Annotated in this window: 48 protein-coding genes, 3 pseudogenes and 2 CRISPR repeat arrays (1 of these 53 only partly in view); of the genes and pseudogenes, 26 read left to right on the top strand and 25 right to left on the bottom strand. The window is 66.6% G+C overall.

The window, feature by feature from the left end:
- A protein-coding gene (locus AMA02S_RS32390) for a hypothetical protein (RefSeq protein ID WP_245667925.1) crosses the window boundary here: on the bottom strand, window positions 1-363 show its beginning. Its footprint begins 624 nt before the window's first position; only the first 363 of its 987 coding nucleotides appear in the window; it begins with the start codon at window positions 361-363; the stop codon falls past the left edge of the window.
- Between the two features lie 114 nt (window positions 364-477).
- Window positions 478-681 (bottom strand): annotated as a pseudogene (locus tag AMA02S_RS45160) (helix-turn-helix domain-containing protein); the annotation flags it as partial.
- Window positions 682-866: 185 nt separating this feature from the next.
- Here AMA02S_RS45160 and AMA02S_RS42320 point away from each other — a divergent pair.
- Together AMA02S_RS42320 and AMA02S_RS32385 are read left to right on the top strand one after the other, a co-directional pair.
- The gene (locus AMA02S_RS42320; protein ID WP_157430956.1) at window positions 867-1,022 is read left to right on the top strand and encodes a hypothetical protein; all 156 of its coding nucleotides are present in this window, start codon (window positions 867-869) and stop codon (window positions 1,020-1,022) included.
- 77 nt (window positions 1,023-1,099) lie between these two features.
- Window positions 1,100-2,761, top strand: a complete 1,662-nt coding sequence (locus AMA02S_RS32385) for a macrolactam cyclase family protein (RefSeq protein WP_067466124.1) — start codon at window positions 1,100-1,102, stop codon at window positions 2,759-2,761.
- Here AMA02S_RS32385 and AMA02S_RS32380 read toward each other — a convergent pair.
- Together AMA02S_RS32380 and AMA02S_RS32375 are read right to left on the bottom strand one after the other, a co-directional pair.
- Window positions 2,694-3,230 (bottom strand): hypothetical protein, encoded by a 537-nt coding sequence (locus AMA02S_RS32380; protein ID WP_245667924.1) that lies wholly within the window; start codon window positions 3,228-3,230, stop codon window positions 2,694-2,696. The genes AMA02S_RS32385 and AMA02S_RS32380 overlap by 68 nt on opposite strands.
- Window positions 3,231-3,517: 287 nt before the next feature.
- Window positions 3,518-4,963, bottom strand: a complete 1,446-nt coding sequence (locus AMA02S_RS32375) for a helix-turn-helix transcriptional regulator (protein WP_157430955.1) — start codon at window positions 4,961-4,963, stop codon at window positions 3,518-3,520.
- Between the two features lie 339 nt (window positions 4,964-5,302).
- Here AMA02S_RS32375 and AMA02S_RS32370 point away from each other — a divergent pair, with 339 nt between their 5' ends.
- The 16 genes from AMA02S_RS32370 to cas2e all read left to right on the top strand — a co-directional run bounded on the left by AMA02S_RS32370 (window position 5,303) and on the right by cas2e (window position 21,873).
- Entirely contained in the window at window positions 5,303-5,635 is a 333-nt protein-coding gene (locus AMA02S_RS32370; protein WP_067466118.1) for a hypothetical protein, read from the top strand.
- A 328-nt stretch (window positions 5,636-5,963) separates the two neighbouring features.
- Entirely contained in the window at window positions 5,964-6,194 is a 231-nt protein-coding gene (locus tag AMA02S_RS43670; RefSeq protein WP_067466115.1) for a hypothetical protein, read from the top strand.
- Complete coding sequence (locus AMA02S_RS32360) at window positions 6,191-7,027, top strand: SAM-dependent methyltransferase (RefSeq protein WP_218005192.1); 837 nt, start codon at window positions 6,191-6,193, stop codon at window positions 7,025-7,027. Before AMA02S_RS43670 ends, AMA02S_RS32360 begins: the two co-directional genes overlap by 4 nt.
- The gene (locus AMA02S_RS32355) at window positions 7,024-7,923 is read left to right on the top strand and encodes an SAM-dependent methyltransferase (RefSeq protein ID WP_157430954.1); all 900 of its coding nucleotides are present in this window, start codon (window positions 7,024-7,026) and stop codon (window positions 7,921-7,923) included. Before AMA02S_RS32360 ends, AMA02S_RS32355 begins: the two co-directional genes overlap by 4 nt.
- A complete protein-coding gene (locus AMA02S_RS32350) occupies window positions 7,920-8,798 on the top strand; it encodes a hypothetical protein (protein ID WP_067466100.1) in 879 nt (292 codons plus the stop codon). The genes AMA02S_RS32355 and AMA02S_RS32350 overlap by 4 nt, the downstream gene beginning before the upstream one ends.
- Window positions 8,799-9,005: 207 nt before the next feature.
- Entirely contained in the window at window positions 9,006-9,980 is a 975-nt protein-coding gene (locus AMA02S_RS32345; RefSeq protein ID WP_157430953.1) for a CPBP family glutamic-type intramembrane protease, read from the top strand.
- Complete coding sequence (locus tag AMA02S_RS32340; RefSeq protein ID WP_067466094.1) at window positions 9,977-10,633, top strand: hypothetical protein; 657 nt, start codon at window positions 9,977-9,979, stop codon at window positions 10,631-10,633. Before AMA02S_RS32345 ends, AMA02S_RS32340 begins: the two co-directional genes overlap by 4 nt.
- Window positions 10,634-10,712: 79 nt before the next feature.
- Entirely contained in the window at window positions 10,713-10,928 is a 216-nt protein-coding gene (locus AMA02S_RS45155) for a helix-turn-helix domain-containing protein (protein WP_084265835.1), read from the top strand.
- A 1,890-nt stretch (window positions 10,929-12,818) separates the two neighbouring features.
- Window positions 12,819-15,695, top strand: coding sequence for a CRISPR-associated helicase Cas3' (cas3, locus tag AMA02S_RS32335; RefSeq protein WP_439951618.1), 2,877 nt, complete (start codon window positions 12,819-12,821; stop codon window positions 15,693-15,695).
- Window positions 15,667-17,346 (top strand): type I-E CRISPR-associated protein Cse1/CasA, encoded by a 1,680-nt coding sequence (casA, locus tag AMA02S_RS32330; RefSeq protein ID WP_174551005.1) that lies wholly within the window; start codon window positions 15,667-15,669, stop codon window positions 17,344-17,346. Before cas3 ends, casA begins: the two co-directional genes overlap by 29 nt.
- Window positions 17,343-17,972, top strand: a complete 630-nt coding sequence (casB, locus tag AMA02S_RS32325) for a type I-E CRISPR-associated protein Cse2/CasB (RefSeq protein ID WP_067466088.1) — start codon at window positions 17,343-17,345, stop codon at window positions 17,970-17,972. The genes casA and casB overlap by 4 nt, the downstream gene beginning before the upstream one ends.
- Entirely contained in the window at window positions 17,969-19,174 is a 1,206-nt protein-coding gene (cas7e, locus tag AMA02S_RS32320) for a type I-E CRISPR-associated protein Cas7/Cse4/CasC (protein ID WP_067466085.1), read from the top strand. Before casB ends, cas7e begins: the two co-directional genes overlap by 4 nt.
- Window positions 19,171-19,878: a type I-E CRISPR-associated protein Cas5/CasD gene (gene cas5e / locus AMA02S_RS32315; protein ID WP_067466082.1), complete on the top strand. Its 708-nt coding sequence runs from the start codon at window positions 19,171-19,173 to the stop codon at window positions 19,876-19,878. Before cas7e ends, cas5e begins: the two co-directional genes overlap by 4 nt.
- A gap of 1 nt (window position 19,879) precedes the next feature.
- Complete coding sequence (gene cas6e / locus AMA02S_RS32310; RefSeq protein ID WP_067466080.1) at window positions 19,880-20,569, top strand: type I-E CRISPR-associated protein Cas6/Cse3/CasE; 690 nt, start codon at window positions 19,880-19,882, stop codon at window positions 20,567-20,569.
- A 3-nt stretch (window positions 20,570-20,572) separates the two neighbouring features.
- Window positions 20,573-21,526 (top strand): type I-E CRISPR-associated endonuclease Cas1e, encoded by a 954-nt coding sequence (gene cas1e, locus AMA02S_RS32305; RefSeq protein WP_067466079.1) that lies wholly within the window; start codon window positions 20,573-20,575, stop codon window positions 21,524-21,526.
- Window positions 21,523-21,873, top strand: coding sequence for a type I-E CRISPR-associated endoribonuclease Cas2e (cas2e, locus tag AMA02S_RS32300; protein ID WP_067466077.1), 351 nt, complete (start codon window positions 21,523-21,525; stop codon window positions 21,871-21,873). The genes cas1e and cas2e overlap by 4 nt, the downstream gene beginning before the upstream one ends.
- A gap of 170 nt (window positions 21,874-22,043) precedes the next feature.
- Window positions 22,044-22,561: a CRISPR direct-repeat array (repeat unit 29 nt; unit sequence CTGCTCCCCGCGCACGCGGGGATGGTCCC).
- A gap of 90 nt (window positions 22,562-22,651) precedes the next feature.
- Window positions 22,652-25,795: direct repeats of the CRISPR family, unit length 29 nt; unit sequence CTGCTCCCCGCGCACGCGGGGATGGTCCC.
- A 108-nt stretch (window positions 25,796-25,903) separates the two neighbouring features.
- Here the strand turns inward: cas2e and istB are convergent.
- The 16 genes and pseudogenes from istB to AMA02S_RS32225 form a co-directional block, all read right to left on the bottom strand.
- On the bottom strand, window positions 25,904-26,728 hold the full coding sequence (gene istB, locus AMA02S_RS32295; RefSeq protein WP_067466075.1) for an IS21-like element helper ATPase IstB: 825 nt from the start codon (window positions 26,726-26,728) through the stop codon (window positions 25,904-25,906).
- Window positions 26,728-27,963: an IS21 family transposase gene (istA, locus tag AMA02S_RS32290; protein WP_067466072.1), complete on the bottom strand. Its 1,236-nt coding sequence runs from the start codon at window positions 27,961-27,963 to the stop codon at window positions 26,728-26,730. Before istA ends, istB begins: the two co-directional genes overlap by 1 nt.
- 390 nt (window positions 27,964-28,353) lie before the next feature.
- Window positions 28,354-28,626, bottom strand: a pseudogene (locus tag AMA02S_RS32285) (IS481 family transposase); the annotation flags it as partial.
- Between the two features lie 146 nt (window positions 28,627-28,772).
- A complete protein-coding gene (locus AMA02S_RS42315) occupies window positions 28,773-29,387 on the bottom strand; it encodes a hypothetical protein (protein ID WP_157430952.1) in 615 nt (204 codons plus the stop codon).
- A gap of 867 nt (window positions 29,388-30,254) precedes the next feature.
- Window positions 30,255-30,380 (bottom strand): hypothetical protein, encoded by a 126-nt coding sequence (locus AMA02S_RS44785; protein WP_281181942.1) that lies wholly within the window; start codon window positions 30,378-30,380, stop codon window positions 30,255-30,257.
- A 21-nt stretch (window positions 30,381-30,401) separates the two neighbouring features.
- The gene (locus AMA02S_RS32275; RefSeq protein WP_067466066.1) at window positions 30,402-31,289 is read right to left on the bottom strand and encodes a hypothetical protein; all 888 of its coding nucleotides are present in this window, start codon (window positions 31,287-31,289) and stop codon (window positions 30,402-30,404) included.
- On the bottom strand, window positions 31,286-33,259 hold the full coding sequence (locus AMA02S_RS32270) for a toprim domain-containing protein (protein ID WP_067466063.1): 1,974 nt from the start codon (window positions 33,257-33,259) through the stop codon (window positions 31,286-31,288). The genes AMA02S_RS32275 and AMA02S_RS32270 overlap by 4 nt, the downstream gene beginning before the upstream one ends.
- A complete protein-coding gene (locus AMA02S_RS32265) occupies window positions 33,259-34,122 on the bottom strand; it encodes a DUF2637 domain-containing protein (RefSeq protein ID WP_067466060.1) in 864 nt (287 codons plus the stop codon). Before AMA02S_RS32265 ends, AMA02S_RS32270 begins: the two co-directional genes overlap by 1 nt.
- Window positions 34,123-34,181: 59 nt before the next feature.
- Window positions 34,182-34,475: a hypothetical protein gene (locus AMA02S_RS43070; protein ID WP_067466057.1), complete on the bottom strand. Its 294-nt coding sequence runs from the start codon at window positions 34,473-34,475 to the stop codon at window positions 34,182-34,184.
- Window positions 34,476-34,616: 141 nt separating this feature from the next.
- Window positions 34,617-36,371, bottom strand: a complete 1,755-nt coding sequence (locus tag AMA02S_RS32255; RefSeq protein WP_169806931.1) for a relaxase/mobilization nuclease domain-containing protein — start codon at window positions 36,369-36,371, stop codon at window positions 34,617-34,619.
- A 45-nt stretch (window positions 36,372-36,416) separates the two neighbouring features.
- A complete protein-coding gene (locus tag AMA02S_RS32250) occupies window positions 36,417-36,749 on the bottom strand; it encodes a hypothetical protein (protein WP_067466051.1) in 333 nt (110 codons plus the stop codon).
- Window positions 36,750-37,316: 567 nt separating this feature from the next.
- A complete protein-coding gene (locus AMA02S_RS32245) occupies window positions 37,317-37,880 on the bottom strand; it encodes a hypothetical protein (protein ID WP_067466048.1) in 564 nt (187 codons plus the stop codon).
- A gap of 551 nt (window positions 37,881-38,431) precedes the next feature.
- Window positions 38,432-39,373, bottom strand: coding sequence for a helix-turn-helix transcriptional regulator (locus AMA02S_RS32240; protein WP_169806930.1), 942 nt, complete (start codon window positions 39,371-39,373; stop codon window positions 38,432-38,434).
- A gap of 369 nt (window positions 39,374-39,742) precedes the next feature.
- Window positions 39,743-41,023, bottom strand: coding sequence for an MFS transporter (locus tag AMA02S_RS32235; protein ID WP_067466043.1), 1,281 nt, complete (start codon window positions 41,021-41,023; stop codon window positions 39,743-39,745).
- Between the two features lie 11 nt (window positions 41,024-41,034).
- Window positions 41,035-42,831, bottom strand: a complete 1,797-nt coding sequence (locus AMA02S_RS32230) for a S9 family peptidase (protein WP_169806929.1) — start codon at window positions 42,829-42,831, stop codon at window positions 41,035-41,037.
- Window positions 42,832-42,853: 22 nt separating this feature from the next.
- On the bottom strand, window positions 42,854-43,849 hold the full coding sequence (locus tag AMA02S_RS32225; protein ID WP_067466037.1) for a LuxR C-terminal-related transcriptional regulator: 996 nt from the start codon (window positions 43,847-43,849) through the stop codon (window positions 42,854-42,856).
- 541 nt (window positions 43,850-44,390) lie between these two features.
- Here AMA02S_RS32225 and AMA02S_RS32220 point away from each other — a divergent pair.
- Window positions 44,391-45,104, top strand: a complete 714-nt coding sequence (locus tag AMA02S_RS32220) for a hypothetical protein (RefSeq protein ID WP_157430950.1) — start codon at window positions 44,391-44,393, stop codon at window positions 45,102-45,104.
- A gap of 249 nt (window positions 45,105-45,353) precedes the next feature.
- On the opposite strand, the pseudogene AMA02S_RS42310 reads toward AMA02S_RS32220, so the two are convergent.
- Together AMA02S_RS42310 and AMA02S_RS32205 are read right to left on the bottom strand one after the other, a co-directional pair.
- Window positions 45,354-46,168, bottom strand: a pseudogene (locus tag AMA02S_RS42310) (transposase); the annotation flags it as partial.
- A 106-nt stretch (window positions 46,169-46,274) separates the two neighbouring features.
- Window positions 46,275-47,255 carry a reverse transcriptase domain-containing protein gene (locus AMA02S_RS32205; RefSeq protein WP_067466026.1) on the bottom strand — a complete coding sequence of 327 codons (981 nt, stop codon included), beginning with the start codon at window positions 47,253-47,255 and terminating at the stop codon, window positions 46,275-46,277.
- Between the two features lie 34 nt (window positions 47,256-47,289).
- On the opposite strand from AMA02S_RS32205, the gene AMA02S_RS32200 reads away from it, so the two are divergent.
- Window positions 47,290-47,766: a type III PLP-dependent enzyme domain-containing protein gene (locus tag AMA02S_RS32200; protein WP_084265829.1), complete on the top strand. Its 477-nt coding sequence runs from the start codon at window positions 47,290-47,292 to the stop codon at window positions 47,764-47,766.
- 556 nt (window positions 47,767-48,322) lie between these two features.
- Here AMA02S_RS32200 and AMA02S_RS40835 read toward each other — a convergent pair.
- Both AMA02S_RS40835 and AMA02S_RS32195 read right to left on the bottom strand, forming a co-directional pair.
- Window positions 48,323-49,255, bottom strand: a complete 933-nt coding sequence (locus AMA02S_RS40835; protein ID WP_084265828.1) for a ParA family protein — start codon at window positions 49,253-49,255, stop codon at window positions 48,323-48,325.
- Window positions 49,256-51,539: 2,284 nt separating this feature from the next.
- Window positions 51,540-52,739, bottom strand: a complete 1,200-nt coding sequence (locus tag AMA02S_RS32195) for a VWA domain-containing protein (RefSeq protein ID WP_067466023.1) — start codon at window positions 52,737-52,739, stop codon at window positions 51,540-51,542.
- A gap of 1,532 nt (window positions 52,740-54,271) precedes the next feature.
- Here AMA02S_RS32195 and AMA02S_RS32185 point away from each other — a divergent pair.
- Entirely contained in the window at window positions 54,272-54,571 is a 300-nt protein-coding gene (locus AMA02S_RS32185) for a transposase (protein ID WP_067466017.1), read from the top strand.
- On the top strand, window positions 54,568-55,044 hold the full coding sequence (locus tag AMA02S_RS32180) for an IS3 family transposase (RefSeq protein ID WP_067466014.1): 477 nt from the start codon (window positions 54,568-54,570) through the stop codon (window positions 55,042-55,044). Before AMA02S_RS32185 ends, AMA02S_RS32180 begins: the two co-directional genes overlap by 4 nt.
- 19 nt (window positions 55,045-55,063) lie before the next feature.
- Here the strand turns inward: AMA02S_RS32180 and AMA02S_RS32175 are convergent, their stop codons facing one another.
- Entirely contained in the window at window positions 55,064-55,345 is a 282-nt protein-coding gene (locus AMA02S_RS32175) for a transposase (RefSeq protein ID WP_084265826.1), read from the bottom strand.
- A gap of 490 nt (window positions 55,346-55,835) precedes the next feature.
- On the opposite strand from AMA02S_RS32175, the gene AMA02S_RS43665 reads away from it, so the two are divergent.
- The 4 genes from AMA02S_RS43665 to AMA02S_RS32160 all read left to right on the top strand — a co-directional run bounded on the left by AMA02S_RS43665 (window position 55,836) and on the right by AMA02S_RS32160 (window position 57,605).
- Entirely contained in the window at window positions 55,836-56,417 is a 582-nt protein-coding gene (locus AMA02S_RS43665) for a helix-turn-helix domain-containing protein (RefSeq protein ID WP_218005191.1), read from the top strand.
- Window positions 56,377-56,883, top strand: a complete 507-nt coding sequence (locus tag AMA02S_RS43660) for an IS630 family transposase (RefSeq protein ID WP_218005190.1) — start codon at window positions 56,377-56,379, stop codon at window positions 56,881-56,883. The genes AMA02S_RS43665 and AMA02S_RS43660 overlap by 41 nt, the downstream gene beginning before the upstream one ends.
- Before the next feature lie 102 nt (window positions 56,884-56,985).
- A complete protein-coding gene (locus AMA02S_RS32165) occupies window positions 56,986-57,393 on the top strand; it encodes a hypothetical protein (RefSeq protein ID WP_067466011.1) in 408 nt (135 codons plus the stop codon).
- Entirely contained in the window at window positions 57,390-57,605 is a 216-nt protein-coding gene (locus tag AMA02S_RS32160; protein ID WP_067466008.1) for a helix-turn-helix transcriptional regulator, read from the top strand. Before AMA02S_RS32165 ends, AMA02S_RS32160 begins: the two co-directional genes overlap by 4 nt.
- The last annotated feature ends 66 nt before the right edge of the window (window positions 57,606-57,671 follow it).

The raw sequence follows: 57,671 nt of genomic DNA, 5'->3' as shown, positions 1-57,671 counted from the left end.
TCGGGCCGCATAGGTCATCGCCCGGTCGGCGGTGAGGCGGGAGCGTGGTCCGGCGCCGATCTTGTGCAGTGCCTCGGTCGCCAGGTCGTACACGCCGGCCACCAGCACCCATACTGCCGGTTGGTCGGCATCTTGGTCGGCGGTACGGTGCGCGGTCGCCAGCAGGGTAGGCAGGCCCTGCACCACCTCGGCCAGCCGCCCGTCGTCAAAAGCCTGCCAGGCGGCCCGCAGGCGCGCAGTGACCTTGGCGTGGGAGACCGGGCCAGCCGTCTCTGGTGTCAGCGCGAGCGCTTCGTCCAACCGGGTCAGGGAGGCCATGGGCAGAGCGGCCAGACCGGCGGCGAGCAGGCTTCGTCGGCGCATCGGATCCTCCTGGACCGCAGGGGCCATGGTGGTGACCACCGTAGCCGCAGCCAACGTGCTGACACCCAGTAACGCGGCCAGCACGTCGGAAGGCATTTCGATAGCCGCCGCGACCGTCTTGGCCTTCGCCGCATCGACGCCAGCGCACCGGCCCCGCTCCAGCCGCGAAATCGTCGCCGCCGAGTAACTCGTCCTGCGGCCAAGGTCGGCTTGACGCCACCCGCGGTGCTCTCGCGCCAGCCGGATCACCTCCCCCAAGGCCCCGGCGTCGACCAGTCCTCTCACCACGGCCGTCCGCCAGAACGAGTCCGCTTGCATCGCCGCCGCCCCCCGGAGAGCACGGAAAGTCAAGACCTCACCACGCTACGAGATCAACGGGGTGTTGCCCAGAGCCGTGTGCAAATCCTGCAAACACGTGCGGCTCCTGCACACCACTCACCGAATCGCGCACGGGACCTGTGAAGTAGCGGTGACCGACCACCATCCATCTCAAGGAGCAGAACATGCACACCACCCCGCCGCCCGCGCACCCGCCGACGTCCGAGATCTTCGCGCGGTTGTTCGCCGGGCCCGAGACCCTCATCGCCCCGGCACAGGCTCACGAGTACACCAAAAAGGACGGCGACTCCGACCAGCCCCACAAGTACGACGAGATGTGACCACCCGCCCCCAGCGCCTGGGGCGGGGGCCAGCACGTATCACTGGTCCCCGCCCCAGATCGGCAAGAGGAGCTGCGATGTTCCGCTTCACTCTCGAGCACCCCATCACCCCTGCCAGCCTGACCTGGCGCCCCCGCCCGCAAGGCGGCTACTGGAACCACGGCCACGGCCAGATCGAACCGTTCACCCACCCTGCCCTGGAGCACCAGCTCGTGCTCGGACCCGACAGTCACGGTTTCATCGTCAACCGCGAACGACGCCGGGGTGTCCTCTCGGCCTCGCCGATGTACCGCGCCCCCGACACTGCCTCCTACGCGCGGCTGCGCGCCCAATCCGCCGCGTGGCCGCTTGGCTTCATCCTGGTAGACCTGGATCCCGGTGCCGTCCGTATCACCGCCAGTCCGTGGGGGGTGGCACCAATCCACCTCACCACCACTGGCGGCGGTGCCCTGTACGGCTCATGGGACCTGCTCGACCTGATCGGTCACATCGGTGTCGAGCTCGATCCGGTCGAAGCGGTGCGGTTCCTGACCTACAGCCCTGTGTACTCCAAGCGCACGCTGCTGGCCGGAGTGCAAACCGTCACCGAGCGAGCCACCGCCACTTTCACCCGCTCGCCTGGCACGGCTGGCCGGGTGCGCATCGACTACCCCGAGCCCGGCCTTCACGCCCTGCCCCGTGAGCTGCGTCAGGGAGCCGACCCCGTCGCCGCGTTCGAGGACCTGATGGCGGCAGTGATCGACCAGTGGGACTTTCATCCCGACACCGCCGTGGCCGACTTGTCCGGCGGCATGGACTCCACCAACGTCGCCTTGTCCCTCGCCCAGCTCCACCCCGGCCAGGTCGCCACGGGCGCGATGCTGCTGACCGGCCCCCAAGGTGAGCAGCAGATCCGGCGGCGCGCACTGTTACGGCAGTCCGGATTCGCCGCCGACCACCGCCTGCCGATGGCCGCGCACCTGCCGTTCGCGCCCGGCGGCCCCCGCGCCGTCGGGGCACGGTTCCACCCTCAAGAAGGGCCCTACGCAGAAGCCCGCAACCTGTTGCTGGACCGTTACGCCGCCGCCGGCGCGAGCGTGGTGTTCACCGGCCTGGGCGGCGACGAGGCGATGAAGGTCCGCGCCGACGAGCTCGCTGCCCCGACGCCGCAGCCAGGGCCGCTTTCCGTCGACCACAACGACGTGCCGGTCTACCTCGGCGCGCACGCCCGCAGGCTGCTTGCGGCTCGCTACGACGACGCCGCGCCGCTGGGACCGGCCCTGTGGTCCATCCTGGACTGCTTCGCCGCCCTGTACCCGCACTACATGCGACGCGGGTTGTGGCCGATCAACCCACTGGCCGCCCCTCAGTTCGTCCGCCTCACCGAATCCCTGCCCGCGCCCTGGCGCGCCGGCAAACGCCTGCTCCGCGACCGCCTGACCCGCCGCGGCTTCTCCCGCGAGGTCACCCATCCCCCGTTGCAGGAAAACTTCCAGCACATCCTGGACCTGGCCATGCGCCGCCACGGCGTAGCGCTACTGGAGTCGCTATTAGACGACCGGTCGTGGCTCGTCGCCGAGGGATACCTGGACGAGGGCGAGTTGCGCCGTGCCTGCCGGTGCTTCGCCGCCACGGGCCAACGCACCTACGAGATCTACCGGCCACTGATCCTGGAAGCGGGATTGAGGTCCCTCACCCAGCCGAAATCGCCTCGGTCCGCACCGCAAGATCCGGCTGCAATGCAGCGGGCCGGGACATGATGTAGGCGGTCTTGCCCCGCCGCTCGATCTCCCGCAGCAGCGTCCACCCCTGCACACCGCAGTAGTACTCGGCGAGCGCAGGATGGAACGCGCCGCGGCGTACGTGCAGCCGTCCCGTACGGGCCGCGTGATCTAAGGCCCACCGTGCCATCACATGCCCCAGCCGGGCACCGTCGGTCGGCAACGTCCACGTCGACACCAAGAACACCGCCGGCTGCTCCCGCTCGGCAGCCGTGAAGGCCCAGACTGGGCACTCATCCAAGGTCGTCGTGCACCCGACCACCGCCTCACCGCATTCCAGCACCCACACCGGCCAGCCCGGCTCACCGAGCTGACCCGCCAGCGTCTCCACGATGCCCTCGGGCACACCAAGGCCCTTCTCATGCAGCCATGCCACGCGGGTGCTCACCATCTCGATGACACCCACCCGGTGCCGGGCCGGATCCGCCGGGCTCATACGGAAGACCACTTCCACCTCCGTTGACCTCGTTTCCCGGCCGGCAGTACTGATCGGGCCGCAACACCCTGTCGATGTCCTGGTCGATGACGCTCCAAGCCACCGGCGGCCATGGCGCCATCGATGCCCAAGTCGTTGTAGCAGGTTCGCTGGCCGTAACTCTCTTGTCCTGGGCTGGAGGGCAGGAGCGATTCGTGAAATCCAACAGGTGCGCGAGAAGATTGCCCGCTGAGGGCCTCCACGGGGCGCCGGAGACCAGCGCCCAAGGTCCGCTCGCCCTCTCCAGTGGCATCAGGACGTCAGCCTCGTCCGGCAGAGAGCTCCCCAAGGTCTTGCACGATGGTCTCTTGCGAGAACTCTTCAATGCGCCCGTCGAGTTCCGCCGTCGCTTGCGTGCCTGCATATCGAGGATCGGCGAGTTCGGGGCGTACCTGATAGCGCAGGCGTTGCAGAAGGGCTTGGATTCGCCTGTTAGGTGGCAGGTTCAGAATCGGTTGCAAGGTATCGGTGGCGGCGTCGAGGTGGCCGTTGCGCAGCAGGGCGGTGGCCAGGGCGACTCCATTGCAGGCGATGTAGCCGTCGTAATGGTCTTCGCCGCGAGCGGGGCCTGTGGTGTAGAGGTCGGCGGCTTGACTCAGTTCGTGGATGGCTTCGTGGTGGGCATTGGGAAGTTCCAACATGATCGAGCCGGCGAGGAAGTGACGGGTGGCGGTGGACAATCCGAATTCGCCACCGATGTCAAGGACGTCGTCGTGATGGGGTTGCGAGGCGGCCTGGTGGGCAGCGGTGATCGCCTGGCGGGCGGTGTCGGCATCGCCCAGGCGCGCGGCGGCGCGGCCGTGACGCAGGTGCAGTTGAGCGGCCGTTTGGCCTTCGGAGAGGTAGCTCAAGCCGGAGCGAGCCAGGTCGCGGGAGTTGCGTGGCCGGGTCCAGAAGACGATGTTGGCGAGTTCCAAGCGCAGATGCGCCATCAACGGCCGGTGGTCGATACCGGTGGCGTACGCCCAGCCGGCGCGGATGAGTTCTTCTGCCGCCTGTCGGTTACCTAGACCGTGTGCGGCCGCCGCCATCAGCACGTGTAGCACTCCGAGCAGGAAGTACAGCTCGGTCTGGTCGCGTGGCCAGAGGCGTCGATCCAGCGCAGCCCAGATCCGGTGCCGAAGCCGGGTCATCTCCTGGAAGACGGGGAACGGTTCGCCGGTCATGTAGTCGTGGGAGAGTCGTTCGACGTCGGCGCGCATCTGGGCGAGCGTGGCGTCTCCGATGTCGCGTCGTTCGGCCTGTTCGGCGTGTTCGCTGCCTTCGTGTGCAGCCATCGCCACCACCCTGTGCTGGCTTCCCGGATCAGACGGGATGTCCGCTTCCCGCCAACCACGATAGGCGCTGTCCGGCGGTATCGGCGCGGCGGTGGACGAAGGCGCGGGAGCGGTGTTGCGGATGTCGCGCAGTGCCCGCTGGTCGGTCTCGGGCATGTGGGCGAGATCCTCGCCGTCGATGACCTGGTCCACAGTGGTGTCGAAGAGCTCGGCGAGCCGGACCAGAACCTGGAGGCTGGGACGCTCTCGTTGGTCTTGCGGCCACTTTTCGTAGGCCGCGATCCGGCCATCTGACATCGGGGCTCGGTCGGGCTCGGCGTAGCGTGCGTTGTAGCGCGCGGCCAGGGCCGACTGGGACCAGCCGTGGGCGAATCGCCACGCCCGTCGCGGTCGCAACCCCCAGCGCCGCATCATCTCGTCCTTGATCACGCGATTGGGAGCGCCTGCAGCGAGGAGCATTTGTCGCAGTTCGTCACGTTGACGCTTAGTACACCTTTCAGGATGACTTGGGGCGACCATCACTGTTCCTTTCGGCCAGGGCGTCATCGGGACCCATTAGGCCCCATTGCCGCGGTGATCGCATCTTCCCGTTCAGCAATTCCTGCGGTGATCTCGGAAGAACAACCGGCTTCACCACATTGCTGCAGCTCAACGCCATGACAAGCGGGCAGCATCGCCTCCGGCGAACTCACCTGGCACCAGGTGGTAACCCAGCGTTGACTATGCAGCACTTCACAGCAACCCCGCTGCCAGGCAGGAGCCGGAACGGTGCCCGCAACCGTCACGCCCGACATCTCCCCATCTTCCTCGCGCGCGCTCCAGCAACTCGCCGACGAGCTGGCCGCCTACCACTGGACCGGTGAGCTCCTCACCCTCGAAGAGGAACCGATGCTCCGGCTGGAGCCGCTCGACGGACACGGCGACCCCAACCGTGCCGTCGATGTCGTGGTCCGCGACCGCGGTGACGGGCCGTACTTCGCCTACCCGCGGACGCCGCACCGCTCGATCGCCCCGGTCGACCAGATCGACCAGGCGGTTTGGGCGATCCGGCACGTCAACAGTGCAAATCCCATCCTTGTCTCGCCCTCCCCGAAGCCCTGACCATGATCACCGACGCGACCGCCGCGGCAGACGGCGGTGCGGCGCAGCGTTCCGGCGGCCCCTAGCCGGGTGGCGGCGGGCTCACGATTCCTTGTGCCTGTGGGCGTCGCGGTGAGCGGGCACGCCCCCGCCTGCTCGTCGAGGCGCTCACCCTCCAGGTCTCGGGCAGGGGCTGCCTGAGACCGATCCGGCTGGATGGTTTCGGCGGGGCGTGCAGCTGCCGCCGAACCATCCGGCCCCGATGAGACCGCGGCGGTGGGGCAACCGCCCCGCACGGAGCCCCACCGCCGCCACCACCCCTCTTCCTCCTTCCTCTCTGGATATCGCCATGCCCACAATCACCACCCGACGCCGGCCCGACTGGGCGGATCAGGCCAAGGCCGCCCTGCACCGCGACTTCCCCGACTGCAACATCGTGCTCACCGACCGAGGCAACTGGTGGGCCCTGCGCGGCCCACTTCCCCCCGAGCGGATGCACGAGCCGGACACCGTCGAGGCCACCACTCCAGACGAACTCCGCGCCGCCCTGACGCGCCCCACCACGGCGGCCGCAGCGTGAGCCGACAGCCAGGGCAGGACGCCGACGAGCCCATCGACCTTGGCCAGGACGTGGCGAACATTGCCCGCGTCTACGACTGCCTGCTGGGCGGCAAGGACAACTACAGCGCCGACCGGGAGTTCGCGCGCACACTCCTGCTGGAGAACAAGCATGTGGAGCGGCTGGTGCGCGACAACCGGGCGTTCCTGGGCCGCGCGGTCCAATTCCTGGTCCAGGAGGCCGGGGTCCGGCAGTTCCTGGACATCGGCTCCGGTCTGCCGACCCGCGAGAACGTCCACGAGGTCGCGCAGCGGTCCGCGCCCGAGTGCCGGGTGGTCTACATCGACCACGACCCGCTGGTCGCGGTCCACGCCCGCGCCCTGCTGACCTGCACTCCGCAGGGCCGCACCGCCTACATCCACGCCGACGCCCGCGAGTCCGCCACCATCCTGGGCAAGGCCAGCCGCGCCGGCCTTGACCTCTCCCAGCCGGTCGGGTTGCTGTTCGTGGCCATCCTGCACTTCTTCACCGACGCCCAAGCGGTGGTGGCGCCATTCCGGGACGCGGCGGCCCCGGGCAGTCATCTGTTGATCTCCCACGGCGTGGACCGGCCCGAGATGGCCGGGATCGCCGCCGCCTACCAGGACCAGCTCGGCGTCGGAACACCCCGCACCGCCCAACAGATCCTCGACCTGTTCGGGACCTGGGAGCTGGTGCAGCCGGGGATGACGGCGCTGCCGGACTGGCGCCCAGCCGATAAGGCCCCCGCCCCCGACCGGGCAGCGGCCGAGCTGGGCCTGTGCGGGGTCGCACGCAAACCCGAGCCCGTGATCGGGCGGGGGTGCACGCGATGACCGGGAAAGCTGCGGCGTTCGACTGGGCGGCGGCTCAGCTCGACCTCGACGGGTTCGACACCGCACGGTCCAGGATGACCCGGCTGTGGGGCCTGTGGGCCGGCGGCAAAGAAGCCTTCTGCGGCGATCGAGAGTTCTGCGACCGGGCGCTGGAGGTGTGCCCGCAGCTCACGGACCTGGCACGGTACCGGCTGGCGTTCCGGGCCCGCGCAGTGCGGGCCCTGGTGACCGGGTGCGGCATGGATCAGCTGCTGGTCGCCGGCACCGACCTGCCGCTGCATTCGGAAGTCCATCACATCGCCCACCGGCTCAACCCCCAGGCGCGGGTGCTGTACGCCGATTCCGACCTCTTGATCGCCAGGACCGCCGAAGCGCTACTGACCCCGGCCCCGGGCAGCGTCTGCGGGTATGTCACCGCGGGCCTGGACGACCCCGCCGCACTGGTGGAGGGCGCCGCCCGACGCCTGAATCTGGACCGCCCCGTCGGCGTTCTAGTACTCAACAGCCTGGACGTCCTGCCGGACGCCACCGCAGCGGCCGCGATGGACGCCCTGCGCGCCCCCTTGGCACCCGGAAGCGTTCTGGCGATCTGCCACCTCATCGACGACGACTACGGGGCGACGCTGTTCGAGGCTCTTGGCGCCGGACAATACCCCGGCCTGGCGGTCCCGCGCAGCAGCGCCACTCTCCGCGAATTCCTCGCCGGGACACGACTCCTTACGCCCGGGGTCGTCCCAGTATCACGCTGGCGACCAGAGGCACCCTCGCCCGAGCTGGATACGGCCGGTCTGTGGTGCGGCGTCGGCCAGATCCCGGTGCCGACTGCCACCTCCCCAACCTCATCACTTCCGACGTATCGACAGCCCGGCCCAATCCTGATCGAAAGCCGCGCATGAACCACCACGATCCCTCGCCCCATACCCTGCCCCAGCTGCGAAGGGCGGCCCATGAGTTCCTGTGCCGCTACGCCGCGCTTGCCTGGGCGGACGACTCCGGCGGCGAACAGTGGCAGATCTTCCTGCCGCCCGAGATCCAACGGCTGCCCGAACGCAAGCGCTACCGCGCCCACGCCCGCCACGAGGCCCAGCGTCTGACCGACGCGGCCCTGTACGAGCTGGACCTCGACACCACACGCCGCGCGGTACAGCTGGGCGCCACCATCCGCGAACACCGGCACCACAACGCCACCGCCGCGACCGACCGGCTCGACGTCGTCGACACGATGAACATCCACCCCCCGCATGCGACGGGATTCCTGCGCTGGCGCGACCCCCATGGGATCGGCTACAACACCCGTGGCGCCCCGTTCGTGGCCTGCCATTGGGGACCCACCGCCCAGGGAATCTGGATCGTGTGGTGGGCCGATACCCGCGCTGTGATCAAGTCGTACGAGGCCGAGGTTCAGGGCACGGCGGCAGAGTCGATCCTGACCGTCACCGCGGCCCTGCCGATCTTCGGGCCGCTGTGGTACGGCACTCAGGAGATCATCCGTCCTTACCGCAACGGTGCGTCAGAAGGCGCCACGGCGCAAACGCGCGCCATGCCGACAGACCAGAGCAGGCCCGCCGCCGCTGAACCGGCCGATGTCGACGGCCGGGTCATCGCCTTGGTCTACACCACGCTGGCGACCTGGTCGCTGCTGGCAGACCCGCCCCCAGACATCCGTCTCCACCAACACCCCCCAACATCAGACCAGCAGACCGCCGACCGTTCCGCCGGGCTGCCCTCCCACCCGATCACCCACGCCACGATGGACAAAGCCGCTCGGTGATGGCAGCGACTCACTCCCTGCCCTGTCCGACGCGCTCACCGCAAGCGGACCAAGCATGTCTGAGCCGCCCATGGCCACCGCGTGGATCACCGGATACGGCGGCGACCGGTCCGGGCACTGGCTGGTCGGGGCGGAGCCCACCTCCCGGGGCGAATCGCACCGCGCATGTTCTGTGACCACCAACTTGAGACTAGAGACCCACTTCAGATGACCAAGTCCTCTCTCTGGCGCGGTGTTGCGGCGCTAGTGGTCCTGTTCGGTCCGCACTCGGCGGCATCCCTGAACACCGCCGCCGGGATGGTCGGAGCCGATACCGATTGGCCCGCGTTCGCGGTTAACCCCTCGGCCGCCAGCCTCACCGCCACCGGGATCTGGCTGCTGCTCCGTAACTGCCGCTCCGCCCACGGCCGCGCGGCCCGCTCCGCGGCCTTGGGCGCGGCCGGGCTCGCCCTTGCGGGGGCCGTGCTGCTCCCGTTCCTGGACCAAGCCGCCGACACCATAGCGACGCTGCTGCTGACCGGGGCCGGCGCATGGCTGTGCGCTCAGATCGCCGCCGACGCCGGGGCGCCACTGTGGCGGGGCCGGCTGTCCTGCGAAATCTTCCGGCGCTGGAACATGGACGCGGTCGCGGCCTGCGCCGTGGTGTTCGCCGGGCATACCGCCACGATGCTCCTGGACGACTGGATCACCCAACTCGGCCCGGCCGTGGCCGACCAAGCCGCGCAAGCCGACGCGACCGGACTGCACAACCCGATCTGGTTCGCCGCCCAAGCCCTAGCCGCCGGCATACGCGAAGAGATCCCGCTGCTCGCCCTGCCCGCCGCGCTCATGGCCGCGGCCCGCCGCCCGCCCTGGCAGATCCTGACCGTGGTGTGCCTGCTCCGCGCGATCCCGCACGCCTACCTCGGCACCCCAGCCCTCACCACCGTCGTGTTCGCCGGGGTGGCCTGGTGGATGTACCGGGCCACCCGCCGGATCGGCCCCATCATCGTCGGACACACTCTGTTCAACGCCATCGCCCTGTTCAACAGCCCGGCTGCATACGTTCTGCTGCTGGCGGGACCGGCGGTTGCCGCGCTGCTGCTGGCCGGCGCACCCAATGCCGCCCCTGCCTGGCTCCGCAAACGACCACGCGACAAACCCGCCCGCAGCGACCACCCCGCCAAAGGCCCGGTGCTATGACCACCGGTCCCCTGCAGCCGACACCAGAAGGCGACACCATCCTGGATGACCAGGACGCCCGACTACTGCTGACCCCGGCGATCAGCGACCCCTCCAGGGTGTGGGCCTACGCAGCGGCGGCGCACGCACCTGGAGCCGCGCCCGTCGACGAAATCCTATTCACCGAGACCAACGGCACCGGCGCCGACATGGGAGTGGTGTGGGTCCGCCACCCCGGCTCCTACACCGGCGCCACCGGCCACCTGGTCACCGACACCACCGGCAACTCGGTCAACCTCCTACTGCGGCGCTGGGAACACCTGGTCTTCGAGCTGGCGGATCTAGTCGAGCACCACGCCGACCCAACAACGGCTGACGACGGCGGAGATGTCATATTTACCGTCATACAAGCGGCTCATCTACGGTGGGCGGCTGGCTACGGAGTGACCGTTGCCCTATGCGGTATCGCCCGCGACGCCATCCGCGACATCCTCCGCGACCAACTTGGCGGCGGGCTCGACCAGGACCTGGGCGACCTGTCCCCAGAAGACGCCGCCCATTTCGCCGACGGCACCACCGACGGGCCAATCACCCCAATCCCGCCCGGTTGGGACCTGTCCGGATGGGACCACACCCGGCTCCGCACCCACCCCATCCTGACCGGCCTGCGCTGACGGCCGTCCCAGCACGATCCGACCACTGACCGTCGACCACGCACCCCGGAGTTCGGACACCTTAGTGACGGCAGGACCAATGGACGCCGCCCCCTGGCAGCGCGGTAGCGAACCCAAGAAGAGGCGAACAGGCTATGCCCTGCTGGAGGAAGCACTCGCCCCCTTCGCCGAGCGGGGGTGGCATGCAACCACGATGGAGGAGGTCGCCGAAACCGCAGGCGTGAGCGCCACCACCGCCCACAGCCATTTCGCACCAACCAGTCCCACGTCGGCTCCGCCTTTGCGCCCTTGCTAACAGAGTTGCTCGAATCGGCGAACCAGGCGATCAAGAACAGACATCCGCCCGTCCGTCGCCATCGGGAAGTACCTCTCCGATCTATCCCTCCTGATCCACACTCATCGCGACCTTGCGGTCTTCCTGACTACCACGATGCAGGAACCGAGCCACAACTCAGGGGACACACTCACTAACCCAGAGGGACGAGGACGAGGACGGGCTCGACCTGCCAGCCGAGCCTTGCCAAGCTCATCTCCTACGGCTAGGACACCTGAGCACTGCGAACCGATCCATCGGCGGACGGCGCCAGCGTTTGCCACACCAGTGCTCTGCTCTTCCTTGTGCGGAGCAGACCACACGAATCGGCCGAGGAGACCGCGGCGGTGACCTTGAGCCAACTCCTGCCCGCCCTGGAAGAGCACGTCAATGACGGAAGCAACACCCCACACCATCGACGGCTGGGCGGTGTGAAACTGGCTCCGCCGTCGTCGTCCAGGAGCACCCATCCCGCCCCCCATTACCGCCTTCACGTCCCCGCGTTGGTGGGAGCCAGGTCATCCGGCCCCGGCATGACTCAAGGCCCCCTGCGCACGAATGATTCGGGAGGATGTTGTCACCGGGCCAGGCGGCGTCGGTGGACCGCTCATAGGGGCAGCGCAACCTTCCGTGACGAAGACATCGTCTCGCCGTAACGTGGATGCCGGCCACCGACGCCAGGACTTGTGACCAGGCCGGGCACCTCCCGTTGGAGGCGAACGTGAGCGCCGAGTACGCAGTGTGCCTGGCCTTGGACGTCGGCAAGGGCGAACATCACGCCTGCGCCCTGGACCCGTCGGCATCAAACTGCACGACAAGGTGCCCAACCCAACGGCGACCTCCAACCAGGCAGCAACGACCAACTACATCGAGGGATCCACTCTTAGACGTTCCCAGGGGTCAAAAGGCTGGGATCAAGCCGCTCTTCATGATCCAATCGGCATGTACGCTTCGGAGTTCTGACCGGTAGTCGGCTAACGGGTACCACTCCCGCGTGCGCGGGGCAGCATTCCTCGATCTCCTCCATACGCCCGACCGACTCGGGGCCACCCCCGTGTACGCCGGGCCGCTGCGAGAGGCGAGTGTTCGGTCTGATGCGTTCCCAACTCCAGATGCTCAAGCGTTATCCAGGATATCGGGCTGTCTTCTTCTCTTCAGTGCTTCGACCTGAAAGAGACTAGGCACGATACTGGACGTAAGATCAACAAAAAGATAGGCCGTTTGGCCTGCGGCGACGAGCCGGTCATGGCGATTCGGCGGTCCTCGTGGCCACGTGTCCGTTTCGTCTCGGCCGATACAACTTCCCCCTGACTCCGTGACTAGGTCGGGGAGTACGTGCTTAAGTTCTGGTGAACGCGTTTAAGGACTTCGTACACCCAAGGACATCAAGGCGCATGAACAATAACTCGCAGTCTCCGCTCGATCTGTACACGCTCGGCATCCTCCTGATCGCAGCGGTCGTGGCTGGCTCTGCAGCCGTCCTGACGTACTGGGCGCAGCAGGAGTTGCCCCAGTCGCTGTTAGCTGGTGGTGCGGCAGGCGGCGCCGCCGTCGTCTGGGCTCTGGCCGTTTTCAAGCGCCCTCCACCGGGACGGGATTCGGGGGCACGCAGTAGTGACTCCTCGCCCCAATGATCATCTCCCGCATTCCTAGTATGGCGATAGCCTCCCGGGGACGGCGGCCGTTCCCTACGCATGTGGGGTTGACTCCGCGTTGAAGGAGTTCGTCACCTGCTCCCCGCGCATGCGGGGATGAGCGCGGCCGCCGTCGCTCTTCTAGCACGATCGGATGCGGTGGGTAGTGGGTTGTCCGAGTCTGGTCCGGTTGGTAGAAGCGCCTTACGGTTTCGGGGCGGGCGGGTTGGATGCTGGTGTGCTGGATGTGGTGGCAGGGCTGGCGCGGCTCGGGTCGGGGTTGTCTGAGGCTGCGCGGCAGGTGTGGGCCAAGCATGATCGCGATGAGGATGACTGGCTGCAGTTGTGGCGTCATCTCGCCGATAGCGGCGCGGTCGCGGGGCTGTTATGGGACGAGTGGCTTCCCGCGCAGGTGCGGGATGTGATCGCTGTGGCACTGCCCGGCGGTGCGGAGGATGCGCGGCGGTTGGTGGTGTGGTCGGCGGCTACCCATGACATTGGGAAGGCGACGCCGGCTTTCGCATGTCAGGTCGAGCTGCTGGCCAACGGTATGCGCGGGGTCGGGTTGGATATGCCGCTGCGTGGCCAGATGGATGATCGGCGATTGGCTCCTCATGGGCTTGCGGGAATGCTTTTGCTTCATGAGTGGCTGATGGAGCGGTATGGCTGGCGGAAGCGGCCGGCGTGGCAGTGGGCGGTCGTCGCGGGTGGTCATCATGGTGTTCCGCCTTCGCCGTCGGACATTCGGGAGTTGGCCGCGCGACCGCGGTTGCTGCGCGCTCCCGACAGTGCGGGTGCATGGCGTGATGTGCAGTGGGAGTTGCTGGACGTGTGCGCGGGGGCGTGCGGGGTGGACGAGCGTCTGCCGGAGTGGCGTGAGGTGAAGCTTCCTCAGCCGGCGCAGGCGTTACTGACGGGCGTGGTGATCGTCGCTGATTGGATTGCCAGCAACGCCGACCTGTTCCCCTACGTCCGTAAGGCCCGGGACAGCAGCGATCATGAACGGGTTGAGGCGGCGTGGCGGGGTTTGGCGCTTCCCTCGCCCTGGCAGGCTGTGGCCCCCGGTTCCGATCTGGCGGAGTTGTTCACTTCCCGCTTCGATCTGCCGGCTGGTGCGCGGATTCGGCCTTTGCAGGAGCAGGCGGTGCAGGTCGCCGGCGGCATGGCACCGGGCTTGATGATCATCGAGGGGCCGATGGGGGAAGGGAAGACCGAGGCTGCGCTTGCGGTGGCTGAGGTTTTCGCGAGCCGGTCGGGTGCGGGTGGAGTGTTTGTCGCTTTGCCGACGATGGCGACGAGTAACGCGATGTTCTCTCGGGTGTTGCGCTGGTTGCAGCGTTTGCCCGATGCGCGGACCGACGTGGGTGCGTGGTCGGTTCAGCTCGCCCACTCCAAGGCGGCGCTGAACGAGGATTTCAGGGCGCTGACGTGGGCTGATCTGCGAGCAACCCGCGGTGTGCAGTCGGACGAGGAGGATTCGGACGGCGCGTCGGCGGAGTTGGTGGCTCATCAGTGGCTGCGGGGTCGTAAGAAGGGGATGTTGGCCTCGTTCGGGGTCGGCACGATCGACCAGTTGCTGTTCATGGGCCTCAAGAGCCGACATCTTGCTTTGCGGCATCTGGCGCTGGCGGGCAAGGTTGTGATCATCGATGAGGCGCATGCCTATGACGCCTATATGAACTCCTACCTGGATCTGGTGCTGTCCTGGCTGGGTGCCTACGGGGTGCCGGTGGTGGTGCTGTCGGCGACCTTGCCGTCTGGTCGCCGCCGCGAGTTGGTGGATGCCTATTCCGGTACCGGTGATGCGGACGCTGTGGGTGAGGCGGTCGGCTATCCGTTGATCACGGTGGCTGCGAAGGGTGGGGGGAGCTCCGTCCACGAGGTGTCGGCGTCGGGGCGGCGTACTGAGGTGCAGGTGGAGCCGCTCGATGACGATCTTGAGCTGCTGGCCGATCGCCTCGACCGCGAGTTGGCCGCGGGCGGGTGTGTGTTGGTGGTGCGCAACACCGTGGACCGCGTGCTGCAGACGGCCGCGTTCCTGCGGGGACGGCTGGGAGAGGGAAACGTCAGCGTCGCGCATGCTCGTTTCCTCGATCTGGATCGGATGCGCAAGGACGCCGATCTGGTGGAGCGGTTTGGTCCTCCCGGGGCGGGTGGCGACCGTCCGGATGGCCCTCACGTGGTGGTGGCCACCCAGGTGGCTGAGCAGTCATTGGACATTGACTTCGATCTGCTGGTGTCGGATCTGTGTCCGGTCGATCTGCTGTTACAGCGGATGGGACGGCTGCATCGTCATCAGCGCGGCGAAGGGCAGTGCGATCGTCCCGAGCGGTTGCGTCAGGCCCGGTGCCTGGTGACCGGGGCGGACTGGAGCACTGCGCCGGTGGAGCCGGTGGCGGGTTCTCAACGGGTGTATCAGCGGTATGTGCTGCTGCGTACGGCCGCGGTGCTGTGGCCGTACCTGACGGGGGCGGCGCCGGCGGAGCGGACTGTGCGGCTGCCTGAGGAGATCAGCCCACTGGTTCAGAGCGTCTACGGATCGGCGGCCGTAGGGCCGCAGTCGTGGCAACGGGACTTGGACGCCGCTCGCGCTCAGTACCGGGTGTACATCGAGAAGCAGCGCAAGAAGGCGGAGAGTTTCCGGCTGGCGGCGGTGGGGCGGGACGGTAGTGCGCTGCTGGGCTGGATCGACGCTGGAGTAGGCGACGCCGACGACACTCCCGCCGGGCGGGCGCAGGTCCGCGACGGTGTGGAGTCGCTGGAGGTGCTGGTCGTTCAACGATTGGCGGACGGGACGGTCCGGACCGTCCCATGGCTGGATGCCGGCAAGGCAGGGTGCGTTCTGCCCACCGATGCTGTGCCTGAGCCGCGGCTGGGCCGCATTGTCGCAGCGTGTGGCCTGCGGCTCCCGTTCCAATTCACCATTCCTCAGATCGCCGAACAAGCCATAGCAGAACTGGAGGAAGAGGTCATTTCGGCGTGGCAGTTCCGGGACAGTTCCTGGCTCGCCGGAGAATTGATCTTGTTTCTGGACGAGAACTGTCGTACCCGGCTGGCAGGTTACGAGCTGAGTTACCACCGTGACGATGGCCTGGAGGTCACCCGTGTCGAGTGAGACCCCGTCTTTCGACCTGACTCGTCAGGCTTGGATCCCGGTGGTCGGCGCCGACGGCACCAGCAGCATGGTGTCGCTGCGCGAGGTGTTCGTCCAGGCCCGTACGCTGCGCCGTATCGCCGGGGACCTGCCCACGCAGGACTTTGCGTTGATACGGCTGCTGCTGGCAATCCTGCACGATGTGGTCGACGGCCCGCAGGACCTGGACGAGTGGGAAGAGCTATGGAGTGGCGATCTCCCTCTCAGCCGAATCCATGAATACTTAGACGATCATCACGAGCGTTTCGATCTCCTCCATCCGCAGACGCCGTTCCTGCAGGCGCCTTCGCTACACACCGCGAAGAACGAGGTGTCCTCCCTCAACAAGATTGTCGCTGACGTGCCCAACGGCGCCGCGTACTTCACGATGCGGGGACGCGGAGCACAGCGGCTGGGTTTCGCGGAGGCTGCGCGGTGGCTGGTGCACGTGCAGGCTTTCGACACCTCGGGGATCAAGTCGGGGGCGATCGGGGACCCGCGGGTCAAGGGCGGCCGGGGCTATCCGCAGGGTGTGGCGTGGGCGGGCAACCTCGGCGGTGTACTCGCCGTCGGCGAGGATCTGCGGGAGACGCTGCTGCTCAACCTGATCGCCTTCGACACCACCACGCTGCGCTGCGACCCGAAGAAGGATCGTCCGATCTGGCGGCGGGAGGTTCTCGCCGCCGCACCGATGGACGAGGTCGAGGCCGTCCGTCGGCCGTACGGGCTGCGGGACCTGTACACCTGGCCGTCCCGACGCGTCCGGCTGCACTTCGACGAGCGAGGGGTGCACGGCGTCGTCCTGGCCTACGGGGACGCCCTCGCGGCGCGTAACAGGTACGCCGAGGAGCCGATGACAGCGTGGCGGCGCAGTCCCTTTCAGGAAAAGAAGCTGAAGCAGGCGCAGGTCTACCTGCCGCGCCTACATGATCCCTCCCGCAGCGCCTGGCGGGGGCTGGGTGCACTGGTCGCCGGCAAGGCCCAAGGCTTCGAGCAGCGCCAGGAGGCGGCGCAGATCGTGCGGCCGCGAATCCTGGACTGGCTGGCCCGGCTGACCGTCGAGGGCTCGCTCCCGCCGGGCTTCCTGCTGCGGGCACGGCTGATCGGCGCGGTGTACGGAACACAGCAGTCGGTCATCGATGAGGTGATCGACGACGAGATCCGGATGCCGGTCGTCCTGTTGCACGAACAGGACGCTGAGCTGGGCATGGAGGCGATCGACGCCGTTTCCGACGCCGAGAAGGCCGTCGGCATCCTCGCCGACCTTGCCGCCGACCTCGCCCGGGCCGCGGGCGATGCGGCCGAGCCACGGCAGGAAGCGGCCCGCGGCTTGGGCTTCGGCTCGTTGGACGGCCCGTTCCGCGAATGGCTCGCCGCGCTGGAATCAACCGATGAACCGCGGTTGGCCCGGGCCACCTGGCAGAGGGTCGCGCATCAAACGATCCGCGCCCTGGGCAGAGACCTGGTCGAAGCCGCCGGCCCCTCCGCCTGGGAGGGCCGCGTCGTGACAACCAATGACGGACGTGCGGTCTGGCTGAGTTCCACGCGCGCCGACCAGATCTTCACCGCACGGCTGGCGAAGATCTTGCCCGGCGCACGACCCCACGACGCCACAACGGAGGTCCCGGCATGACAACGGCACCCGATGTCCAACAGCCCGCGGACTTCGTGGAGGACGCAGCCGACCGTTTCATCGCCGAAGTGCAGCAGGGTTACCTGGCGGACAGGTCTGCTGCTGTCGGCGCCCTCGCCCAGCTGCGCCGAGGTGCGGGCAAGCTACCTCAGGACGTTCCCGACCTGTGGGGAGTCACCGGCGCGGAGCGATTGTTCGAACATCCGCTCCTGTCGCGTGACGACAAGCAGGCGACCCGCGCCGAGGCGGCCTACGTCCTGGCGGTCACCCTCTACGCCCTGCATCAGCAGTCACAAGGCCGCCCGATGCACAAGAAGGGCGTGGACCTGGGGCAGGCGGTTCGGCGGCTGATGCCACCCAACGACATCGACGAGCCGATCCGACGGCGCTTCGTCCGGGTCGGTACCGCCGCGACTCCCCAGGCCCTGGCCTACAGGCTCCGCGAGATCGTCTCCCTGCTGCGCGGGCACGGGGTCCCGCTGGACTACGGCCGGCTCGCCCGCCAGCTCTACCAAGCACAGACCCCCGACGGTATGAGCAAGGTCCGCCGCGACTGGGGACGCAGCTTCCACACCTACAAAGCCGATGCCGGCGACGACACCTCCACAGACAAGGACACCGCATGACCACCCCACGGACCATCGTCGAGGTGCACGTCCTGCAGACCGTCCCGCCGAGCAACCTCAACCGGGACGACACCGGCACCCCCAAGTCCGCCGTCTACGGCGGCGTGCGCCGAGCCCGCGTTTCCAGTCAGGCGTGGAAGCGCGCCACCCGCCGAGCGTTCCAGGACATCCTGGACCCCCAAGACCTCGGAGTCCGGACGCGTCGTCTGGCCGAACTGCTCGGCGGACACATCCGCGACCTGGACGAGTCCATTTCCGAAGCCGACGCGTGGGCCCTGGCGGCCGAGACCATCACGGCCGCGACCGGCGCCAAGGTCGAACCCCCCAAACGCAACGCCAAAGACGCCAAGGACGGCAAGCCGGAACCGGCACCAGAAGGCAAGTACCTGATCTTCCTCAGTGCCCGCCAACTGGATGCCCTGGCAGAGCTGGCGGTGCAGGGCCGCGACGACATCAAGGCATTCTTCAAGGAGAAGGAGAACAAGGCCGCGGCCAAGCAGTACGCCAACAGCCGCCACTCGATCGACATCGCCCTGTTCGGCCGGATGGTCGCCGACAACACCGACATCAACGTCGATGCGGCCGCGCAGGTCGCCCACGCCATCAGCGTCCACCGCGCCGATGTCGAGTCCGACTACTACACCGCCGTCGACGACCACAAGGAGCGCGAGGAAGACGACAAGGGCGCAGGCATGATCGGGACCGTGGAGTTCAACTCCGCGACCCTCTACCGCTACGCCGCCCTCGACGTCGACCTGCTCCGCAAGAACCTCGGAAAGGGCCTGCGCGAGGACGAACCGCTGGACACGCCCGTCCGCCGTGCGGTTGAGGCGTTCGTGCTCGGATTCACCGAGTCCCTGCCCACCGGCAAGATCAATACATTCGGGCACCACACCCTGCCCGACGCGGTGGTGGTGAAGCTCCGCTCGTCGCGCCCGGTCAACTTCGTCAGCGCGTTCGAACGGCCCTGCCAGGCCGACCAGGACACCGGCGGTCACGTCCGCGAAGCCAGCGAACGGCTCGCCAAGCACATTCCCGCGATCGAGACCGCATTCGGCGTCGACGAGGACACCCTCACCTGGGTGACACGCGCCGGCGACGACACCCAAGCCTTGGCGGCGCTGGGCACCGAACTGCCGCTACGGGATGCGGTGACCGCGGTCGGCGCTGAAGTCGAGCGGCGGCAGAACGGCTCGGCATGAGCGTCCTGCTCCTCCAGCTCGCTGGCCCGCTCCAGGCATGGGGTTCCTCGGCGCGCTTCGCCAGGCGCACCACCGAGTCGGCCCCCACCAAAAGCGGTGTCCTAGGGCTGCTTGCCGCAGCACTCGGCCGCCCCCGCACCGCCGACCCGTCCGACCTGGCCGCGTTGCGGTTCGGTGTCCGCGTCGACCAGCGCGGTACCCCGCTCCGCGACTTCCAGACCGCCCACGATATCGACACCGGCGACGCCTTCCCCGTCTCCGAGCGGTTCTACCTGGCCGACGCCGTATTCGTCGCCGCCCTCCAAGGGCCACACCAGCAACTGGCGGAACTGCTCCAAGCACTTAGACGACCCGGGTACCTGCCCTACCTGGGCCGCCGGTCGTGCCCACCCTCACGACCCATCGAACTGAATCTGCACCAGAACCTCGAACTCGAAGCCGCTTTGGAAGCCGAGACCTGGCGGGCATCAGAGTGGCACCAATGGCGCCGACGTGACGAGTCACGCGTGACGCTTGAGCTGCTCATCGAGGCGACCGGTGAAACGCGACGTGCTGACATGCTCCGCGACCAGCCGCTCAGCTTCGACCCCGCACACCGCCGGTACGCCTTCCGCGGCGTCCGCAGCTCGACGGCCACCGTCCCGAACCCGCGTGCGCTTCAGACCGTCGCGCACGACCCGACGTCCGTCCTGAGGAGCGAGTGACATGTACCTGACGCGCTTGCGCATCAACACCGGACGTGTCGGCGCCCGCAAACTACTGTCCTCCCCCCAGACCATGCACGCAGCCGTCATGACATCCTTCGCCGAACCTCCAACGTCCGGAGGGAACAGGCCTCGTGTCCTGTGGCGGCTAGACCGCGACAGCAACGCCGCCACACACCTGTGCATCGTCAGCCCCATGCGACCCGACCTCACCCACCTGGTCGAGCAGGCAGGCTGGCCCACCACAGCCCGCTGGGACACCTTCGACTACACGCCCTTCCTCAAACGCCTCACCAAAGGCGACACCTGGAGCTTCAGACTCACCGCCAACCCCGTCCACAGCATCCGCCGCAACGCCGACGAACCGACCAAGGTCACGGCGCACATCGGCCCCACACACCAACTGGGTTGGCTCCTCAAACAGCAGGAGAAGGCGGGCTTCAGGGTGTCGGAGAAGCCCTCCGAACAGCAGCTGATTCCCGGCCACGACACCCACGACCTGCTCGTCCACGGCCGCCGACAGCTCCGCTTCGCCAAGAAGGGCAACAGTGGCCAGGTCACCGTGGTCGCCGTCACCTTCGACGGACGCCTGGAAGTCACCGACCCCGACGCTTTCCGCTCCACCCTGACCCAAGGACTCGGCCGCGCCAAAGCCTACGGTTGTGGCCTGATGACCCTGGCGAAGACCTGACCGATGTCGACCGTCGGCAAACGCCGCGCGTCCTCACCCCGCGAACTCACGCGGATGAGCGACCGGCTCTCCTTCATCTACCTCGAGCGCTGCACCCTGCACCGCGACGACAACGCCATCACCGCCGAGGACGCCGAAGGCATCACCCACATCCCCTCCGCCACCATCGGCACCCTGCTACTCGGCCCCGGCACCCGCGTCACCCACCAAGCCATGAGCGTGCTGGGCGACAGCGGAGCCGGAGTCGTCTGGGTCGGCGAACAAGGCGTCCGCTTCTACTCCGGCGGACGCTCCCTCAACCGCTCATCCGCACTGGTGGAAGCCCAAGCCACCAAATGGGCCAACCGCCGCAGCCGACTCGACGTCGCCCGCGCCATGTACCGCATGCGCTTCCCCGGCGAAGACCCCGCCGGACTCAGCCGCCACGAACTACTCGGCAAAGAAGGCCAACGAGTCAAAGAGCGCTACCGCTACGAAGCAACCCGCGTCGGCCTCCCCTGGACCGGCCGCCAATACAAGCCAGGAGAGTTCGACTCCGGCGACGCCGCCAACCAGGCCGTTACCGCCGCAGCGCAATGCATGTACGGCGTCGCCCAGACGACCGTCTCCGCACTCGGCTGCGCTCCCGGACTCGGCTTCATCCACTCCGGCCACGAACTCGCCTTCGTCCTGGACATCGCCGACCTCTACAAAACCGAGATCGCCATCCCCGTCGCCTTCGAAGTCGCCGCAGACAGTCCCGCCGACATTGGCGCACGCACCCGCCGCGCCATCCGTGACCGCGTCAACCAGGTCAAGCTACTCCAGCGATGCGTCGCCGACATCAAACAACTACTCCTGCCCGACGACACTCGAACCGACCCCACAGCAGACGACACCGACCACGTCACCCTGCAAAGCGATCACGGCATGAACGTCGCCTCAGGCCGCAACTACGCCGAAGACGTGAACTGGTGACCATCATCATCCTCACCAACTGCCCCGCCGGCCTACGCGGCTTCCTGACCCGCTGGCTCATGGAAATCGCTCCCGGCGTCTTCATCGGCGGCCCATCAGCACGCATCAGGCAAGCCCTCTGGGACGAGGTCCACCAATACGCCGACACCGGCCGAGCCCTCCTCGCCTACAGCACCAACAACGAACAAGGCTTCACCTTCGAGTCACGCGACCACAAGTGGCACCCCATCGACCACGAAGGTCTCACCCTGATCCGCCGCCCCAAAAACCAGCCCACCATCTCAGCAACCCCTTCACCGACCGGCTGGAGCAAAGCCAGCAAACGCCGCCGGTACGGCAAACGCTGACCACCAAACGCTCACCTCCCGACGCCCCCACTTCCCCATCGCCTTCATGCCGTGGCTACCCCCAACGGCCCGGCCCTGTTGCCACAAAAGGGGTTCGTGCAGCAATGTCCGATTCCAGAGAAGTACTCAAAAGCAGCCCCTGCCGCTGATAAACCCGCAGGTCAGGAAGTCTGCTCCCCGCGCACGCGGGGATGGTCCCCCGTATTCGCTCAGCCCAGGCGAGTCCGGAGACTGCTCCCCGCGCACGCGGGGATGGTCCCAGGTCGCCGCAGGGGTGCTCCGCCCGTGACCACTGCTCCCCGCGCACGCGGGGATGGTCCCACAAGCCTACGGCCGGTTCGGGCTCGCCGTCTCTGCTCCCCGCGCACGCGGGGATGGTCCCTGGAGCGTCATCGCGCGCCGCGGCCGAACGAGCTGCTCCCCGCGCACGCGGGGATGGTCCCCATCGGCTCTGTTCGCGGCCACCCCACACGTCCTGCTCCCCGCGCACGCGGGGATGGTCCACATGATCGCGAGGCCTCCCGCTCGCACCATCCGCTGCTCCCCGCGCACGCGGGGATGGTCCCTTGCACTGGTTGATAGAGGTGACCGGCGCAGACTGCTCCCCGCGCACGCGGGGATGGTCCCTACCTCGCCGGCCTGTGCCTGTCGGCTGCCGACTGCTCCCCGCGCACGCGGGGATGGTCCCGCCCCGCGCCGGGGGATGCGGGGCGTCTCGTCCTGCTCCCCGCACGCGGGGATGGTCCCTCGGCAAGACGATCGAGCGGGCCGCAGCCGAACTGCTCCCCGCGCACGCGGGGATGGTCCCTGGCCTAGCGGAGTGGCCTCGTCGACCTTGGTCTGCTCCCCGCGCACGCGGGGATGGTCCCTGCCACCCGAGACCCGAGACCCAGCGCGCGTCTCTGCTCCCCGCGCACGCGGGGATGGTCCCGACCGGTGTCGACCACGTGCCCGATGCGGATCCTGCTCCCCGCGCACGCGGGGATGGTCCTGGCGTATGACGTGACGGGGGAGTGGCATAAGGCTGCTCCCCGCGCACGCGGGGATGGTCCTCCGGCGTTCAGCCAGTCCTGCACGGTCCGCTGCTGCTCCCCGCGCACGCGGGGATGGTCCCGCGGACCGGACACGGCGCGGACCCGGGGCCCGCTGCTCCCCGCGCACGCGGGGATGGTCCACGGCAGGAACCCCATCAGCAACCCCAACATCGCCTGCTCCCCGCGCACGCGGGGATGGTCCCTGGCTCAGCGACACCGTCGTGGGCACGTCCACCTGCTCCCCGCGCACGCGGGGATGGTCCCTGAGCACCTGGAACCCGGCGGTCTGGGCGTAGCTGCTCCCCGCGCACGCGGGGATGGTCCCAGAGAGGAACGACCGGGAACACCCGGGTCACACTGCTCCCCGCGCACGCGGGGATGGTCCCGCCGGGGGATATGGAGACGGCAGGCAGTGAGTCTGCTCCCCGCGCACGCGGGGATGGTCCCCACGTGAACGCGCGGTCATGCTTGCGTACGGGCTGCTCCCCGCGCACGCGGGGATGGTCCCCTGTGGGTTCGTGAGACTCGGAAGCTGCTCGACTGCTCCCCGCGCACGCGGGGATGGTCCCTGACGCAACTCCTTCCTGTTCCTCTCGATGATCTGCTCCCCGCGCACGCGGGGATGGTCCCGCCACCGCCCAGCAGGCCAGCCAGCCCTGGCGCTGCTCCCCGCGCACGCGGGGATGGTCCCGCCAGATCCACCGCCATGCGGCCGGCCGTGCGCTGCTCCCCGCGCACGCGGGGATGGTCCCGGCGACCGCCTCCACCTGCGACTGCGACAGGTCTGCTCCCCGCGCACGCGGGGATGGTCCGAGCACTACGCGGCGATGAAGGCCGGGCCCGGGCTGCTCCCCGCGCACGCGGGGATGGTCCCAACCAGTCGTACAACGTCCCCTGCACGCTCGGCTGCTCCCCGCGCACGCGGGGATGGTCCCGCGAACGTCGCCCCGTCCATCGTCACGAACCACTGCTCCCCGCGCACGCGGGGATGGTCCCGAGCCGTCACCGGCCGCCCCACCCCCGGCGGGCTGCTCCCCGCGCACGCGGGGATGGTCCCTGAAGGAAGGACCCAGCGCGTGAGCAAGTCCACTGCTCCCCGCGCACGCGGGGATGGTCCCCACGCCCTGAACAAGGCCGCCTTCAGCCTCGGCTGCTCCCCGCGCACGCGGGGATGGTCCTGATGCAGAACCAGCTCTACCGCTACATCGTTGCTGCTCCCCGCGCACGCGGGGATGGTCCCGACACCACCGCGGGCGCCGTCCGCAAGCTCAACTGCTCCCCGCGCACGCGGGGATGGTCCCAAGAGCCGCGGCGATGGCTGGCCGGACGTGATCTGCTCCCCGCGCACGCGGGGATGGTCCCAACGAGCCCTGTCCCGTTTCCGTAGGTGCCGGCTGCTCCCCGCGCACGCGGGGATGGTCCCCCGGTCGGAGTCGAGCCGCCTTCGACGTTGGACTGCTCCCCGCGCACGCGGGGATGGTCCTCCGGTCGGTTGGATGGCAGGAACGCCGTGAGGCTGCTCCCCGCGCACGCGGGGATGGTCCCGCCGGTACTGACTTGGTATGCCCATCCAGGAGCTGCTCCCCGCGCACGCGGGGATGGTCCCAGCGCCGGCTCGCTGCGGCGCATGTCCTGCCACTGCTCCCCGCGCACGCGGGGATGGTCCCGTGGCCGTCACGATGTGGAGCGCGGCGACGGGCTGCTCCCCGCGCACGCGGGGATGGTCCCCGGCTCTACCCCACCGCCGCCCACGGCATCGGCTGCTCCCCGCGCACGCGGGGATGGTCCCGCTGGGTCAGCGGCATGGTCGTCGAGGACGAGCTGCTCCCCGCGCACGCGGGGATGGTCCCCTCGACAACCCCGACGCGCCTGACGCGATCTACTGCTCCCCGCGCACGCGGGGATGGTCCCCCGTGGCAGTTCACGGCGCTGCTCGCGTCGATGCTGCTCCCCGCGCACGCGGGGATGGTCCCCACACCGAGACGCCGGTGGAGTTCGAGGTCGGCTGCTCCCCGCGCACGCGGGGATGGTCCCTCGGCGTCGCCATGGCCACCGGCTCTGGCCCTCTGCTCCCCGCGCACGCGGGGATGGTCCCCGTGCAGATCACCGCCGGTATGGCCTACGTGACTGCTCCCCGCGCACGCGGGGATGGTCCCTCCGCCGGGTTCCTGGTCACCATCGCCCCGGGCTGCTCCCCGCGCACGCGGGGATGGTCCCCGCCCGATGCCACGCTGAGACGCTGTGCGTACCTGCTCCCCGCGCACGCGGGGATGGTCCCGACCCGCCGGAGATCGGGACGTGCAGGTACTCCTGCTCCCCGCGCACGCGGGGATGGTCCCGGCGGCCAGGCCCCTTCAGGTGAAAGCATCACCTGCTCCCCGCGCACACGGGGATGGTCCCTGTTTGGAAAGAAGGAGAACGCCTGATGACTGCTGCTCCCCGCGCACGCGGGGATGGTCCCCCGACGCGGACGCGCCGCTGGATCGTGGTGTGCTGCTCCCCGCGCACGCGGGGATGGTCCCGCCCACCGCGCACCCAGCGCCTTGAGCCGGTGCTGCTCCCCGCGCACGCGGGGATGGTCCCACCTCCGGCCCCTCCCACCCGGCGCCGCCACTCTGCTCCCCGCGCACGCGGGGATGGTCCCGATCGGAGTGCCATCCTGGCTGCGCGTCAGCACTGCTCCCCGCGCACGCGGGGATGGTCCCCCGTACGCGCCGGATCCGAAGGTGGCGGTGTTCTGCTCCCCGCGCAGGCGGGGATAGTCCCAAGAACACGATGATGCTCGCCGCGGTGTTCCTCTGCTCCCCGCGCACGCGGGGATGGTCCCGGAGGATTCTGGAGGTAGCTGGACGGCAAGGGCTGCTCCCCGCGCACGCGGGGATGGTCCGTAGGGCAGGGGATCGCCCTCCGGCTCGTAGTGTCAACGGCGGCTGAATTCTGACCCCCTGGGGACGTCTGAAAGTTGACCCCTTGATGTTGTCGTTGGTTACGAGTTGTTACTGCTGGTCGTTGGTGGTGCTGGCCGCGGGGACGCGGCCCAGGTCGCGGTTCTTGAGTCGGTAGCTGTCTCCCTTCAGGCTGATGACCTCGGCGTGGTGGACGAGACGGTCGATCATGGCTGCGGCGACGACGTCGTCGCCGAACACCTCGCCCCAGCGCCCGAACGGCTTGTTGCTGGTCACGATCAGCGAGGCGCGCTCGTAGCGGGACGAGACGAGCTGGAAGAACAGGTTGGCGGCCTCGGGCTCGAAGGGGATGTAGCCGACCTCGTCGACGATCAGGACCGGGATGCGGGCGAGCTTGGTGAGCTCGTCCTGCAACCGTCCGGCGGTGTGCGCTTGGGCCAGGCGGGCGACCCACCCGGCGGCGGTGGCGAAGCAGACACGGTGTCCGGCCTGGCAAGCGCGGATGCCCAGCCCGATCGACAAGTGAGTCTTGCCGGTGCCGGGCGGTCCCAGGAACACCGCGTTCTCGCGGGCGGCCACGAAGTCCAGGGTGCCCAGGTGGGCGATGACCTCACGTTTGAGTGATCGTTGGTGGTCGTAGTCGAAGTCTTCCAGGGCCTTGCGGGCGGGGAAGCGGGCCGAGCGGATGCGGGCCTCGCTGCCGTGGGCTTCACGGGCGGCGACCTCGCGTTGCAAGCAGGCGGCTAGGAACTCCTCGTGCGTCCAGGACTCGGCGCGGGCCCGTTCGGCCAGCCGCTGGACCGAGGCCGCTAGGGACGGGGCCTTCAACACCCGGGTGAGATAGGCCAGTTCGGCATCGACGTTGCGGCCGCTGTTGGGCGCTGTCGCGGTGGTCTTGGCTCGGACTCCGGCCATCACGCCACTCCCTCGGTGCCCTCGATGCCGATCAGGGCGTCGTAGTCGGCCAGCCGCCGCTGTTCGACCTGGGTGTCGACCGGCGCCCTTGTGACCTGCAGGCCAGAACGGCGCATCGCCGCGGCGGCCTGGGCATGGACTGGGTCGGTGATGGACTGGTGGACGGCCCAGCACCGCGGATGCGCTGCGACGTTCTGCCCGCCGCAGGTCACCGTTACCTGCTCCAGATCGGCCACGACCTCGACCAGCCGGCCGATCGCCGAGGGATGGACCGAGTAGTCGTTGGAGGCGATGCGGACGTAGTGGTCGCGGGCCAGCCGGGTCGAGGTGCGCCACCCGACCAACGGCTCGACCGGCGGCAACGCCACCATCGCCGCCCGGTCGGCCACCAGCCGGTCGGCCGGGCGGCACTCGATCCGCCGGTGATGACGGACGTTGGCATGGTGGCCCAGCCACCCGGCCAACTGCGCGTTGAAGTCGTCGGGACCGCTGAACGACCGGCCCGGAAGGAACGAGGTCTCCAGATAACCGTTGGCCCGCTCGACCACGCCCTTGGCCTCCGGGTCACCGGGCCGGCACTGCACGATCTTGATGCCCAGGGTGCCGCGGAAGGCGTTGGCCTCGGCGGTCAACCGTGGACGCCCACCGTTCCATTGCCCGATCGCGCCCTCGTTGTCCCACACCAGCGTCTTGGGCGCCGAGCCCAGCATCCGCAGCAGCGCCCACATCCCGGCGAACAGATCACCAGCCGCCCGAGACGGCAGCATCCGCGCCATCAGCCACCGCGAATACCCCGACACCATCACCAGCACCGGCGGGCTGGTCTGCTGCCCGGCCCCGACCGGCACCTTGGTCGGAGGGAACCACAGATCACATTGGGCCAGCTCACCGGGCTGATACGTGGTCCGCGACGCCGGATCGGGCGACCGGTACTGCGGTCGCAGCACCCGGACCCGGTCCTTGAGCACCGTCAGCGACCGTGCCCAGCCGATCCGCTCGGCGATCACCGTGGCCGGCATGTCCGGGAACTCGGCCAACAACTCCCGGATCTGTGGCTCCACCGCGTCCACGATCGACCCCTTCCCCGCCCGCCGGTACTTCGGCGGGTCATCGGCCGCCAGCGCCCGCTTGACGGTGTTCTTCGAGACGCCCAACCGCCGAGCGATCGCCTTGATCGGCATCTGCTCGGACCGGTGCAACCGGCGGATCTCCGCCCAGTCCTCCACCTTGATCACCCTCCAGAGAGTGAAGGGGGTCAGAATTCGGCCGTCGCCTGGGGGTCAGTTTTCACCCGTCGTCGACACGTAGAACTGCTCCCCGCGCACGCGGGGATGATCCCGCCCGTCCCCGCACCGGCGCGACGCCGAGCCCCTGCTCCCCGCGCACGCGAGGAAGGTCCCCGCGAGCCCAATCTTCGCGAGGTCGGTCTCACCTGCTCCCCGCGCACGCGGGGATGGTCCCACCGCCAGGCCGTCGTGCACGCTGTAGACCGGCTGCTCCCCGCGCACGCGGGAATGGTCCCGTCTACGACGCCCAGGGCAAATTCATCGGAATCTGCTCCCCGCACGCGCGGGGATGGTCCCTCTCCCGACGACGGGTAAAAAACTGAACCCCCGGCGACGGGCGGTTGCTTGGCGGTTGCGTTCGCCCTGGGCGCGGCCGACGAACCGCCAGCCGCCGCCGTCGGGGATGTTGCCCAGTTTCTTGACGTCGGCGTTGAGCGTCGCGCCGGGGTGGTCGTGCTCGTAGCGTCGGATCGGCTCGCCGGTGGCGCGGTCGATGTGCGAGAGCCGGTTGAGGCGGCAGCGGGCGAGTACGGCGTGCACGGTGGAGACAGGTAGGCCCAGCAGTCCGGCGATCTGCACCGGGCCCAGCCGCTGTTTCCAGCGCAGGTGAACGCTGGCAGTGTTTCGGTGGGCAACCCGCTTCAACATCAGACGCCGTCACTCGGCGCTGGGCCAGATAAGCCCGATCAACTACGAACAACAGTCGCCCAGGGTGGCAAGTCGCATAGCAACCGTGTCCACGGTTCAGGGGAAAGCCCCTACGGCGTAGTGGAGACCCTGTTCCCTGATGCCGTCTGCCCGTCGCGATGCCGAGCGAGCGTCGGCATGGACATGAGCTGGTTGAGGGCATCGGTCTTCGACAGCAGCGGCAGGTGGTTGATCGAGGACGAGTCTGCGTCGTTGCTGCTGGTAATCGCACCGTTCGCCAGGATCTCCGTGGGCGCCCATGCCCGGGGCGACAGAGAGACGACGGCCAGTTGGCCCTGTTGGTGGTTGAGGACTTCGCGGAAGTCTTCGGTTTCGTCGTAGGTGACGAGGACGCGCCGGGTCATGGTGTGCCGAGCGAGGAGGGCGTGCGTTTGCTCGGGGTCGTCTGTGAGGAGGAGACCGGGAACCAGGTCCTCCCGGAAAGCGCCGATGTCTGTACCGAACAATCGTCGTGCGTCTGGGCGGCTGAGTACGAGTTCGGCGGAGTCCCCTTGCCGCCGCCTCAGGATGTTTATGGACAGGTGACGGACGGCGTCTTCGGCGCCTGGCCCGGTGAACGAAGTTCCGTTCGCGGTGAAGGGGAGGAATCGAGGTGCGTTGGGTGACGACTGGCCGGCTGCTGCTGTGGAGTCGGGGCGCACGATGGACCGGGGCTGTCGCGTCACGTACCTGAGCATCGATCTCGTTGCCAGGATGATGCCCCGACGATGTCTGGTTGCGCAGGCGGCACCACTGATCAAGGCGAGTAGCGCGATGGCTCCGGTACAGAGGATCAACCAGGGCCCATGGTCATCTGACACGGTGCGGAGCGTTGCGGTGGGCTGAGGGTGAGGTGGCCCTGGTGTCTCCGGTGCTGTAAACGCTGGTGCCCCTGGTCGGGGCTGCATTTCGGTTCGGCTTGGAGGCAAGGTTGGCCCGGTTGTGGGTGATGCGTTCGGCGGTGTCGGGTTCGTGTTGGGCTTCCTCGCAGGCTGGCGGTGATGCTTTGAGTTCTGGTGGCGGCCGGGCCGTTCGGACGCCCTCGGTATGGAATCGCGGATGACATCGTCCCAGTCCGGGTCTTGGCCAGTGTGGAGGCTTCGCAGTACTTCCTGACGGGCGCGGCGACAGACCTTGTCTTTGTCGACGTACTTTTCGGCCACCGGACCGAACGGGCCACATGCCACCACACGCCGAATGGCGACCGGGCCCGTGCTTACGCACGAGGAGTGAGTGGTTAGGGCGCCCGTGCCGAAGAGGAACGTGGAGTTGATGATGACGGGGAGCCAGCGCGTGGACGTTCGGATCGATCGTCCTGCGGTTCGATGAACGCGTCTGTTCGTGCGTCCTCGCCGACGGAGTGGTTTGCCGATGGCTGAACGGTCACGCATATGGCCTCCGTTTGCCAGTGTCGTTCCGGTAGTGGCCGTCGGGCACCGGGGGCGGGCGTTGATAGGAGGGTCGGGCACGGCGTGGATCGCGACGAGGCCAGGTGATGGCGGCGATCAGTGCGATCGGCCAGGCGAAGCCGATGGCACAGCAGACCGCGTTGATCAAGATGATGTGGCCGATGTCGTCGGCTCCGCGGATGACGCGATGAGGGTCGGCAACACCGCCAGGAAGGCCAGAAGGCCGATCAGTCCGAGCCAGAAGAGGATGCTGTTCTGGATGGCAGCCATCGGTTTGTTCCCTTCGCTTGGTCAGAGACTCCGTCGTCGGTTCCGGTCGAGAATCTGGGAGGGCGTGCGTCGGTCCGCTGTCGTTTCGCGGGGCTGGTTAGCACTCATCTCCAGCGCCTCGTCGATGGGGATCGGGAAATCCTCGGCTGCCCCTCGTACGTCCGGGCTCGGGGTGAGGTGCGAATACGGGGCTATTGGGACGGCCTTGGTGATGACGTGTTCAGGAAGGTTCGTGGTGATCTCCAGGATCGTTCGCAGCTCTTCGGGTTGAGGCTGGTGTCCTTGGAGGCAGAGCTTGCCCCGTAGCTGGTCGGCGATCTCGCTCGCACGCTGCTGTCGGCGGGACTCCTCCCATTCGCTCCGATCCGGGCCGTGGAGCCGCGCTGCCCACTCGTTGCCGGTGCCTTCAAGCAGTTCGGCCTGTGGGGGTGCCGGATGACCGGTGCGGACGTGCGGCTCTCGGGCGAAGAAGGGGGCGGCCTGGATCATCGCGTCGAGGGCGTCCTTGCCTTCACTGCGGAACCGGTCGTAGTGGCTCATCGCGTGCGGGTGCAGGTGGCGGAGCTGTTCCTCGCATCGGTCGACGGCGCGGGCTGCTGAGCTGTTGTCCTTGGCGTACGGGATGCCGGCTGCCCAGGCGTCGGCGACGTCCAACAGACTGGCGTAGCGCAGCCAATTGCGGTCGTGGGCACGACCCCAGCGGGTACGGGCGTGGGCGCGCGTGGCTCTTCGTTTCTCCTCGTCCGCTCGTTGATCTTGTTCGTTCAATGCTTGCCGGGCGGCCTTTAACCGGTGCTTGCGCTGGGCGACGAGCTGCTGGACGCCAGCGGCGGCGGAGACGAGCTGGATGAGTCGTTGCCCGGTGTGCTGGAACCCTTCGGCGATCGGGTCGGGGTGTTGCTGGGTCATGCGGTCCTCCGGTGGGTGCGTTCGGGAGAGGTCGTGCGAGATGGACGCCGGTCGCCGGGTTGCTGTTGGCCGGTGTTGAAAGGCTGGGCCTGCGCACTGTCCGGGGCTGGGTCCGGGCTGATCGCTGAGGCGACAAGCGCGGTGACCTCGGCCGGGGCCATGCCTGTGCGGGAGGCGACGCGGGTGACCTGTCGAGCGATCTGGTCGAGTGGCAGCTCGGCGATCAGTGCGGCGGCCGCCTGGGCAGCGGCCAGGCGGGACTCGATGAACTCCAGACGTCCCCCGGACTTCTTGATCTTCTCATCGATTACCAGGTCAGCGAGGGGTGTTACAGAAAGTAATGCTTCGCGGACACCTGCTTGTCTCGATCGAGACAGCAGATCTGCCGGGTCCTGAGCCTGAGGTAGGACGGCCGCCTCAACCGGGCCGGTGATGTTCCGCAGGACCTGCCAGGCTCGGACTGCCCCGGCTTGTCCTGCGGGGTCGCCGTCGAGCGCGATGACCAGTCCGGACTTTCCTAGGTCGATGTGTGCGGCGATCGCGTCGATGTGCGCGGCGGTGATCGCGGTGCCGCAGGGCGCGATTGCGGCGTACTCGGCCGGCAACGTGGCGTTCACCGCAATCGCGTCGAGCGGGCCCTCCACAAGTAGGGGACGTGTCGTGCCGCAGAGTCGGGTGCGCCCCTCATGCAGGCCGAAGAGCACGTTGCCCTTGTGGAAGAGCGTTGTCTCGGGTGTGTTGAGGTACTTCGGGCCTGGGGCTTTGTCATGACGGCGGCCGATGAAGCCAGTGATCTCCCCTTCCTCATCGCGGAAGGGGAAGAGGATTCGGTCTCCGAACAGGTCGAGAAGATCCCCGTTGTCTTTTCGTTTGATCAGGCCGGCTTGGAGGAGTGTCTCGTCGTCATGTCCGAGGTTGCGTAGGTGACGCAGCAGGGCCTGGCGGGAGCGTGGGGCAAGGCCGAGCTCCCATTGCTCCTGCATCGCATGGGTGAAGCCGCGGCCGGCAAGGTAGCGGGCTCCCCAGCTCCCGCGAAGGTTCCGCTGGTAGAGGCGATGTGCATCGGCCAACGCGGCACGGACATCTGGCAGGGCCCTGCCAGCCGGCACCTGCTGCACCGGCCTGGTCGGGCGAGTCAATTGTGGTGCGACGGTCTTCGTGGTGGCGGAGAGGGCCGGGGTAGGTGCCGAAGGGAGATTGCCCGCGGTGGCTTCTATGAGACGGCGGCTGATGCGCGTGGCCATCCGGACGATCTGATCTCCGACGACGCGGACCGCAGCCGAGGAGTCTGTGCGGACGTCCGTTCCCGCCCACAGCCGAGGCCCCGGAAAGGACAGGTGCGAGACCGGCAACCCCAGTTCGGCGAGAACGAGGGAGGCGACCGAGTCCGCCAGGACGCGCCGCACACCGTGGCATGGTGCCGCATAGGTGCCAGTGGTGTCGATATGCCCGCCGGGCCGCAGCGCGTGGGCGATTTGGTGGGCAAGCAGTGAGGCCGCGGCGATGTCGTCCAGTTCTGGGGGAAGTTGGACGCGCTGCCCCTGCTGTCCGAGGTAGGTCCAACCTTGCCCCCGATCCAGGTAGAGACCGAGGTCGGCAGCCAGCCCCGCCAACCGGCGGAGTCCCTCCGCCGGGGAAATCGGAGCTTTCTCGATCACCTCGCCATCGGTTTGCTCCATGTCGAAGACGGTCCGCGGTCTTCCCCGGGTGGAGATGATCCGGATGCCCGTCTCGCCGCGGCGGACCTGTCGTCCACGCTTCTGCCAGGCGTTATAGGAGCCAACATCGGTCGCTGTGGGGCGTTGAGCCGGAATTAGGAGGGTGTTGGGGAAGCCGTATCGTCCGTGCCGACTCGCCTGCTCCAACCACTCGTCCCATGTGAGGCGTCCGCTGGCGAGGCGGGCGACCATGTGGTCTGTGATTCCTTGCAGAGCTTCCAGCCGGTGTCGTTGCTGCTCGTCCTCAGCCATCACGACTCCCGCCTGGCCGACTCCGCGCGCACAGTGGCAACCATCTGGGTGAGCCGGTGGTTGGCGATCGTGAAGCCCCGCTCGCGTAGCCTGCGGCCGAGCCGATCCCGGCTCAGGTGGACTCCGTCTCGCTCTACTTCCCGCTGAAGTTGCCGGGCGATGGCCATCAGCTGGTCGTCCTGCTTGCTGTCATCGGATGTGTTCTCACCTGCGTCCTTTCCCGAGGTGAGTTGGAGGCACGGCAGCTGATTCATCCCGAGTCGGTCGGCCAGCGGTGCTCGCCACCGCCACGCCCACCTGCCGTAGTCCTGCTGTAGCAGGGAAACGACCATCAGGCGGCGGTGCTCCAGTTCGAGCCCCTGCCGGTACTCGGTGATGTGCCAAAGGATCATGCGGCGCCACAACAGCAGGCTGGAGATCGGCGCGAGCGTCCAGCGTGCTGCTGGAACTCGTTCGACCCGGCTGGTGGACGTCAGCCCGACCCACCGGCGGATCAGGTTCCGGACCCCTTCGACCACTGTGATGAACAGGACGGGCATGGCCGCGTTCATCACACTTCCGGCGAAGCTCCCCTGCGCGGCGGCCACATTCACCAAGACGGTGCCGGCGATGTAGAGCCAGGCGACCCAGCGCAACACCGGCCAGGGCAGGTCCAGGTACTCCATCAGCAGATCCCAGGCCAGCAGGATCAAGATCCCAACGTCCATCCCGACCGGGACGATCCACGCCAATCCGCCGAAGTGCGGGGCGGCCATCTGCCGGATGGTGGTGAACGAGCCGAGGCCACCGAGCGCCGCCAGCGCCACGATCAGTGGAGCGATCCCGACGGCCACCCACTTGACGACCCGTGTTTCTCGATGCACTCGCGCGGCCTTCTTCGTGCCGTCGGTCAGAGCCGTCGAATCTGGTGGACGATGCGAGGTCACCGGAGGCGCCTTTCGACCATCCAGACCAGCAAGCGGGCGACATACCGAACCTCGTCGGTGGTGCCGAGCAGACGACCGTGGGCGGTGACATAGGCGTAGGCGCCCTCGGCTCCAGCACACAGGACGGTCTCTGACCATCCGTTGTGGCTGACCCTCAGACGCCAGCGTCCGTTGCGCGGTTTGCGGGCTCGTGCGCAGGCCCCGATGTGCCGCAGTTCGTAGTGGAGACGGAGGAGTCGGGCGCGCCGTTCCTCCAGCTCAGCCTGTGTGGTCGTTGCCTGCGTCTGCATTGCATCCCCCGGTGATGTCAGTCGATGAGCCGGACGACCATCAACTAGAATTCTTGATCAAGAAGATGCATCACACCTGGGCTATCGTCAATTAAAGTAGCCAGTCGGCGTGTCAGCACCTCAGAAGCATCGAAATCGGGTTCAGAGAACTCGCCGACTCACCGGCAGACGACTAGCGATCGGAGCCGGGCCGACCGCGCTCCCACCGCCTGCAGGGGCCCAAGGATCGGGGAAGGCCGCCATGGCCAATTGGAACGGCGACGGTTGAACGAGAGCTTCATGGCGAGCCGCCTGGGCGGGACCTGTCGCCGCTTGACTCAACTGCAGGCTCGCGGCACGCGCGGCGCCCGCCTGCGCCGAGCGCTGCTGGAGCAGCCGGAGTTGGGTGATGGCGTCCAGGAGAGCGATCAAACGGCTGACCAGCACCAGGACCGACACAGAACCTCGATCCGGTGTTCCAGCCAGCACCATCAACCTGGCCGCAAGGCGAAGTCCGTGACCGGCCGAACTGGGACGAGGGATACGACCATACGGAGGCCGGGCCACACGACCATATGTATCGGCCGCACGCACGAGATGGCGATTGCCGGTGACCTTGGCGGCCACGCGCAGGACGTCAGACGCAGCCCAACAGGCGTCCTCCGCCCCATAGGGATCGGTGGCCAGGTTCCGGCGGATCTGGGATGTGGCGTAAGCAGCGGCCCGGACAGCATCGTCGTAGAACGCCTGACGCTCTTTAGGCGTCAGATCGTCCCCCTCCGTCTCAGCGTCACGCTCTGAATTGCTCATGCGTTGCTGAATGCGAGGCAGAGCGAGTTCGAGACCAAGCCGACCACCGGTGTACCAGACCGGCTCGTCCGTGTCGGGGAACGCGACGGCGTATCCCGTGAGCTGATCGGGGTCGATTCGGCTGTAGCGGCTCCTGACCAGCAACCCCTGCTGCTGGAGTAGTTCGAGGAACTCCGCTGTCGTCCGCGCTTCGTCCGCTGCGCGGCGGACGGTCGTCCGCAAGACGGCGCGGCCCGTCCGCACCGACACATACCGTCCGGACAGCGGACGAGGACCTGGACGAGCAAGACTCTCCGTCCCCCACCGGCGCCGCAACTTGGGCAGGGTCAGGTCGCTGGCCAGTTTCCCACCGCCGAACCACACCGGCCGTCCATCCGCGCTCAGATCATCAGGCACCGCGACGGCGTAACCGGTGACCTGGCCGACGAGCCGCGTGCTGAATCGCTCGCGTACCAGGACTCCCTCAGCCCTCAGAGCGGCGAAGAAGTCGACCTCTGTCCGTGCCCCGGCCACCGCTGTCGCGACGTGCCGCCGCAACACATCGCGCGCCGCCTCGCTACGACCAACCCGCTGGGCTTTCTCCACCTCCGCCCGTTTGGTTCGCCGCGCCGCCGTCCGGTCCGCCGGTGCCGTGGACCGCAGCCCGAACCGTGCCTCCATCACGCGACAGGCGTCCCGGATCCGATATCCGTCGTTCCAGACCTCCGGCCGCAGCCCGTCCGCGCGCGCCAGCGTGGCCACGATGTGGACGTGGTCGTCGGCATGGCGAACCGCGATCCACCGGACGGCATCCTCGTCGCCATGCTGGACCAGTCCAGTCCGGGACATCATTTCGTGCGCGATTTCGGCCCACTGCCGATCGTTGAGGATCGGATCCTCCGGCGCTGCGCGCACCGACAGATGCCACACCGGCTTGCGGTAGTTCCGTTCGCCCAGCAGAGCGAGTGGCTGAGTGAGCAACCCGTCCAGATGGCGAAAGTCCTGGTGGCCGTCCGCCCGCAAGGCCGGCTCTAACTCGGCGGGACTCCGAAATCCCGCCACAATATGGGGATCGCTGTGCTCCTCGCACCGCCCAGGCCCATACAGATACCGGACCAGGCCCTGCACCCGTAGGCCCCGCTGCACCTTCCCGATCAATGCTCGCGAGTCACACTACGGAAGACGCTGACACAACTCGTCAGCGAGGTCATCGAGCTTTCTGACGGTCCGCGCCGCAGCCTCGGCGTACCACTGCAACTGCGGCGGCGGCTCCCCTGAATGCAACGCAGCGACCACCTGGTTGAGGTTCACCCCGATCCGCCGAGCCTGTCCGGCTGCGTGCATCACCGTTGCCAACGTCTCCCGGAGTTCGACGTACTCGGGCCGCTCCGTACCGCGCGCCGCCGCCAGCAGGACTTGAGCCGCCCAAGCCCCCGTTGCCAGACGCTCCCGCCCTGCGGCCGCCACTAACAAGTGATGCTCATCCTCAGACAAGGCGACGAACAAGGCCCGACCGCGCCGTGGCGTACGGTGCGCCCTTCGGTTTCGTTTGGTTGGTCTCCCGGGCAACGGGCCCGCGGCGCCTTCAGTCATCGGACCTCCACCCGGATCGCGCTCGATCCGCTCCCAACCCAGTGGGCCGCGCTCGGCCCACTGGCCAAATCCTTAGGATTTCCATTTCTTGCTCCGCGTCGGCCAGCCTCCAGCGGACAACTCACGCGCACGAGTGAGCAGGCCGGCCAACCCGCTCCACCGTCTCTCTTTGTATGGCGTTGCCGACACGGCCGCCGAACCGCAGCGCGTCAACGACTCGCGTCCACATCACACAGGAGAGTGCCGACTGATGAGCGTTGAGCAAGGGACGGATCTTCCTAAGCTCGCCGCCCTGGGCTGGGCAAGCGCTCGCAGGCGTCGGCACAGCACCTCCGAACAACTCGCCCAGGCCAGGAAGCTTCTCGCAGCGCTGCACGGCCTGGCCCTTCGCGAGGAAGACGCTACGGCTTTCCAGCAGCACCGCAGACTCCTCCCCTCGCAACGCCGGAGACGTTCCGCCAACCGTCCGTCGGCCTCAGCTCACCGTTCGCGACGCGGATGCGGTATCGGCGGTGACGAACGGGGCGGTGCTGGCGACTGCTCAACCGGAGCCGAGTCGCCGAGGACGTCATCGATCGGCTTCGGGAAGCCCTCTGCCGCAGACTCCACCTGAGCATCTTCCTGGCTGTTCACGTCTGCCAACGGAGACCTGTCCAGGGATGGTTGTTCCTCGGGGTCAAGGGCGTGGATGGACGCGACCGCACCTGCGGCTCGACGGAAGGTTTCACCGAGGTCGGCTGCTTGCTCGGTGGCCCGCGCCAGTGCGGCATGCGCCTTCGTCACGGTAGTGACGGGATCGTGGCCCTCGTCGTGCCCTAGGCGCCCAGCGTCCAGCTGTTCGGTAAGGAAACAGTCGAGTTGCTCGGCGGTCTGGACGAGGCGGAAGGCGGTCTGGGCCAAGTTCCCCAGGACCGTGTAAGCGGCCGCCGGCTGGGTGAGTCCCAGCGGGCCTTGGGTTACGTGGTTGAGCCTTCGGACGTTTTCATGCAACTCGCCAGCGAGCCGCTCGATGTCCTCGTCCGTAGTTGTCTCGCGATCGTTCAACGGAGTTGTCCTCCAACTTCATCGTCAGTCGGACCATGCAGCGCTCCCTTCGTTGACAAGCGTTCACAGCCCTTGCCTTGTACTAACAAGCTCTAAGGCTGTTTGCGCTCCATGATCAACCAAGACCTCGGACGTGACCAGCATGCTGAAACGGCGTGTTGAAGCCTGGAGGGGTTCCGCCGTCCTTTCGCTGTCCCATCCGCTCCGGCTCGGTATCGCCGGAGTCCAGTTCCACAAGAGGCCCAGCAACGCCCTGCCCATGGAGCCGCTTGAGAGACTGATAGACGACCGCAAGACCCAGGTGCCGAACGTCACGACATGGGTGACGTTGGTGCTCGTTCGTCGGTCCGGTGTCCCTCGACGTTCACGGTGCGGGCTTCCGCGAAGGCGATGAGGACTCAGCGACTCCGCTACATCCGTTGCTCGCGCACTGGGGTCGCCAGAGACTCTAGGAGAAGGAGGAGGTCCTCATCAGGGCTTGGAAACCGATGGTGCTCTGAGCTCGGCGGGGAGGCGGCTCGCAGGGTCTTGCCCTCATCCAGCGCGCTCACCTATTCGACGAGACCCTGCTGCACGGCAACGACTCCGAGCGCAAAGCGGTGTTGGACACCAAGGGCTTCGCGGATGGCAGTGACGTGGCGGCCAACCGTCGTGACGCTCACGCCCACCCGTTCGGCGACGACGGTGTCTGAGAGCCCCTGAACGAGGAGACGCAGAATCTTCATCTGGATCGGCGGCAACGGCCCTTCCTCCACGTCGGGTACCCCGTATGGGGTGGCGCGCTCCCAGAGAAGCTCGAAGTACTCCCTCAGCGCCCCAACGATCACAGAAGACTGGATGAGCAAGGCGCCCGATGGATTCCTCTCAGACAGCGGCAGGAGCGCGATCGCCTCATCCGCGAGCCTCATACTCATGCCGACCCTTGGCGCCAGCCGCACCATGCCGCCAGCTCGGATCACCGCTTCTACACTCTCGCGCTCGCCCGCCGAGGCGACGCAACGGCTCTCGTAGAGCGCCCTGCAATTCGCACTGGTGGACGTCGCATCCGAGGCGTCTGCGGCCATACGTGCGCCGAGGATCAACCAGTCACGCTGCGCAGATCCGGCCAACGTCAGAGTCAGCTCGGCGATCTTGCCCCCGTCGGTGAGAATCTGGACCAACTGGTCCATCGCGCCACCCGCCGTAGCGTCCGTCGGGGCCTGGATGGCACGAAGGCGTTCCTGCCCGTCCAGCAGCCTCTGGTGTTCGGCTGCGAGGTGCCCGGCCATGCGGGCTAGGGCTCGCTGCAGTACAAGATCCGGCGAGGCCGCAACCAGCATGGAGTGATCATCCCCGTGGCAGTAGGCCATGCCTTCGCGGATGAGAGCATCGATGTTCCCAGCTCCGTCTAGAAGCCCAGGTGCCTCCTCCACAGAGAGACGCCCTCTCGCAAGCAACGAGAGGTAGTGGAGCAGCAGTTCGCCCGGGACTACGCCTTCCAGAAGCCGCCGCACCCGTGATGCCATAGAACCATCGCCTACGTCGTACACAATTACCGAGAGTAGCGATCTGCGTGCTCGGTTCAAGCATCAAACGTACGCCTACGTGTACCGAAGGGCGCCTGGTGCAACGGATACGGTCCGGATCCGCTGAATGTCGTCTCGCTGCGGCCAGAAGCGCGACACGATCTCGGCCGGACCGATCGAAGTTGTTGCGGCTCGGTGGTCGCGCATGCTGGCACCAAGGATCCGCGTAGGTGGGTCGCGAACTGTACGTCGCGTTGGTCGATGTCGGCGTCGAACATGGTCATCACTGAACGTGTACGGGTGCATTCGCAACGCTCGTCGCCTTGAGTAGCGGGCCTCGTGGAAGGTTGTTCGCGGTCAGCCGGTGGCAGCCCTGTCGGTTTGGAGCGCTGAGGGAGTTGGCTCGTGCTGCGCCTCGGGATCTTCAGTGGGGAGGCGGGCTACGGAGGCGAACAGTAGGACAATCAGCGTGACGACGGTTGCCGTGATTGCGGATCCGGCTGCTGCTAGAACGATCGGTTGTGGGCCGAACGCGGTTACCAGGGGTCCCGACAGGAGGACGATAAGCGGCATCAGGATGTAGCTCGTGATGATGTTCCAGCTGTTCACACGCACCAGTACCGCGCGCGGGATCCGGTTCTGCAGCGCGGTCGTCCAGAAGACGTAGTACACGGCCTGCAGCACGCCCGGAACTACTGCTGCAAGGGCGATGAGTTGCCACGATGTTCCGCTGCCCATCAACAGCATGGGGAGCGATACCGATGCGGGCAAGGTTGCCGTGACGAGGAGGAGGCGGGCCGGACGCCAGCGGGCGCCGATGAGGGCGCCGGCTAGGGCGCCGAGGGGCTGGGCCGCGCTGATGACGCCCCACGCCCACGCGCTGCCATGACCGTCCTGGGTGTAGAGGGGGCCGGCGATCTTCATGTAGCAGACCAGCGCCGTGGTGATCGCCGTGTAGTGCAGGGTCATGATCCAGACCCAGGGACGGCCGATGAACTCACGCCAGCCTTCCCGCAAGTCCCGGAGAACGCTGGCGTCGGCTCGGGTTGGTCGTTGGGTCACGAGGCGGCTGAGCAGCACGGCGCTGATGCCGCACAGTATCCCTCGTGCTCCGGCTGCCCAATCAGGGCCGACCAGGGTGACCACCGCTCCCGATGACACGAAGCCGATCAGTTGGCCGACCGACTCGGTCTGGTTGATCAAGGCGTTTCCCGCAGGACGCTTGTCTCCTTCGAGGAGGTCGGCGATGACTCCACGGACAGTCGGCAGGAAGATCGCCGTCGCGACGCCGCCGAGCCCTGCCAGCGAGCAGAGCAGTGGGAGCGGGGCCCGTTCCATAGTGAAGGACGCTCCCAGCGCCAGCCAAGCGAGGCATCCCGTCAGTTCAGCGCCAACGAGCACATGGTGGCGGCGGAAACGGTCGCCGACGATGCCGCCCCAGAGGATGAGCAGCGCGGGGAACGCGTTGCAGGCAAGGACGATCGACAGTTCACGGGCGCCGTAGCCCATGCTCATGACGCCCCAGGCAAGGGCAAGGTGCCCCATCCCCACGCTGATACTGGAGATCACGCGGGACATGAACAGCGGCGTGACAGACGCGTCCTTGTACAGGACGAGTGGGGACAGGAGGCCCGACATTGGTGGATGCCCTACTCGCCGAGCAGGTGGGTGATGACGAACTCCGCGACGTCTCCGTACGCTTTGATCTCGTTGTCGCGGTTGGCGAACCCGTGCCCTTCATCGGGGTAGATGTCGTACCGGACATCGACACCACGGTCACGGAGTCGGGTGACGATCTGGTCGGACTCGTCCTGCGGGACGCGCGGATCGTGGGCTCCCTGGACGACGAAGAGCGGTGTGTCGATCGCGTCCGAGTAGGTGATGGGTGAGCGGCGGAGCAAGTGCTCGGCGTCGGTGTCCGGGTCGCCGAGGACGCTGGCGACCACGGTCTTCCAGGTTGGTGGGCATGCCTGCGCGAGGGTGAGCAGATTTGTGGGGCCGCAGATCGAGGCCCCGGCCATCCAGGGGTGGTGGAGGCGGCAAAGGCACGACAGCGCGGCGAATCCTCCGTACGAGGCACCCATCACGGCCATTCGCTCGGCTTCGACGTCGGGCCGGGACCGTAGGTAGCGGACGGCGTGGTCAAGGTCGTCCAGGTCGGCGCCGCCCCAGTCTCGATAGATCAGCATTCGGTGGGCGAGACCGTAGCCAGTGGAGCCGGCGATGTTCGGCGCGAAGATCGCGATGCCGTTGGCCAGGAGGTGCTGGTAGAGGCCCGAATATGCGTACCGGGGACGTTCCTGCGCTTCGGGGCCACCGTGGATGGATAGCAGTAGGGGGTGCGGTCCGGGCGTGCGCGGCTGGTAGAGCAACGCGTGCACATGGCGCCCGTCGCCTGCGGTGTAGCTCACCATGTCGGGCTCGATGGCGGCGGACGTCCGGAGTGTGGGCGGGCGGGTGTCGGTGAGGTAGCGGAAGCCAATCGAGGGGTCGAGAACGCCGATGTCCTTGGGGCGGGTGGCCGAGTCGATTTGTAGTACGACCTGGTCGGCAGCGGGCGTGGGAGCCAGATTGTCGACGACTCCGTCAGGGAGCTGTGTGAGTTGGACGGTGCTGCCGTTGGTGCGTGCGTGGAGGGTGGATTGTCCGTTCCGGTTCACTGCCCACAGCAACGTGTCGCCGGCGGCTTCGATCAACTCGACATCCCAGTCGTCGCTGGTGATCTGCACCAGTGCTGCGTCGCGGAGTGAGTACAAGCCGACCGCGTTGAACTCGCCCCACAGGTCGGTGAGCAGGTAGAAGCCGGACGAGTCGGGCTTCCATGGTCCGGGTGCGAAGAAGCCTCGTTCGTGCTCGGCGGTGAGGCACTCGGGGGCTGAGCGGTTGTCGACGAGGTCGATCAAGTATGCGGCAACGTCAGTGTTCGAGCAGCTTCCTGCGACCGTCAGCCATCGTCCGTCAGGAGAGATTCGCGCGGGTCTGAAGATCACGCCCGGGGGTGGGCTGACCCGGCGTTCGGAGTCGTCGGACAGGTCTCGGATGAGGATGTCCTGGACGGTCGCGTCGCGGTCGTTGGCAGCGTAGACGAGGTACCGTCCGTCGGCGTCGAAGGGGTCGTCGGCGAGAACGCGCTGGCAGTCGGGGCCGGAGCTGAGCTCGGTGGGTTCCCCGCCGGCCGCGGCGATCGTGTAGATGCGGTACTGCTCGTTGCCTGCCTGGTCAGCGGTGAACACCAGGCTCTTGCCATCCGGTGGGTAGGCGATCTGCGATACCGCCTGGTTCGTCAGGTGCGTCAACCGGCGTGGTCGCCCTGTTGCGATGGGGATCGTCCAGAGATCGAAGGTCCCGCCTGCGTTGCTGGAGTACGCGACCGTCGTTCCGTCCGGGCTGACGGCTAGAGCCGGGCGGAAGCGTTCTCGGGGTACGAAGTCGAGGTACTCGGGCACGGGTCTCTCCGCTCTGTGGGCATCACTTGATCCAGCCGCGCCGAGCGGCGGCGGCACCGGCGGCCAGGCGGTTCACAGCACCCAGCTCATTGCGGATGGCGGCGATGTGCCGCCGCACGCTGTTGGCGTTCAGCCCGATCTGGCGCGCGATGCGCTCGTCCGTCATGTCCTGGGCGAGCAGTTGCAGGATCGTTCGCTGGACGGCGCTGAGCGGCGACTCGGCCTCCTCGGCGCCGATCGGGACCGCCCGCTCCCACAGCAGCTCGAAGTACTGCCGTAGCGCACCGACGATGAGGGGCGCACGCACCAGCAACGCCCCGGAAACGCCGGTGGGCATGAGCGGCAGCAACGCCACCGCCTCGTCGGCAAGCTTCATCTTCATGCCGATCCGCGGGACCGTGCGGGCTTCTTCGCCGCCGTCCATGTGGATCTCGATGATGCGCGCCCCGATCGGTGTTTCAGCGCAGGACGCCTGGTAGATGCAGCGGCACCTGACCTCGCCCTCGAAGGCGGGCAACGGCGGCATCGCGACCAGCTCTTCCAGCGGCCGTTCCATGACGAAGTTCTCGAGGGTCAGCCAGTGGTGCCGGGCGGTGCTGAGAAGTGCGCGGGAGACGTCACTAATCTCCGCCCGGTCGGTCAGGATCCGGACCAACCGGCTCTCGACGGCCTCAAGGGCTCCGGGGAAGGGATGCGCGCCGACCATCCGGCGGTGGCCCTCCAGAAGCTGCTCCTGCCGCGTGACAAGCCTGCGTGAGAGCACGGCAAGGCTGCTCTGCAGGGCCAGGTCGGGCGGGATGGCCACGAAGCGCGGTTCGAGCGCCAGTCCAGCGGGCTCGACGTAGGCCATGCCAGCCTCTGTGAGCGTCGCGACCATCTGCGGGCCACCTAGTAGATCGGCGGCCTCGCTGTTCGGGCAGCCATCACGCACCAGCAGTTCCTTGTAGGAGGCGAGGACCTCGTCGTCGACGATGCCCTTCAGAAGCTTCGTCGCTGTCTCTCCCGCCTCAAGGCTCACCACTCACCTCCGAGCACAGAGAGTAGTGACTAGCGGTGTCTGCGTCACGAAGGAGGAACATTTCGCATCGTTGAGGCCGTGTTCCTGCCGAGCGGTTCGCAGCAGCCTCGCTGGACCAGCACCTTGAAGGACGCCGTCAAGGACGTGAAAGAGGGGGAACAGCTAGAGCCAAATTCCGACGCGTCCCGGACCGGTCATGGGGCCGCGGCCCCAGAGTGCGATGCCCCCATCGTCCATCAGAACTTGGAAGGCCCCGGCAGCGAAGGTCACGGCTGCGCGACCCCCCGGCCGCGTGCTAGCCGTCGAACCTGCGAACACGACCTGATTTCGGAGTGACAGTTAGTGCTCAATGAACGAAAGTCGCCACTCCCGCCCGCGACCGCCCAACGGCCCTACCTCGCTGGCGTTTCGTTCCTCGGCCACCTCGGGACGACCACTAGAGGTGACCAGTTCTCACCAGCATGAGTTTCGATCATAGGCGCGGCCTGATCTCTCCGCTTTCATCGTGCTTCATCTCGAACACGACCTGGGAGGTCATCCCTTGAACGTCCTCACCCGCACCTGCCCCTGCAAGAAACGCACGACGACGAAGCACCAGCCTCACGGCAATCTCGACCGCAGCGCCAACCGCGCCCACCCGCACGCCCTCGCCCGTCTACGAACGCTGCTCCAACGCCGTATCCCCGACCGATTCCAGAACTCGATCACGCCCGACCGGCCGAGTGAACCGCTCGCCCGCGTCTTCGGCCACCCGCAGGGCGCCGGCTTCATCGGCCCCGGCGCCGACAGCCTCCTGCGCGCCATCCTGACCGAGGCCCTCACCAGCAAGATCGGGGTGTCCTGGATCATTGCGACCCAGCACGACCTAAACGCGCTATGGTCCGACGCCCTCAACGACACCCAGCTCACCAAGTTCCCCGCGCGCCTTCACGTGGCCGAGACCCTGGAGGCCGCCATCGAGCGACTGGAGTTCGAGGCTAACGCCATCGCAGCGCCCAGCGATGGCCGCCGACCGCCCACCACCTCTACCGTTCTCTGGTTCACGAAACCTGGCCCGGATGCCGACGTCGTCCACCAAACGCTCCAACGCTGGCCTGACAGCAACCTCATCGCTCTCATCGCCGGCGCTTGGCCCTACGGCCCCACCCACTTCACCGACCACGACGGGCCCCGAGCCCTCCCACACCAACCGATCAACCTGCTGTCCGCCCACCAGGCAGCCGACAAACTTCGCGCCTTCGCCGCACTGAACTGACGCATCCCTCACGGGGCAGCCGGTGTGGTGCGGGGAGGTCATCCTTCCCCGCACCACATCGCCCCAGTTCGATCGATGCGAAGATCGCTACCTGAAATCCGCAGGCTCCCATGACCCTCGGCTGTATGACCTGGTTTTGACTTCTTCACTGCAGGTCAACGGCGGCGAGCAGCAGGCGCACCTTCTCCTCCAGGGACTGTACGGTGGTTTCGGCTCTGTCCCGTAATCGGTGGTGGCGCTGCGTGACCGTTACCGCAGAAGGATGCGGTGGCGAAGCAGGTCGAACCCGGCTCTGCCGTGCATTTGCCGCATGATTCTCTTGGTTCGGGTGTTGACGCCTTCGGTTCGGCCGTTGTGGTGCGGCAGGGTGAGGCCGGCGTTCACCGCGTCGCGGTCGAGTTCGAGGCCGTTGGCGAAGCCGTGCAGGTGGGGCAGGTCAGCGGTTCGGGCGTCGGTGATCCAGGCGGTGAGTTTGGCGTCGTTGCCCTCGAGCGGGTGAGGAGTTCGGCGAAGCCGCGGACCAGGCGGGCGAGCTCGGCCAGTTCGGGGCAAGCAGCCGTGAGTTCCTGCAGTAGCCGGGTGTCGGTCTCCCACAGGTTTTCGGGGCGGGTGAGCAGGAGCCGGGTAAGACGGCGTGGGGTGATGACGGGCCGGTCGCCCTCGGCTCGACCCTGGGTGATGTAGCGGTAGAGCAGGTTGAGGCTACCGGTGTAACCGAGTTCCTTGATCTCGCGGAACAGCTGGAGAACCGGGACGGCCGGATCGGCGGCGCGCCGCTCCCGCAGGTGATCACGGTAGGGATCGACCAGGGTGGGCCGGTAGCGCGGAGCGCGGCGCAGGGCCTCGGGCTCGCGGGTGCGGGCGTAGCGCTTGACGGTGTTCAGGGACAGATCGAGGCGGCGTGCGCATTCCAGCAGGCCGACGCCCTTGTCCAGCAAGTCGTGGATCTGTTGCCAGCGTTCCCGGGTGGTCTGCTCCCGGGTACCGGCAGGCCGGGCCGGGTTGACCGTGGCCCAGCAGGAGCTGTGGGAGCGGATCTCGGCGAGGGTCTTGTCACAGAGGTTGTTGGGTCGGGCCGGGGCGCCCTGCCGGGATTGCTCCCGGTGGGTTTCCCCGACCCGCCCGCCGAACCCGGCGTGCGACTTTCACCGCACCGGGCTCTCCACGAGGTCATGCCGTTGGGATCGGCCCGTCCAGAGCCTCTGGCCAAGGGCTGAGGATGCTGTTGCCTCGGTAGCGGTACCGGGTGATCGGTACTCGGCCGAGGTCGAACAGGGTGATCCCGTCCAGTTCGATGGGTTTCCAGTGCCCGTTCGGATCTCGGAGCCATCGTCGGACGGCCGTCCACGTCATGCGGTGCCGGTGCATTACCCAGCGGATCACCCGCCACCAGACGAAGGTGTGCAGGCGTTGCAGGGTGTGCTTGGCAACCGCGTGTTTGAAGTAGTTGGCCCAGCCGCGCAGGACCCGGTTGATCTGGATCAGCGCGATCTTGTAGTCGAGATGCGACAACCTCTGGGTCAGTGCCTTGATCTTCCGCTTCAAAGATGCGACCGGCTTGTCGGCGATGAAGGTATAGACGTGCCACTTGTCCGTTCCTCGTTTGCGCCTGCGCACGATGCGAAAACCGAGGAAGTCGAACCCGTCCGCAAGGTGAACGATTCTGGTCTTGACCAGTGACAGGGCCAAGCCCATCGGTGCCAGGACCTCACTCACCTGCCCGCGAAGCTGTTCGACGTGTCCGCGGGTGCCGTGGACCATGACGACGAAGTCGTCGGCGTAGCGGACCAGCCGCCAGGTCCCCAGTCCGTGCTGTCGTCGTCGTTCGCGATCCCACCGGGTCGCCATCGCCGTCTCCCAGTGCTCGGCGGCAAAGTCGTCGAGCACCGACAACGCGATATTGGCCAGCAGGGGCGAGAGCACGCCTCCTTGCGGTGTTCCGGAGCTGGTCTGGTTCCGTTCGCCGAGCTCGGTCATGATCCCGGCTTTCAGGAACGCCTTCACCAACGCCAGCACCCGCTTGTCCTTCACCCGCATCCGGACGCGGTCCATCAGGGCCGCGTGGTCGATGCGGTCGAAGCACGCCTCGATGTCGGCGTCCAGCACCCAGCGATACCCCTGGGAGCCGAACAGGTGAATCTCGGCGATCACGTCATGGCCGCGTGAGTTCAACCTCGGCGGCGGCATGGCGGTCGACTACGGCACGCCCGGCACCCGCTTCGACTGGAAGCAGTACGGCGCCGAGGTCGCCGACCTCGCCCAGCCGGGCGAGACACTGCGCATCGAACCGGGCCGCTCCATCAGCGTCTACGCCGGGTGGTACGTCACAGAAGTACTGGACGTGAAGAGGGCACACGGCCAGTGGTACGCCGTCCTACGCGGCGGCACCATGCACATCCGGACGCCGGTCACCAAGCAGCACAACCAGCCGTTCGACATCCTTACCGGCAACAGCGACGGCCCTGCAGTCGCCAACGAGCCCGTCACGCTCGTCGGCCAGCTCTGCACACCAAAGGACGTCTTCGCACGCGAGGTCCCCACGGACCGCATCGCAGTCGGCGACCTAGTCGCCTTCGCCATGGCCGGCGCCTACGCCTGGAACATCTCGCACCACGACTTCCTCATGCACCCGAAGCCCAAGTTCGCCTACCTGGGCGCGTAGCACTGCTCCCCGTCGAAGGCCCCGCTATCTGAGCGGTAGCCGGGGCCTTCGATATTGCAGAGCGACGTACCAACGCCCCAAACCCGGCTGGACGCAGATAGAGCCAACGAAAAGCCTTCGGAGGCGAACCTTTTCTGCACACTTGACCTAATTAATTTTTGGTCCTATCGCTAGCGCGAATCGCATTTGATCGTAGCCTATAGCCAATCGTTGCATCCACAATCCGGCTCTTCAATTTGGCTACTGTATCCGTCTTTGGTGTCGGCAGATCCATGGTTGAGGCAACTTGCCTGAGTGACTCCCTCGTCAATGCTAGATCATCTAGCATTGCAAGCGCATCCTCAAGGGTAGACTGAACCTTCAGCTCATCAATGACGCCGCCAATTTCTGACGCTGACAGGCTCTGCCTCTTCGACGACCTTCTTTCCGGACTTGCAGTCAGCGCAAGCTTAACGCGGCCAGAAATTAGATCATCAATCTGTTCGTTCGTGAGAGTCCTCAAGAAGTTCGACACCTTCCGAAGGACATTTGCGGTTTTCTCTGCCTCCTGCATAGCTCAAATTCCCAACCTAGTCTCAAATTCGGACACCAAATTTTCGATCTCACGTATGATATTTCGCTGCGGGTGGCGGTCACTAAGGTTGTTCAGCACCAAAGGAACTCCTTCCTGTGGCGGGTCAGCAAAGAGCGTCTTATTTTCCCGCAGGTAGTTATCGAATACGGATATACCCAATTGCTTTGTTTGATTGATGTAGGGGCGTTGGCTTGAGATTGGCTGCCCCCCATAGAATTGTACCATGGAGAACACTACTCCGAGTATATGTGGATCAATAGGGCTTTCGGAGGATGCACCGGAATCCAGGGCTGCGTACTCATTGTAGTCAGTGACAAGCTCTTCTAGACTGCGTTGTAGATAAGAGATTCCAAGTGTGGATAGATAGTCGGCCTTTGCTGGTATCAAAATAGAGTCGCTGGCGACTATCGCAGTCTTTGTGACTATGTTGAAATTGGGCGGGCAGTCAATTAGGATGACATCAAAGTCCACAAAAGCTGGCTTGCTAAGCTCATTAACCAGACGACGATGGACCTTGAGATAGTTGAGCTTAGCCTGCCTAAGGTTGGCACCACCCAATTCCGTAGCAAGCTCTAGATCCACATTGATGAGACCTAGATCTGACGGGATCAACTTTAGCCCTCCATTTGAATTCCTCAATGCCGAGGAGGTTTGCGAGGGTTCGATTATTATTGAGGCCAGATCCAATGACTCGTGGCCGCCAAAAGAGTCATACCACTTTTTGATTGTCTTGCTGGGGGCGAGTCGGCGCTGCCAAAGTTCTGGTTGGACGAATGAAAAGGTTAGACTGGCCTGTGGGTCGAGATCTAGCAGTAGAACCTTATGGCCACGAAACGCCAACTCCGCGCCGAGGTTAGCGGTCAATGTGGTCTTGCCAACACCGCCTTTGTAATTAATCACTGAAACGATACTCATTTCCCCTCCAAATCAATTGAGAAGCTGATGTACATCAGAGCAGCCCAGACTAAGCGCTTGCTACGGCCGGTTCTGTCCGATGACCCCAGCTCATCATGTAGCCCCCCCATGATGACACTTGATCGCGTGAACGCGGGCGGCCCGCGACCAACCCATCAAGCCGCGCGCACGCTAGGTGCGCCGAAGACAGACCAAGGTCGCACCCATGGACCACGGCGCCAGGGAGACCCTGACGGCTCCCCCACCGTGAGATCACGACCCTAGGTTTCGCCAGGTCAGATCCACGCTACCGGACACCCCCTGTTTCTCCGTGAATCTCGCTTGAGCCCACTCTGGCATGAGTCGGCTCCCCGAGCTCCCCGAGCTCCCCGAGGATCTTTCGCCGCGCAATCCGCGCAATCCGCAGAACCTGGCGGATTGAGGGACGGCGCGGTTGCCACTACTGGTCAGGGCCCCGCGCCCTCGTCGGGTACGGCGTGCTGGACAGTGCCGCACAACACCCCACCGCTGGCGCAACGAACATGCATCGTTGCAGTTCAGCGAATTATGCGGATTTCTATGGCATTGCGCGGCCCGGCCCCTCGTTCGAGGGCACGCTGCCCTGCCCTGCCCTGGAGGGGTTTTGTGGATTCTGTGGATTGCGCGACGGCTCATGGGGGTCGGTGGGAACAGCGAGAGCGTACGGCCCCCAACTCGACGAGACCAAGCTCTGGAGGGGCTCAGGGAGCGCCGTTCAGAGCAGGGGCACGGAAACTTTGGATGGGGGCGAGTCGATCTCGTCGGGGAGCCTCTGAGAGCTTGATCGTGCCCAATACGTGCCGAAGTCAGTGGTTCGAGATCACCTGCGTAAGGAGTCTCCCAAGGTAAACGGGGGTGCGCGCCCCGTTGAGAGTCGTTCACTGAAAAGCGGAAGGTCGGCGGTTCGACCCCGCCCCTGCCCACCTCTGAGCCTCTTACCTGCAGAAACACGGTCAGAGGCCCTCTCGTTTTCGGGTCCGAAGCGGCCTCAAGCGGATGTACACCGCTCGAATATCTTCCGCCTATCGATTCGAGCGGTCCAGGACCGAGAGCGCACCCAAACTGAAACCCCGACCGTGGCAAGCCTGACACCCCGCCGAGGACGGCTACCCCTCGTCGAACGTGAACTCGGTGCGGCCCGCCATCTGAACGTCCAACGCTCTTGGTGCACCGACGATGTGATCAGGACCTCGGTTAATCGCGATGCTGCAGTTATGGGAGTTGATCGGTGGGACCGCATGGTGCGTCGGCTACGGCTCGCAGGCTCATCATCAGCAGCCGGGATGTCAGGTGCCGGATACATGTCGGCTGTAAAGACGTAGTTGGTGTGGCGGTCGAGGCTGTGAAGCCTTGGTAGCTGTTCAGCCCGGCCTTCTCCACCATCTTCTCGTTGGCGGTTCGGAGGCGCGCCGACGCATCTCCGCATACCTGACAATCGAGTTTGGGCTCGCGGTCCTAACCCACAGGGGGGCTCCGACCATGATGCGTTCAGCGCCAGCGAGGCTTCCTCGAAGATCCCAGCGGTGGCCGTCTAGAATAGCGTCGGTGTAGATCTCGACCAGCCACTCACAATCTCTTGCGTGACCGAGTGTGTATCCGCGTGTCCAGGGCCTGTTCTCGTGCTCGGCGGTGTCGCCGGTGATGCCCTGACTGAGTGCGATCTTCAACGCCTCGACCGCACGAGATTCCTCGTCATCCCATTGAGAACTGTTCTGCCGGCCATGGCTCTGCAACAGTTCATCGATGGCCTGGCTTGCTGACGATGACCAGCCAACGTTCAGGGCATCGGAGCTGATGTAGCGGAAGAACGCCGCTCGGCGTCGACGCGTTTGGCGAATGCTGCGTTCGGCCAGTGGATCGGCCCGGTCTTAGCGGTGGATCGTAGGTCCTCCGCCAAGGCCGCGTCGCGGCTCCCGCCGGTCGAGCCGTTTACGGGTGCTTGCCCGCGTCGGACAGACACCCGGTGACCCAAATAGCGGTGTACTGACCGCCCCCTCCCGAGTCATGAAGGAACTGGCGTGCACAAGCGTCGCCCGCTGGCACAGGCAGCCACCCTCCGCACCACCACCGCCCAAAGCACCATGTTCCTGGCCGAGGTACCCCCGCGGCCCGTCCTGGCGCCTACGCGCCATCGGCAAAGGCTTTTCAGCGCGACCACGATTCCGGCAGCCGGACAGACACCCAGATAGCCAGGTCCGCGAACCATGCCTGGACTCGGCGACTCGCCAATCGAGCCCATGCTCCAAGTTACGGAACCCTGCCTTCTTCAGTTCGAGCCCAGAGGTATCCCGTGACCTCTCGCCGCTTCAAGCCAGGTGGGGAACTCGGAGAGGATGCGCTCGTAGAGTTCGCCGTCGCTGATTTCGGCGATATCGTCCACGGCGAAGAACCCAGCATTGTCGATGAGCCGTCCGCCAAGGGTGTCGAGTCTCTCCAGGATGCCGTACCGCCCGTGGCCCAAACCGATGAACTGCCAGAAGATCGGCCGGTTCGACGCCTCACGCAGCAGGCGGGCGATCTGCGCGTCCTTGGCCACGCCGCCGTCGGAGAAGAACAGCACGAGAACCGGTTCGCCCGGCTTGGCCTCGTAGTACGCGAGGATGTCCTGGATCACCTGGGGTTCGTTGTTGCGGCCGCCGATGTTGACCCGGCTCCCATCGAAGGCGACGGCCTCGTGCATGCGGACATTGTCCCGCGTCCACGCCTCGATCTCGGCGACCCGCAGCGGCGGCAGCCGCGCGAACTCCGTCGCGAAGATCCACGCATCCAGCGCGCCGTCGTCGTCCACCTGCAGCGCGATCGCCGCCATCCGCTCCACGATCTCGGCGACCACGCCCTCCTTGTACAGCCTGCGCATCGAACCGGAGGCGTCCAGTGCGACGGCCACCCGTGCCCGTACCCCGCTGATGCCCCTTTTCTCCAGCGAGACGCGGACGGCCTCCTTGCGCAACGAGATCCGCTTCCGCAAGTCGACCTCGGGCAGAGCGACCTCGACGGGCCGCTCATCGGTCACGTCCACACCGAAATCGGTGGCCAGGCCAGCGAGCCCAGTCTCCCACCCTTGCCCCACTGCGCGGATCTTCCACGCCCCCGCGCGCCGGTATACCTCCACGATGTCCACTACCGTCTCCCCCGCCGCCGCCGCTGGAGCCATGAATCCGCGCCCACCCCGCACATCGGCGCGCACCGAGAGGCCATCGAACGTTCCGGGCCCATCCACGCTGGCGATAATCGCGATGGTCGAAACGTCATCGGGAACCACGTCCAGGTCGACCATGACCCCGGCGCCGTCCAGCCACACGCCATCCTGCGCAGGATTGTTGAAGAAGACCAGATCATCGTCAGACCGCACCCGCCGGTCATCGCGCAGCAGCACCGCTGACACATCGATCGCCGTCCCCGCAGCGGTCACAGCGACCCTGATACGACCGCCGTCCAGCGTGGCGTTCTCGCCCTTGCGCAGCATCGACCGCCTCCATCTCGGACGTCAGACACCGAACACTACGGTCTGCCCGCCCCCCAGAACGCCACATTCGTCTACCTGCCCACTCCCGCCGACAGCGGCAGTGTCGATGCCTTTGCAGCGCCGATTCGTACGTAGTCGACCGGGCTCCCCACCGCCGTGGTCGAGTGGTGTTGTAATCATCGATCGGGGTCGCACTACATCCACGTGACTCCTGCATGCCCCCTTTTGATCACCAGGTGACCTCTCAGTGCAGGTAGCGGGCTGGCCGGGAATGCGAGGCACCCTTATCACAATGCCCTGCGGCCTTCACTTCCGATGGAGCCGTTTTCGTGATCGCAGCGACCCGCGCGGGCCCCAGTCCTATCCAGAGCTCGAAGGCTCGGAAGCTTCTCAGGGATCACCGCGCGGGTGGCTCGGACCACGACCGGCAACCCTGCCGTCTACGGCCCCGCGATAAAGCCCATCTGCCGGACTCGACCTGAACGCCAACCCTCCTGATCGGAACTTCCTATGTCTTCAAGGACGTCCCGCTTCGCGGGTCGCCAGCATCCGCACCCGGCTCTGCGAGCCAGGCATGCGACCTGTTCCGTCCGGCCCCACCCCGCGTTCGAGGATGTTGCCGCAGACGACCGCGCCGACGTGTCCTTACACAGCGATGCTTCGCGGAGCCCAATAAGCGGTCTGGTCGTCGCGGGGCTCTGGGCGGCCAATCAATCTGAGCCCCTTCCTCGGCAGACCAGTCAAAGCCACACCCAGAACCCCCGGGCCTCCCGATCGTACGAAGGACCAGGAAGACCACGCCTAGGAAGGTAAGGATGGACGAAAGCCATACCCAAGGCCCTTCCCTGCGAATGCCTGAGAACCACGTCCTGAGGCTAGGGAACCTGTAGGGGATGGGGACCATCTCCCGACGCGATGACCGTGACATAGGCGTCCAGGGGGATGAGTGCGACCAGGTCGCGGACGACGGACTCGATTCGGCCCGACGTTCAGTGGGTGGAGCGTCGAGCGGGGTGCCGAGATCGGCGATGCGGTCGGCGATCGGCCTTTTCAGGCCGAGCTTCACGAACTAGATTCACAGTCGTCCGCCGACGCTCCTGGGTTCCCTCTCGTCCGGACCGGGCCAGTCCCGCCGTTAGGGGCCGCTCATGAGATGGCCCGAAGCGTTTGATGGCATCCCGCTCGGTCGTGTTGATCGGGTGGATCGTGGCGTTGGAGGGGATCGTGAGGGTGGGCCTGTGGGCCGGCATGGTCGGTGGTTGCGGGAGGCTTCCGACGTTGTTCGTGTGCCGCGAGGGTGGGGACCGGCCGCGGGAGGCGGGCGCCCGCGTCTGGGCGGCGAGTCGTTCGGTTGCTTGGGAATGACTGGTCTGGGGGCCGCGGGAACAGGCTCAGATGTCTGACGGGTCTGTTCTCAAACCGTGGAGATCTGCAGGTTCGTGACTATGATCACCAGAGCGGTGCAGGCTGAGGTGCCCCGGGCCTTCCGGACAGGTCCCCAACTAGGGTTGGGAGAACTGGAAGGAAGGTCGTTGGCACGACAGAGGCGGTATTTCACCCAGGAGCACAAGGACGAGATCGTCCGCATGGTCCTGGATGGCCCACGCCCCATCGCCCATGTGGCCCGTGAGGTTGGGATTCACGACACCACGCTCGGCAACTGGGTCAAGGACTACCGCAGACGGCACGGTGGTGGCGCGGCGACCGGAGACTCCGGCGGCGAGAAGATGAGCGCGCGGGAACTTGAGCTCGAGCGGGAGAACCGCAGACTCCGCGAAGAGAACGACTTCTTGAAAAAAGCCGCGGCCTTCTTCGCGAGGGATCACCGGTGAGCGCCAAGTACGAGCTCATCGACGCGGAGAAGGCCACCCACGCGATCGTCGACATGTGCATCTGGCTGCGGGTGTCGCGGTCCGGGTTTTACGAGTGGCGCACCCGTCCGATGTCGGCGACTGCCGAACGTCGTGAACGCCTCAAGCCGGTGATCGAGGCGGTGTTCGCGGCCAATCACGAGACTTATGGGTATCGGCGGATTCACGCGGTGCTGGCTCGCTCGGGCGAGGAGGTCTCGCCGGAGCTGGTGCGGCAGCTGATGCGGGAGCTGGGCCTTCAGCCGGTGCAGCCGCGGTCGTGGCGGCCGGTCACCACCCAGGTGGGTGAGCCCAACGCGATCCCCGACCTGGTCTGCCGGGACTTCACCGCCGACCGGCCCGGTATGAAGCTGGTCGGCGACATCACCTACATCCCCCCTGGGATGGCTTTCTTTACCTGGCAACGGTCATCGACTGCCATTCGAAAATGGTAGTCGGTTGGGCGATGGCCGATCACTTCAAGACCTGCCCGCGGGCACCGAGTTCGTCCAGGACGGCATGGTGCAGCCGGGGCCATAGCCCCGCTTTGGTCCAGGCGGTGAACCGGCGGTGCGCGGTCGGCACGCTCACTCCGAACTCGCCCGGCAGATGCCGCCAGGCGCACCCGCTGGTCAGCACGTACACGATCGCGGTGAACACCGCTCGATCGTCCACCCCGGCCGTCCCGCCACCCTGCCGCCGAGGCGCGAACCCCGGCACAAGCGGCTCCACCAGTTCCCACAACTCATCCGGCACCAGCCGTCACGCAAGATCTGACGACACAATCCCGCATTATCCCGCAGGCCATCCACAACCCACATGAGAAACGCTCTTAATCCTGGGTTCGCGACTACCGCATTGCCGCCCATTGACCTCGATCTCGATAACACTCGCGACTCTGTGCTTCGACAGCATCAAATAACCGCTATCTCATTTCCAGGCTCAGGAACCGCAGGACAATTAGCACCACGCGAGCACCTTCCCTCTGGCTGCAATCCCAAATTGTCGACTCTGATAGACCAACCCGATCGGATCGCTCGCGCAGCTCGTGCCAAGCCTTTCGCACATCGGCAGATCAGTGCGCTCCAACCTTGAACTCCGACAGGTACCGAAAGTCGTGTCGACGCCGGTAATTCAGCTGGCGATGGTGTCCGAGACCGTTAAGGCTCGGTGGTCGCGCATGCTGGTACCAAGGGTCCGCATTTATTGATCCGAAACGCTTTGGGTTCAGGTTCGTTGGCAGTGCGTGAGTGAGCTGGTGGGTGATGCGCGGACCTGGTCGCCGGATGCGCAGGAGGCTGTGCGGTTACTGGCGGTGTCCGCACTGGTGGAAGGCCGGGACCGGGTAGATGTCGCCGCCCTGTTCAAGGTGTCGCTCAAAGCCGTGGACAACTGGTGGGCGAAGTGGCAGATCGGCGGCCGGGACGCACTGCTGTCCCGCCCGCGAGGCCGCCGCGCGGGGGAACACCAGGCGCTGTCGGAGGCCGAACAGGCCGCTGTGCGGCAGGCCGTCCTCGATCACACCCCCTCCGGGCTGGGGCTTTCCGGTCAGCTGTGGACGCGGGGGCTGATAGGCGAGCTGATCTTCAAGCTGTACGGGGTCCGGTTCACCGAGCCCGGGGTGGGCAAGTACCTCAAGCGGTGGGGGCTGACCTTCCAGCGTCCGGACAAGCGGGCGGTCGAGCAGGATCCGGAGGCGGTCCGCGTGTGGCGCGAGGAGACCTGGCCAGCGATCCGGGCCCGAGCGAAGGCGGAGAACGCCGAAGTCCCTGTTCGCCGACCAGGTCGTGGTTTGCTCGGACCAGGTCACCGGCCGCACCTGGGGTGAGCAAGGAAAGACTCCGGTCGTCCGTCGCACCGGGAACCGGTTCTCCGTGAACGCGATGTCGGCGATCAGCACCCGCGGCCGGATGCACTTCATGGTCTTCACCGGGTCGTTCGACGCGAAGGTCATGTGCCGGTTCCTCGCCCGGCTCGTCGGGCACTTCCACCGGAAGGTCCACCTGATCGTCGACCGGCACTCGGCCCACCGCTCCAAGACCGTCCGGGCCTGGCTCGCCGACCACAAGGACGAGATCGAGCTGCACTTCCTGCCTTCGTACTCACCCGAACTGAACCCGGACGAGCTGGTCAACTCCGACCTCAAACGTAGCCTGCCCCACACTCACCAGGCCAGGAACCAGGCCGAACTCGCCGCCGAAACCCGAAGGTTCTTCCACCGCCGACAACGCCAACCCCACGTCATCACCGGCTACTTCAAAGCCCAGCACGTCCGCTACGCCCTCGACGAGTGAACCCAAGACGCTTCTGATCAGACGGCGCTCGATGTCAAGCACACTTGACATCGAGCGCGGCGCCTCGTAGCGTGTCAAGTGTACTTGACACCACACCGGGGGATGGCACCCGTGCAAACGCATAACGAGATCAAGGCGAGCGCTCGGCTCGTGCTATGGACACTCGCCTGGGCGGCGACCCTTGCCCTGGCCAAGTTCGGCCCGCAACTCCTATGGGATCCACCACAGCGGGTGGCGAGCTGGGCCGCCGTTGCCGTCAATCTCGCCGTCGGCATCGGCTGGATCGTCGCCTTCACGCGTTTTCTCCGCGCGCTCGATGAGCTGCAACGGAAGATCACGCAGGATGCGCTGGCGGTCACCCTCGGCGTGGGATGGGTCCTCGGATTCGCCTATGTCGTTGCGGACGCCGCCAGCCTCGTCACCCGCGACGTCGATATCGCCGTCCTCCCTGCGCTCATGGGAGTCGTCTTTATGGTCGCCTTCGTCGTCGGCAAGATCCGATACCGATGAAGAACCGCATCACCGGCCTTCGCGCCGAACGGGGGTGGACGCAGGCGGACCTGGCTAAGCGTACGGGCGTGTCCAGGCAGACGATCAACGCCATCGAGACAGGGAAGTTCGACCCGAGTCTTCCCGTCGCCTTCCGTCTCGCCAAGCTCTTCGACCTGAGGATCGAAGAGCTCTTCCTCTACGAATGGACCCAAAGCGTTTTTGATCAATAAGTCATGAATTGTGTGACGCCTAGGCGCATTTGAGATGCTCGTCGCCTTGAGTAGCTGCCACCATGG

It is taken from the genome of Actinomadura macra NBRC 14102 (assembly GCF_001552215.1).
Taxonomy (GTDB): Bacteria; Actinomycetota; Actinomycetes; order Streptosporangiales; family Streptosporangiaceae; genus Spirillospora; species Spirillospora macra.
Note: the sequence above shows the minus strand (reverse complement) of the source record. Positions and strands in the feature narration are given on the sequence as shown.

Coding starts and splice junctions, on each gene's coding strand:
- AMA02S_RS42320 (WP_157430956.1), top strand. CDS start 867: ATGCACACCACCCCGCCGCCCGCGCACCCGCCGACGTCCGAGATCTTC.
- AMA02S_RS32385 (WP_067466124.1), top strand. CDS start 1,100: ATGTTCCGCTTCACTCTCGAGCACCCCATCACCCCTGCCAGCCTGACC.
- AMA02S_RS43670 (WP_067466115.1), top strand. CDS start 5,964: ATGCCCACAATCACCACCCGACGCCGGCCCGACTGGGCGGATCAGGCC.
- AMA02S_RS32355 (WP_157430954.1), top strand. CDS start 7,024: ATGACCGGGAAAGCTGCGGCGTTCGACTGGGCGGCGGCTCAGCTCGAC.
- AMA02S_RS32350 (WP_067466100.1), top strand. CDS start 7,920: ATGAACCACCACGATCCCTCGCCCCATACCCTGCCCCAGCTGCGAAGG.
- AMA02S_RS32345 (WP_157430953.1), top strand. CDS start 9,006: ATGACCAAGTCCTCTCTCTGGCGCGGTGTTGCGGCGCTAGTGGTCCTG.
- AMA02S_RS32340 (WP_067466094.1), top strand. CDS start 9,977: ATGACCACCGGTCCCCTGCAGCCGACACCAGAAGGCGACACCATCCTG.
- AMA02S_RS45155 (WP_084265835.1), top strand. CDS start 10,713: ATGGACGCCGCCCCCTGGCAGCGCGGTAGCGAACCCAAGAAGAGGCGA.
- casA (WP_174551005.1), top strand. CDS start 15,667: ATGGCCTGGAGGTCACCCGTGTCGAGTGAGACCCCGTCTTTCGACCTG.
- casB (WP_067466088.1), top strand. CDS start 17,343: ATGACAACGGCACCCGATGTCCAACAGCCCGCGGACTTCGTGGAGGAC.
- cas7e (WP_067466085.1), top strand. CDS start 17,969: ATGACCACCCCACGGACCATCGTCGAGGTGCACGTCCTGCAGACCGTC.
- cas5e (WP_067466082.1), top strand. CDS start 19,171: ATGAGCGTCCTGCTCCTCCAGCTCGCTGGCCCGCTCCAGGCATGGGGT.
- cas6e (WP_067466080.1), top strand. CDS start 19,880: ATGTACCTGACGCGCTTGCGCATCAACACCGGACGTGTCGGCGCCCGC.
- cas1e (WP_067466079.1), top strand. CDS start 20,573: ATGTCGACCGTCGGCAAACGCCGCGCGTCCTCACCCCGCGAACTCACG.
- istB (WP_067466075.1), bottom strand. CDS start 26,728: ATGGCCGGAGTCCGAGCCAAGACCACCGCGACAGCGCCCAACAGCGGC.
- AMA02S_RS44785 (WP_281181942.1), bottom strand. CDS start 30,380: ATGGCTGCCATCCAGAACAGCATCCTCTTCTGGCTCGGACTGATCGGC.
- AMA02S_RS32275 (WP_067466066.1), bottom strand. CDS start 31,289: ATGACCCAGCAACACCCCGACCCGATCGCCGAAGGGTTCCAGCACACC.
- AMA02S_RS32270 (WP_067466063.1), bottom strand. CDS start 33,259: ATGGCTGAGGACGAGCAGCAACGACACCGGCTGGAAGCTCTGCAAGGA.
- AMA02S_RS43070 (WP_067466057.1), bottom strand. CDS start 34,475: ATGCAGACGCAGGCAACGACCACACAGGCTGAGCTGGAGGAACGGCGC.
- AMA02S_RS32235 (WP_067466043.1), bottom strand. CDS start 41,023: ATGTCGGGCCTCCTGTCCCCACTCGTCCTGTACAAGGACGCGTCTGTC.
- AMA02S_RS32200 (WP_084265829.1), top strand. CDS start 47,290: ATGGCGGTCGACTACGGCACGCCCGGCACCCGCTTCGACTGGAAGCAG.
- AMA02S_RS40835 (WP_084265828.1), bottom strand. CDS start 49,255: ATGAGTATCGTTTCAGTGATTAATTACAAAGGCGGTGTTGGCAAGACC.
- AMA02S_RS32195 (WP_067466023.1), bottom strand. CDS start 52,739: ATGCTGCGCAAGGGCGAGAACGCCACGCTGGACGGCGGTCGTATCAGG.
- AMA02S_RS32165 (WP_067466011.1), top strand. CDS start 56,986: ATGGCACCCGTGCAAACGCATAACGAGATCAAGGCGAGCGCTCGGCTC.
- AMA02S_RS32160 (WP_067466008.1), top strand. CDS start 57,390: ATGAAGAACCGCATCACCGGCCTTCGCGCCGAACGGGGGTGGACGCAG.